Origin of the sequence: Brevundimonas sp., assembly GCF_046293315.1 — a bacterium.
GTDB lineage: Bacteria > Pseudomonadota > Alphaproteobacteria > Caulobacterales > Caulobacteraceae > Brevundimonas.
The window spans coordinates 225,823-281,872 of the sequence record NZ_JBKBPF010000001.1 but is presented as its reverse complement, the minus strand read 5'-3'; the positions used below and the strand labels follow the sequence as shown (position 1 = coordinate 281,872).

Below are 56,050 nucleotides of genomic sequence, written 5' to 3'. Positions count from 1 at the left end.
GTGATGAAGGTGATGATCAGGCCCGCCACGGCGTCGCCGCGCACGAATTTCGAGGCGCCGTCCATGGCCCCGAAGAAGGTGGACTCCTGCTCCAGCTCCTTGCGCCGCGACCGGGCGGTGTTCTCGTCGATCAGGCCCGACGACAGGTCCGCGTCGATGGCCATCTGCTTGCCCGGCATGGAGTCCAGGGTGAAGCGGGCCGAGACCTCGGCGATGCGGGTCGAGCCCTTGGTGATGACCACGAAATTCACCACCAGCAGGATGGCGAAGATGATCACCCCGATGATGAAGCTGCCGCCCATCATCAGGGCGCCGAACGCCTCGATCACCTGGCCCGCGCTGGCGGTGCCCTCGTGGCCGTAGCTGAGGATCAGGCGGGTCGAGGCCAGGTTCAGCCCTAGCCGGTACAGCGTCACCACCAGCAGGACCGTGGGGAAGACCGCGAAGTCCAGCGGCTTCTTGATCAGCAGGGCCGTCATCAGGACCAGCACCGAGCCGATGATCGAGATGGCCAGCAACAGGTCCAGGATGAAGCTGTTCATCGGGATGATGAGCAGACAGATGATCAGCACGACGCCCAGCGCCAGGGCCACTTCGCCGCGCATGAACCAGCCGAACACGTCGCGCCCGGTGGGGCGCGCCATGCCGTCCTTCATCATCCCGGCGTCAGCCATGTCCCAGCGCCTCCAGCGCCCGGCGCACGGCCTCGGCGATGATGGCCTCGCCCGCGGCGAAATCGTCGGCCTCCGGGCCTTCGTAGTAGGCCGCGACCAAGACGGGCGCGCCCTCGGGCGGCCAGATCACCCCGATGTCGTTGACCGGTCCCAGACTGCTGGTCCCGGTCTTGTGCCCCACGCGCCAGCCATCGGGCGCGGCGGCCTTGATGCGGTCCGGCCCCGTGGGCGAGTCCGTCAGCCAGCGCTCCAGCAGCGTCTGGTGCTCCGGCGTCAGGCGCGTCTGCCCCGGCGCCAGCAGCCGCCCCATGTTCGCCACCGCCTGATCCGGCGTGGTGGTGTCGCGGTCATCGCCGACAAGGTTCAACTCTGGCTCCAGCCGGTCCACGCGGGTGATCGAATCTCCCATGGAACGGTACCAGTTCCGCCATGAGTCGAGACCGCCCATTTCGCGGATCAGGATGTTGGCGGCGGGATTGTCGCTGAGCTCCACCGTCGACCGGCACAGGGCCTCGATGGTCAGGGCGCCGCCCACCGCCGGGCCGGTCACCGGCGCGTGGGAGATCATGTCGTTCGACGTGATCGGCACGGCGCGATCCAGCCGCTCCTCGCCCCGCGCCACGCGCTCCAGCGTCGCGGCGGCCAGAAACAGCTTGAAGGTCGAGCAGTAGGTGAAGCGTTCTGTGGCGCGCCAGGACATCTGATGGGCGCCCTGGCGAACCGCCAGGCCGAGCGACCCGTTCTCGCGCTGCTCCAGATCAGACAGGTCAAGAGGGAGCTCGAGACGCACACTGAGGCTGCAACCGGCAAGACCCAGCGCGCCGAGGCCGGCGATCACGCTTCTGCGTTTCACGTCTGCGCTCCCGCTCAGGCTGCGTTGTAGGCGGATCCGGCGACGCCGGCCGAAACGCCGCTCTGGGGCGCGGGGATGGCTTCACCCGCGTCGGCGTATTCGTTCAGCTTGTTGCGCAGGGTGCGGATCGAGATGCCCAGGATGGTGGCCGCATGGGTGCGGTTGCCAAGGCAGTGGCTCAGGGTGTCCAGGATCAGGGTCTTCTCCATCTCGGCCACCGTCTGGCCCACATAGGCGCGGGTGACCGCGTCGGCGGCCTGGGCCGCATGGCCCGCCACACCCTCGTCCCGCGGCGCTGCGCCCATGCCGCCGGCGCCCAGCGGCTGACCGTCGGGCATGCGCAGGGCGTCCTCGCCGATCTCCGGCCCGGCAGCCAGCAGCACCGCCCGGTGCATGGCGTTCTCCAGCTCCCGCACATTGCCGGGCCAGCGGTGGCTCAGCAGGGCGCGGCGCGCGGCCTCGGACAGGGGCCGCGCGGGCACGCCGTTGGCGACGGCGTATTTCTTGACGAAGTGATCGGCCAGCACCGCCACGTCGCCGGGCCGCTCGCGCAGGGCCGGCAGGCGCAGGTTGACCACGTTCAGGCGGTACAACAGGTCCTCGCGGAAGGTCCCCTCGCTGACCGCCCGGGCCAGGTCGCGGTTGGAGGTGGCGATGATGCGGATGTTGACCGGCACGGGCTTGGCCCCGCCGACCCGGTCGATGATGCGCTCCTGGATGGCGCGCAGCAGCTTGGCCTGCAGCCGGGCGTCCATCTCCGAGATTTCGTCCAGCAGCAGGGTGCCGCCGTCGGCCTCCTCGAACTTGCCGATGCGCCGGGCCACGGCCCCGGTGAAGGCGCCCTTCTCGTGCCCGAACAGCTCGGACTCCAGCAGATTGTCGGGAATGGCGGCGCAGTTGACCGAGATGAACGGCTTGTCGGCGCGGCGCGACTGGGTGTGCAGGTGACGGGCCATCACCTCCTTGCCGACGCCGCTTTCGCCGGTGATCAGGATCGAGGCCTCGGACTTCGCCACCTGGTCGGCCAGCTTGATCACCGCCGCCATGTTCGGATCGGCGCTGATCAGGGGCCGGTCGTCGTCGGCCACGGCGGCCAGCACGGCGGCGATCAGGTCGGCCTCGGGCGGCAGGGGGATGAACTCCTTGGCCCCGGCGCGGATGGCGCTGGCGGCCAGGTCGGCGTCGGCGTCCACGCCGCAGGCTACCACCGGCACATGGATGCGCTCGGCCTCGTTGGCGGCGATCAGGGCGGCGATGTCGAGGTGATAGTCCACCATCAGCAGGTCGGCGCCCTGCCCCCGTCGCAGGGTGTCGGTGGCCTGATCACAGCGCTCGACGTGACCCACCTTGGCGCCGTGCGCCATGGCCATCTTCACCGCCGCCGCCAGCTGTCCGCTGAGCCGTCCCACTACCAGGAGCCGCATGGTCCTTCTCCTCTAAACTCTGTCCAGGTCCCGTCGCCCGTCAGGCGCCGGAGTCCTCGGTCTTGATGATTTCCGTCATGGTCACGCCCAGGCGGTCCTCGACGACGACGACCTCCCCGCGGGCGACCAGACGGTTGTTGACGAAGATGTCGATGGCCTCGCCGACCTTGCGGTCCAGCTCCAGCACCGAGCCGCGATTGAGTTTCAGCAGTTGCGCCACGGACATGTGCGCCTTGCCCAGCACGGCGGAGATGTTGACCGGCACGTCGAACACGGGCGCCAGGTCGGCGGCGGTCTTGTCGCCGGGGTCGTCCGTCGTGGCGAGGGCCGTGCTGTCGCCGAACTCCTCAAGAGCCAGATCGTCGGATGGCATCAGCCTTCTCCTTCGGGAGTGTGGACGGTTTCGGCGTGTCCGCCTTCGGCCGCCAGGGCGGCGGTCAGGGCTTCACCCACGCGACGGGCCGAGTCTTCGGGGCTGTATTCGGCGCGCCCGTCGGCCCATTCCAGGGCGAAGGCGGCCATGCCCATGCCGGGCTCGTCGCGGAACGACACCTGACCGGTGAAACCCGCCTCGGCGCAGACGGCCTCGATGCGGGCGCGCGCGTCATCGGACAGCCCGCCCGTGCGGACCACCAGTCGCGGCGTGGCGTCGATCTCGTGACCCAGCGCCTCGAGGGCCTCATGCAGAGGGCCGTGCGGCATCTGCTCCAGCGCCGAGCCGGCGATGATGCGGGCGGCGGCCAGGGCCAGCTCGGCCGAGGCCGCGCGGTGCTCGTGGGCCACCCGGGCCAGGCCGGGCAGCGCCCGCCCGACCGCCTGGCCGATTTCGGCCAGGGCCATGGCCTGAACGCCTTCCAGCTCGGTCATGGCCTGCTGGCGCGCCTCGACGCGGGCCTGGGCGATCAGGGCTTCGACTTCGGCAGCCAGATAGACGCGCTTGACCGTCTGGGTCGGACGCGAGGCGATCACGGCGCCGGAAGCGTCGAACTCGGTGTCGAAGATGAAGGGCTTGGGCTGGGTCATGTCAGTAGATCAACTCGTCGTCGCCGCTCTGGCCGACCAGCATGATCTCGCCCTTGGCCGCCAGATCCTTGGCTGCCTGCACCATGGTCATCTGGGCCGCGTCCACATCCTTGAGCCGCACGGGGCCCATGGCCTCCATGTCCTCGCGCATGATCTTGGAGGCCCGCTCGGACATGTTCGAGAAGAACAGTTCGCGCAGGGTGTCGGACGCGCCCTTCAGCGCCAGGGCCAGCTGGTCCTTTTCGACCGCGCGAAGCAGGGTCTGGATGCCGCCGGGGTCCAGCTTGCCCAGGTCCTCGAACACGAACATCAGGGCGCGGATGCGCTCGGCCGCCTCGCGGTTGCGCTCTTCCAGCGCGCCGAGGAACCGGGCCTCGGTCTGACGGTCGAAACTGTTGAAGATCTCGGCCATGGCCTCGTGGCTGTCGCGCTTGGAGGTGCGGGCCAGGTTGGACATGAACTCGGTGCGCAGGGTCTGTTCGATCTTGTCGAGGATCTCGCGCTGCACCGGCTCCATACGCAGCATCCGCTGGACGCACTCCAGGGCGAAGTCCTCGGGCAGGGCGGTGAGCACGCGGCTGGCGTGTTCCGACTTCACCTTGGACAGCACCACGGCGACCGTCTGGGGATATTCGTTCTTGAGATAGTTCGCCAGCACCGCCTCGTTCACGTTGCCCAGCTTGTCCCACATGGTGCGGCCGGCCGGACCCCGGATCTCCTCCATCAGCGCCTCGACCCGGTCGGACGGCATGAAGGCGGCCAGCAGTCGCTGGGTCTGGTCGTAGCTGCCCATCAGGGCGCCGGACCCGGACATGCCGGAGACGAACTCCACCAGCAGTTCCTCGACCACGGTCGCCTGGATCGTGCCCAGAGAGGCCATGGCCTGCGAGATCTCCTTGATCTCTTCCTCGTCCAGCGCCTGCCACAGGGCCGTATGCTCCTCGCCCAGGGCGAGCAGGATCACGGCCGCCTTCTCGGGACCGGTCAGGCGGCGGGCGTCGTCGACACCCGGCTTCTTCGTGGCGAGCCGCGCAGCCATCAGCCCTCCTGCACCCAGGTGCGCAGGATGCTCACGGATTCCTCAGGGTGCTTGGAGACGAACTCGGCCACCTTCTTGACCGAGGACGCCTTCACCTGCCCCTCGATGCGGGCGATGTCGATGCGGTTTTCCATGTCGGACATGGGGGCCGGCAGGGCGTCCATGCCGCCGCCGGTCAGCGCCCCGCCCGAGCCGCCGCCGCCCACCGCCACGGTCTGCAGCGACGTCACCCCGCCCCCGCCCTCGCCCCGCGCCGTCTTCAGCAGCGGGCGCAGGACGAAGAAGATCAGCAGCAGGCCTGTGACCAGCAGGATCAGCAGTTCGACGCCGCGCATGATGTCGTTCTTGGTGAAGTTCATCAGCGGCGCTCCCGCGTCCGTCCCGCCGATGGCCGGGGTGTCGCGGTTGAAGCGGACGTTGATGACGCTGACCTGGTCGCCGCGGTCCTCGCTGAAGCCCATGGCCGAGCGGACCAGCGCCTCGATGCGCTGCATGTCCTCTTCGGACCGGGGCGTGTAGGTGGGCTCGCCCTCGCCGCCTGCGGGCGGGGTCAGGACGCCATCCACCGCCACGGCCACCGAGACCCGCTGCAACTGACCCGGTTCGCGCACCGTCGTGGTGGTGGTGTTGGAGATTTCGTAGTTGGTGATCTCGGACTGGTCGCCGCTGGTGGAGCCGACCGCCATCATGTTGGGGTCTTCGCCGCCGGGGATATTCTGCTGCGCGCCCACCGCCCCGTCGGGCTGGGCCATGTTGTCCTGCGAGTTCGACGTGGAGGTGGAGGTGGAGCGCACCACCTGACCGTCGGGATCGTAGCGCTGCTCCTGGGTCGTCTGGCGGCTGGTGTCGATCTCGGCCGACACCTGGACCCGCGCGGCGCCGACGCCGACGACCCCCTCGACCAGATCGCGGATGCGCGCAGTCATGGCCGCCTCCATCTCGGTCCTGCGGCCGTCGCCCAGTCCGGCGGTGAAGCCTTCCTCCTCGGCCCCCGCCGCCAGGGTGCGGTTGGCTTCATCCACCACGGTGACGCGGTCGGGGCGCATGTTGGGCACCGAAGAGGCGATGACGTTGCGGATGGCGCGGATCTGGTCGCCGGTCAGGTCGCGGCCGCCGACCCCCACCACCACCGCAGCGGTGGGATCGCCGGTCTGCTGCTGGAACATCTCGCGGCGCGGCAGGGTGATGTGGACCCGGGCGGTGTTGACGCCCCGCATGGACTGGATGGTCCGGGCCAGTTCGCCTTCCAGCGCGCGCTTCTCGTTGAGGTTCTGCTGGAACTCGGTCTGGCCCAGCACCGACTGGGTGTCGAAGATTTCGTAGCCGACGCTGCCCGAGGTCACCATGCCGGACGAGGCCAGCATCAGGCGCGCGGTCCCCACGTCGTCGCGGTGGACCATGATGGTCGAGCCATCGCCGCGGGTCTTGTACTTGATGCCCTGCTGGCTCAGCGCGCTGGTGATCTCGCTGGCCTCGGTCAGGTCGAGGTTGGAATAGAGCAGCGCGTCCGGCTCCTGGCCGACGCGCAGCATCAGCGCGATCAGCACGGCGGTCACGCCCGCCGCCACGCCCAGCACGGCGGCCAGACGGCCTATACCGAATCTCTGCAAAGCCGCCGTGAAACCGCCCACGCACACCGCCCCCAACACGCGGGCGACCTCGAACGCTCCCGCTAGGCAGAAAGTGCCGCCCCCATGGTAAACGTGGCCTTAAGATTCACAGCCGAAGCGGGAATTCCGTGGATCGCCGTCAGTCGGACCGATCAAACGACCTGTGCTCGGACAGCGGCGCGATGAACAGGCGGTCGCATTCAGCGTCCTCGTTCTCCAGCGCGATCGCTTCGTATTCCGCGCCTGACGCCTTCATGGTCTCGGCCGCGAGGGCCTCGAATTCCCGCTCGTGTCCGGAGCGGCGGAACAGGACGACGCCGTCCCTGGCGTCCAGGACGCCGTAGGCGGGCGAGCCTTCCAGCAGTGTGTCGAGATCAAGGGCCATAGGTCCTGAAGCCCGAACGGGCCGAAAGGTTCACCACGGCCCGGTTTCCTACACGTCGAACCGCACGCCCTGGGCCAACGGCAGGGCGCCGGAGAAATTCAGCGTCTGGGTCTGGCGGCGCATATAGGCCTTCCACGAATCCGATCCGCTCTCGCGCCCGCCGCCGGTCTCCTTCTCGCCGCCGAACGCCCCGCCGATCTCCGCGCCCGAGGGGCCGATGTTGACGTTGGCGATGCCGCAGTCCGAGCCCCAGGCCGACAGAAAGCCTTCCGCCTCGCGCATGCGCTCGGTGAAGACGCACGACGACAGCCCCTGCGGCGCCGCGTTCTGCATGGCCACCGCCGCGTCGAAATCGGCATAGGTCATCACGTACAGGATCGGCGCGAAGGTCTCACGCAGGACCACATCCGACTGTTTCGGCATGCGGATGATGGCGGGCTTCACATAGACCCCGCCGGCCCAGTCCGCGTGCACGCCGCCGGTCAGCACCTCGCCGCCCTCGGCGCGCGCCTGTTCGACCGCCGCGTCGAAACCCCGTCCCGCGTCCCCGTCGATCAGCGGTCCCACCAGCGTCCCGTCCTGACGCGGATCGCCGATGGACAGGCTGGCGTAGGCCTTGGTCAGACGAGTCAACAGTTGATCAGCAACCGCCTCATGCACGATCAGGCGGCGCAGGGAGGTGCAGCGCTGCCCCGCCGTGCCCACGGCGGAAAAGGCGATGGCCCGCACCGCCAGATCCAGATCGGCGCTGTCGCTGACGATCATGGCGTTGTTGCCGCCCAGCTCCAGCAGGCTGCGGCCCAGCCGCCCGGCCACGGTGGTCGCCACCGCCTTGCCCATGCGGGTCGAGCCGGTGGCCGAGACCAGCGGGATGCGCGTATCGGCCGCCAGCGCCTCGCCCACGCCGCGCCCGCCGATCAGCACCTGCGACAGGCCGTCGGGCGCCTCGTCGCCGAACCGCGCCGCCGCCCGGTCGAACACCGCCTGCACCGCGATGGCGGTCAGGGGCGTCTTCTCCGACGGCTTCCAGATCACCGGATCGCCGCACACCAGCGCCAGCGCCGCGTTCCACGACCATACCGCCACCGGGAAGTTGAAGGCCGAGATCACCGCCACCGGCCCCAGCGGCTGCCACGTCTCGCGCATGTGGTGGCCGGGTCGCTCGGACGGCATGGTCAGGCCGTACAGTTGCCGCGACAGCCCAACGGCGAAGTCGCAGACGTCGATCATCTCCTGAACCTCGCCGGCGCCCTCGGAGACGATCTTGCCCGCCTCCAGCGTCACCAGCATGGCCAGATCGTCTTTCGCCGCCCTCAGTTCCTCGCCCAGCAGCCGCACCAGCTCGCCCCGCCGCGGCGCCGGAACCCGGCGCCAGGCGTCGAACGCCCCCTGCGCCTTCGCCACCGCCTGCTTGATGTCGTCGCCCGACGCCTCCGCCACACGCCCGGCGCTGGACCCGTCGATGGGCGAGCGCGCCTCCACGCCCGCCGCGCCGAACACCGCGCCCACGCCCAGCCGCTCCAGTATCGCCTTCGCCTGATCCGCAGCCGTCATGGGGGTGTCTCTTTTCACTATGGTCTCGTCCCGAGGGTCCATAGCCTCCCACCGGGCGGAGAGAAACCAGCCTTCCCTCTCCCGCTGGGAGAGGGCTGCGCGCAGCGGGGTGCGCAGCAGCCCGCTCCTTCGCGCGCAGGGTGAGGGTCGATTGCATCCTTCGGGGCCACCCGACCCTCATCCCCCGCGCAAGAACCTCCGCTGTCGCTCCGGTGCGCGGGTTCCCCCTTGTCCCACTGGGAGAAGGGAACCTACGCCGCGTCCTCCCGCGCCGCCTGATCCGGATCATAGTTCAGGATCGGCGCCAGCCAGCGCTCGGCCACGGCCAGCTCCCACCCCTTGCGGCGCGCATAGTCCTCGACCTGATCCCGGTCGATCTTGCCGACGCCGAAATAGAAGCTGTCCGGGTGGCTGAAATACAGGCCCGAGACCGAGGCCGGCGGGGTCATGGCGAAGCTCTCGGTCAGTTCCATGCCCGCATGGCCCGGCGCGTCCAGCAGGTCGAACAGGGTCTGCTTCTCCGTATGCTCGGGCTGGGCCGGATAGCCCGGCGCCGGGCGGATGCCCTGATAGCGCTCGGCGATCAGGTCGGCGACGCTCAGGGCCTCGTCGGCCGCATAGCCCCACAGCTCGGTGCGCACCGCCTTGTGCATGCGCTCGGCGAAGGCTTCGGCCAGACGGTCGGCCAGGGCCGTGGCCATGATGGCGGAATAGTCGTCGCCCGCCGCCTTGAACTCGGCCGCCTTCTCCAGCTCCCCATGCCCGGCGGTGACCGCAAAGCCCCCGATCCAGTCATCCGAGCCCAGCGGCGCGATGAAGTCCGACAGGGCTGTATTGGGCTTGCCGGGCGTCTTGGCCATCTGCTGGCGCAGGGTGTGCAGCCGGGCCAGCTCGGTGGTGCGCGCGTCATCGGCCCAGACGATGATGTCGTCCCCGTCCGCATTGGCCGGCCAGAACCCCACCACGCCGCGCGCCGTGTACCACTTCTCGGCGATGATGCGGTCCAGCATGGCCCGGGCGTCCTTGTACAGGTCCCGCGCCGCCTCGCCCACGATCTCGTCGTCCAGAATGTCGGGGAACCGCCCCACCAGCTCCCAGCTGGCGAAGAACGGCGACCAGTCGATGTGCTCGGCCAGATCCGCCAGATCCCAGGCGTCGAACGCCTTCCCCCCGGTGAACGACGGCTTCGCCGGCTTGTGCGCCGCCCAGTCGATGGCGAAGCGGTTCTCGCGCGCCTTCTCGATGGGTGTGCGGGCCTTCTGGGTCTGGCCCCGGGCGTACTGTTCGCGCACCCGCACATACTCGTCGCGGGTGGCCTGCTGGATGCGGTCCTTCTCGGTGGCCGACAGCAGGCCCGAGACCACCCCCACCGCCCGGCTGGCGTCGGTGACATAGGTGGTCGAGCCCCGCTTGTAGGCCGGCTCCACCTTCACCGCCGTGTGGGTCTTGGAGGTGGTCGCCCCGCCGATCAGCAGCGGGATATCGAAGCCGCGCCGCTCCATCTCCGAGGCCACGAACACCATCTCGTCCAGGCTCGGCGTGATCAGGCCCGACAGGCCGATGATGTCGCAGTTGTGCGCCTTCGCCTCGTCCAGGATGCGGTCCGCCGGGACCATGACTCCCAGGTCCACCACCTCGTAATTGTTGCACTGGAGCACGACGCCGACGATGTTCTTGCCGATATCGTGCACGTCGCCCTTGACCGTCGCCATCAGGATCCGGCCCGCCTGCTCGCGCGGCTTGCCCGCCTTCTCAGCCTCCAGATAGGGCTCCAGATAGGCCACCGCCTGCTTCATCACCCGCGCCGACTTCACCACCTGGGGCAGGAACATCTTGCCCGAGCCGAACAGGTCGCCGACCACGTTCATGCCGTCCATCAGCGGGCCTTCGATGACGTGCAGCGGCCGTTCGACCCCCTGCCGCGCCTCTTCCGTATCGGCCTCGATGAACTCGGTGATGCCGTTGACCAGGGCGTGGGTGATGCGGTCGCCCACCGTCCCCTCGCGCCATTTCAGATCGACGACCCGGGCCTTGCCCTTCTCGCCCTTGTACTCCGGCGCCATGTCCACCAGCCGCTCGGTGTTGGACACATTGGTGCGCTGGGGCCGGTTCAGGATCACGTCCTCGACCGCCTCCCTCAGCTTCGGGTCGATGTCGTCATAGACCGGCAGGTCGCCCGCATTGACGATGCCCATGTCCATGCCCGCATTGATGGCGTGGTACAGGAAGACGCTGTGGATCGCCCGGCGCACCGGCTCGTTGCCGCGGAAACTGAACGAGACATTGGACACCCCGCCCGACACCTTGGCGTGGGGCAGGGTCTGTTTGATCACCCGCACCGCCTCGATGAAGTCCACGGCGTAGTTGTCGTGGTCCTCGATCCCCGTCGCCACGGCGAAGATGTTGGGGTCGAAGATGATGTCCTCGGGGGGAAAGCCGATGTCGTCCACCAGCAGGCGATAGGCCCGGGTGCAGATCTCGATCTTGCGGTCCTTCGTATCCGCCTGGCCGGCCTCGTCGAAGGCCATGACCACCACCGCCGCGCCATAGCGCAGGCATTTCACCGCATGCTCGCGGAACGCCGCCTCGCCTTCCTTCAGCGAGATGGAATTGACGATGGGCTTGCCTTGCACGCACTTCAGCCCCGCCTCGATCACCTCCCATTTGGAGGAGTCGATCATGATCGGCACCCGGCTGATGTCGGGCTCGGCCGCGATCAGGTTCAGGAAGGTGCGCATGGCGACGACGCCGTCCAGCAGCCCCTCGTCCATGTTCACATCGATGACCTGGGCGCCCGCCTCCACCTGCTGACGCGCCACCGACAGGGCCTCGCCATAGTTCCCGTCCACCACCAGCTTGCGGAATTTGGCCGAGCCGGTGACGTTGGTCCGCTCGCCGACATTGATGAAGGTGGGGCGCATCAGTGGGCCTTGGTCAGGGGCGGAAGGGTATGAATCTGGACATTCCGAATCTTCAGCCTCAGCCGACGCCAAAGCGAGTACTGCCCGTCCTGCATGAACTCCGAGAGGCCGTGGGTTGTCAGCCGATACACATGGTAGATCACACCGGTTCGGCGATCTCGGACCTCCCTTACCTTTCCATCCCTTACGGCCTCCAGAGCGGCGAGGACGCGGGTGCAGACTGATGGGCTTGGGTCCAGTCGTTCCGTCCAGACCTCGCCGAGAGTGTAGTCAAACTCTCCCAAAGAGCCTTCGAGCGTCAGGCGGCGATGCAGAGCCGAAGGGGGTAGAATGTCGAGCAGGAAGTGGTCGTGGCCCCGTTCGAAATTGTGTTCGACCGACTCGGGCAGTGATGCGGCAAACGCTTCGACGCTAGCCACCATTGCGCCGTACCAGTCTGGAATCGGCGTGGGCTTTCCGAACATCACGACACGATCTCGAACGGCTCCAGCCCCGACAGCCGCATGGCCGTTGGCCGCTCCGGAATCGCCCGCGGCTTCACGCCCGCCACCGCCTCGGCCACATGCCTGATGTGGTCCGGGGTGGTGCCGCAGCAGCCGCCCAGGATGTTGACCAGCCCGCTCTCGGCCCACTCGTGCAGGTGACAGGCCGTCTGGTGCGGCTCCTCGTCGTACTGGCCCATGGCGTTGGGCAGGCCGGCGTTGGGGAAGGCCGCCACCAGGGTGTCGGCCACCCGCGCGATGTCGGCGATGTGCGGCCGCATCAGGTCCGCGCCCAGGGCGCAGTTCAGCCCGATGGCGAACGGCTTGGCGTGGCGCACGCTGTTCCAGAACGCCTCGGCCGTCTGGCCCGACAGGGTCCGTCCCGAGCGGTCGGTGATTGTGCCCGAGATCCACAGGGGCAGGGCCTCATAGCCCTCGTCCTGCAGGTCCAGGATCGCCTTGATGGCCGCCTTGGCGTTCAGGGTGTCGAAGATGGTCTCCACCAGGAACAGGTCCACCCCGCCCTCGTGCAGGGCCCGGGCCTGCTGCTTGTAGGCCTCATAGACCTCGTCGAAGCTCACGGCGCGGAAGCCCGGATCGTTCACGTCCGGGCTGATGGACAGGGTCCGGTTGGTCGGCCCCATGGACCCGGCCACGAAGCGCGGCTTGTGCGGCTCCTTCCCGGTCCAGCGGTCGGCCACTTCGCGGGCGATCCTCGCGCCTTCGAAATTCAGGTCCCACACCACGTCCTCAAGCCCGTAGTCCGCCTGGCCGATGGTGGTGGACGAGAAGGTGTTGGTCTCCGAAATGTCCGCGCCCGCCCCGTAATACTGGTCGTGCAGGTCGGCGATGATGTCGGGCCGCGTCAGGATCAGAAGGTCGTTGTTGCCCTTCTGCGGATGGCTGTGCGCGCGGAAGCGTTCGCCCCGGAAGTCCTCTTCCGACAGCTCGCAGCGCTGGATCATCACCCCCCAGGCGCCGTCCAGCACCAGAATGCGTTCCTTCGCGGCCGCGTGCAGGGCGGCGATACGGTCGGCGCGGGTCATTGCTTATCCTCCCCCATCGGGGGAGGGGGACCGCCCGAAGGGTGGTGGAGGGGGCCGGCCCCGGGCGTCGGCGCATGGGGCAAGCCCCCTCCGTCGGCTTCGCCGACACCTCCCCCGTCGGGGGAGGATTGTCCTTCCCGGACGCCCAGCACCCGGCAGATGGCGTAGACCAGATCGGCCCGGTTCAGGGTGTAGAAGTGGAAGTCGCCGAACCCCTCCTCCTGCAGCCGCGCGCAGGTCTCGGCGGCGACGGAGGCGGCGATCAGGCGGCGGGTGTCGGGGTCTTCGTCCAGCCCCTCGAAATGGGCGCCCAGCCAGTCGGGCACGCTGGCCCCGCAGGCGCCGGACATGCGCTTCAGGGCGCCGAAATTGGTCACCGGCATGACGCCGGGGATCAGGGGGATGGTCACCCCCGCCGCCGCCACCCGGTCGCGGAACCGCAGGAAGGCGTCGATGTCGAAGAAGAACTGGCTGACCGCCCGCGTGGCGCCCGCGTCCACCTTGGCCTTCAGCACCTCGATGTCGTGATCGATGGACGGGCTCTCCGGATGCTTCTCCGGATAGACGCCCACGGAGATCTCGAAGCCACCCACCCGGCTGATGGCCTCGGACAGTTCTGTGGCGTTGGCGTAGCCGTCGGGGCGCGGCTGGTAGACCCCGCCGATTCCCCCTGAAGCGTTTGGGCCGCCCGGCGGATCGCCGCGCAGGGCCACGATGTGGTTCACGCCCGCAGCCTTGTACTCGCGGATCACCTGATCCACCTCGTCGCGCGACGCCTCCACACAGGTCAGGTGCGCGGCGGGCTTCAGGGTCGTCTCGGACAGGATGCGGGTGACGGTGCGGTGGGTGCGCTCACGGGTCGAGCCGCCGGCGCCATAGGTCACCGATACGAAGGCCGGGTTCAGGGGCTCCAGCCGCCGCACCGCAAGCCACAGATTCTCCTCGGCCTGGTCGGTCTTGGGCGGAAAGAACTCGAACGACACGCGCGGCGCGGCTCCGCCCGGTCGTCCAGCGCGGGCCACCGGGCCAAGCGGCGACAGCAACAGGGCGCGAGCCTCGGACAGGCTGGCGGGGGTGGCGGTCATGCCACGCTCCTTTTCGCGGTTTCGGCCCGCGTGGCGGTCCAGATGGTGACGGTCAGGTCTTCGGTGTCCGGCGGCAGGGCGATGGGCGCGGACGGCGTCAGCCCGGCCTCCCTCATCCAGCCGCCGATCTCGGCGTCCGAGAAGCCCAGGCGGCGATGCTGGTGCGCCTCGCGCAGTTGCTCCAGCCCGTGGGGGGCGAAGTCCACGATCAGCAGGCGGCCGCCCGGCGCCACCAGACGCGCGGCCTCCCGCACGGCGGCGGCGGGGTCGGTCAGATAGTGCAGCACCTGATGCACCACCACCAGATCGGCGCTCTGGCCGGGCAGGCGCGTGGCGAAGATGTCGCCGTGGCGCAGCTCCACCTTGTCCAGACCCGCCTTGGCCGCATTGCTGCGGGCGATGTTCAGCATGTTCTGGCTCAGGTCCAGGCCGATGGACATGCGCGCCTTTCCGCCCAGCAGGGTCAGCATGCGGCCCGAGCCGGTGCCCAGATCCACCACCCGGTCGAAGGGGCCGGGGCCGGCCGCCCGCTCGATGGCCGCCTCCACCGCGCTCTCGCGCACATACAGCGAGCGCATCTGGTCCCAGCGCGGCGCCACCTGTTCGAAATAGGCGGCGGCCTCGGCCTCGCGCTCGCGGCGGACCTCCTCCAGACGAACGTGGTCCTGATCGGCGGCGCCGTCCTCCAGCAGGTCCAGCACCATGTCCACCAGCCGCCGCGCGGCCAGGTCCGACGACAACCGATAGAAGACGCGCGCGCCGTCGGGGAATCGCTCGATAAGCCCGGCGTCGGCCATCAGCTTCAGATGGCGTGACACGCGCGGCTGACTCTGGTCCAGTATGCGCGACAACTCCATGACCGACAGCTCGTCGCCCGCGAGCAGGGTCAGGACCCGGAGACGGGTCGGCTCTCCCGCGGCGCGCAGGGCTTCGACAGCCTGATCGGACGTGAATGACATGGCATCATATAAAGATATCTTTATATGATTATGCAAGCGAAAATCCTTGGCCTGGCGGCGGTTCTCGGCCTCGCCCTGCCGCTGGTCGCCGGCTGTGAGGCTTCGGGTGAGAACACCGAGCGCCACGCCCCGCCCGTCGTGGACTCCGCCCCGACAGCAGACCCCGTGGATGGGGTCACGCCTCCGGACTCCCTGACCGCCTCCGACGAGGCTCCCGCCGAGGCCACGCCCTCGCCCGTGCGGTCAGCCGCTCCACGCCGGGAGCCGGACCCCGAGGACCCGGCGGAACCCGCCACCGAGGTGGAGCCCCTGATCGTCATCGGGCCACGCGACGGCGAGACCCTTGGCGAGTACCGGGCGCGGGCCGAGCGGCGGTTCAACCGTCTCGACACCGACGGCGACGGGCGGCTGGACCGGGAGGAGATAATCAGCGGCGTGGGTCAGGTCCGCCTGCGCAACGCCCTTGAGCGCGCCGACGTCGATCTGGACGACCACGTATCGCGCCAGGAGTTCAACGACCTGGTGACCCGCGCCTTTCAGCGCCTCGACGCCGACGGCAACGGCGTGATCACCGACACGGAATTCGAGGCCGGCGACCCTCTGGCCGTCGAATAGCCCCCCGTTAATCCCGCATTTCACGACGCCAGTCCCTTTTCCCACAAGGGCTCACGTCGTCACGACCGCCTTTTTCGGCTCCCGCCCCCCACGCGCCCTTACACTGGGCCGTTCAAACTGACCGGGAGGGCGATTTCAGACAATTCAGACAATTCAGACACTGTTTTTTCGGCCCCGTTGCACTCCAATTGCACTGTTTTTTCGCTTCGGAGTCTCACCTGGCCCCACGGGGCGCCCCCAACCCCGCTCATCCCGGCGAAGGCCGGGATCCAGATCACAAGGCCGGGTGCCGCAAGGTCTGCACGACCACCCGGCTCATGGACATGGCGACGAGATCATGCATCTGGATCCCGGCCTTCGCCGGGATGAGCGGAGGGATGAGTTAGACTCCAGTTGCACTGTTTTTTCGTCCCGGAGTCTCACCCCACCGGGGTCTTCAACGGCCGCCCCTCGAAGTGCGCCGACAGGTTCTCCAGCAGCAGGCCCAGCATGCCCTGGACCGCCTCGTTGGTGGCGCCGGCGGTGTGGGGCGTCAGGGTGGTGTTGGGCACCTCGGCCCAGCGCGCCGGGTCCGTGGGCTCGGTCTCGAACACGTCGAGGGCCGCATGGCCCAGCTTGCCTGCCGTCAGGGCCGCGATCAGGGCGTCCTCGTCCACCAGCTGCCCGCGCGCCACATTGACCAGCAGGCCGCCCGGTCCCAGCGCCTCGATCACGGCGCGGGAAATCAACCCACGGTTGTTTTCGTCGGCCCGGCCGGCCACCACCAGCACGTCGCTGTCCCGCGCCAGGTCCTCCAGCGACGCCGCCCGGGGCCAGGGGGCCGCCTTCTCGCGCGGGCCCCACCAGGCGACCCGCATCCGCAGGGCCTCGCATCGGCGTGCCACCGCCTCGCCGATCAGCCCGAGGCCGACGACGCCGACCCGCAGGTGGTTCAGGGAGGGGGTGATGGTCTTGGCGTCGGGCGTCCACTGCCCTGCCCGCAGGGCCCGGTCGCCCTCGGTGATGCGTCGCCGCGCCGACAGGATCAGCCCCAGCGCATGGTCGGCCACATCCTCGTGGTTCACCCCCGGCGCATGGGTCACCGGCAGACCGCGCTCCCGGCACCAGTCCACATCGATACCGTCGTAGCCGGATGTGAAGCAGGCGATCAGCTCCAGCCGCGGCAGGCTTTCGATCAGGTGCTTGTCCAGCTCGAACTCGCCGGCCACCACCATGGCGCGGATGTCGTCCCGCGCCTCCACCGGCGGCCCCTCCCAGAACCGGTAGACCGTATAGGCCCCATCCAGAAAGGCCGTCAGCGGCGCCAGATGCCGCTGCATGATCAGGATCGCGGGGCGGTCGGTCATGCTGTGATCAGGCGCTCAGCCCCCTCAGCCTGTGACACCAAGGAAGTTGTCGAACTCCGCATGGTTCCCGTACAGCACGATGCGCATATCCGCGACACCGTCGCCGTCGACATCGGCGGCGAGCACCGTGAAACCCGAGGCCGGAATCCAGCTCAGCATCAGTTGCCCGGCCTGCCCGGTGAACGCGTCCACCTGTGTGAAGACCTGGTTCCCCGCGACGTTGGCGTTGGCGTCCACCCCCCTCAGGTCGATGAAATCATCATCGCTCAGGTCCATGATCCGGTCGTAGTTGGCGTAGCTGGAATCCGAGACGTCCGTGTACCGGAAGGTGTCCGATCCCGCCCCGCCGGTCAGATAGTCCGCACCGCCGTAGCCGATGATGATATTGTCGGCACTGTTGCCCTTGATGACGTTTCTGAGGTCGTTGGCGACGGCGTTGGCGTTGGCCGATCCCAGGATGGTGATGTTCTCCACATGGGTCTGGCGGGCGTCAAAACTGACCGTGGTGTACACCGTGTCTACGCCGCCCCCGGCCACCTCGACCACCACGTCGCCGCGGCTGTCGACGTAATAGACGTCGTCGCCGCCCAGCCCCTGCATGTAGTCGTCGCCGCCGCCACCCTTGATGATGTTGGCCGCGTTGTTGCCGATGATGATGTTGTTGAGGTCGTTGGCCACAACGTTGGCGGTCGCCCCGCCGATGATCGTGATGTTCTCCACATGGGTGAAGCGGGCGTCGTAGCTGACGGTGCTGAATACGGTGTCTACACCCCCGCCCGCGACTTCCACGACTACGTCGCCGCGGCTGTCCACATAGTAGGTGTCGTTGCCGCCGAGCCCTTCCATGTAATCGTCGCCGCCCTGGCCCTTGATGATGTTGGCCGCGTTGTTGCCGACGATGATGTTGTTCAGATCGTTGCCGATGAGATTGAGCGTCGCGTTGCCCTGGGCCCTCAGGTTCTCCACGTGGGTGAAGCGGGCGTCATAACTGACACGGGCGTAGACGGTATCGGTTCCGCCGCCGGCGACCTCGACGACGGTGTCACCACGGCTGTCGACATAATAGACGTCGTCCCCCGCGCCACCCTCCATGTGGTCCGCGCCGGCGCCGCCCACCAGGATGTCGTTGCCCATACCGCCGTAAAGCTCATCGTTGCCGGCGCCGCCATCCAGCCGCGATCCCTGGTAGCCGCTCACCGGTGCATCGGCCCCGCTGAGAGAGACGTTCAGCGTATAGCTGGCGCCCGCGGGGATGGGATCGTAGGCCACGAACCCGCCCGAACCCGGCCCTGCGTAGGTTCCGACGATGATGTAATAGACGCCCGCTGCGGGAAGGGTGAAGCTGAGGAACGAGTCCTGCCGGACGGTGCTGCCCACATCGACCGGACCGTCGTCGTTCTGGGCCAGGGGCCTTCCGGCGGCGTCATAGATGCGCACCACCGCGTCGATCCCGCTGGTGCCGTCAATGTCGATGGTCACCGTCTCGTTGGCGCCGGCCGTGAAGCGGTACCACTCATAGGTGCCGTTGCCGGTGGCCTGAACCGTCGCATGCGGCACCGTGGTCGACGAAATGATCTCGGCGTCGAACTGCAGCCCGAAACCGCCGTCCAGTGAGAAGGCCGTTCCTCTGCTGGCGATCACCTGCCCCTGCGCCTTGACCAGATCCGCCACCGCCACCGCGACGGGAGTCGAGGCGGCGAACATGACGTCGTTGCCCGATCCCCCGATCGCCCGCTCAATCACCGCCCCCTTTGCGATCGCCACGTTCCCGGTCAGACCGCCCACACTGGAGAAGTGACCCTGGCGCAGGTCGATGACCTGCGACTGCGAGTAGCCCGAAAAATCCAGGGTGTCGTAACCCGCCGCATCCCAAACGGCGAAGATCAGGGGCGATCCGGCGTCGGTGGCGGTGTAGAAATCCCGCCCTGTGTTCGAGTTGAATCCGTAGACCGTGTCTCCGGTGCGGGTGCTCATGTTGGCGCCATAGATCAGCTGGATCGCGGCGATGTCGTCCAGCAGGGGCGCCGCGGCATTCGAGCCCATGAAGGACGCGCCCGTAAGGGCCTCATTCCAGTAGCTCATGATGCTGAACTGGCGCGTGTCCTCGATGTAATCGGCATCCGCATAGGTGGGCCTGTCGTCATCGCTGGCGTTGTAGTCGCCTGGATGCAGCAGACCGATCGCATGGCCGATTTCATGGGCAAGCGTGTGGCGGCCATAGTTCAGGTAAGCCGGCGACGAATTGTAGGAGAGGGAGCTGTTGATCCAGACATCCCCGTTCGTGGCGCTGGCGGCTGCATTGCCGGGGAGCGTTGCAAAGGCCGCAGCGCCGTCCATACCTGACGAATAGTTCCCGAACAGGATGGTCGCGGTGTCGGAATACCCCGCCCCGACACGCTCAAAGACGATGTTCGCCACGTCCGACCAACTCTGGAGAGCAAGGAGAGTCTGCTGGATCTGGGTGTTGTTGAAACGCGAAAACCCCGCGGTTTCTTCCGGCATGGATGACGGCGCCGTGTCGCGGAAAGCGAAGGTCACCACGGCGCCCGGGCCCGCGCCCCAGATCAGCCCGGCCCTGGCGATGGTCCCTGCGGCGCCTTCGATTGTGAAGGAGAGTTTGCCCGCGAAAGGCCCGCCGCCGCGGTACTCGGCATTGTTGTGGAGCGGCTCCTCCGCGGCCGGCCAGTCCTGTTCATGGCGCACGAAGTACCCCAGACCGCAGATGCCGCACATGGCGCTTCACTCCACTCAACTGTATGGTGGACCTTAGAGGGGACTCCGACACCGACAACCCTCTTTCGCCGACACCAGGAAGTTGTGATGATCCTCCTGACCCGCTGCGCGATCTTGTCGGGCTTCATGGCAAGCGCCGGGATCCTGCCCCCCTCCATGGAGATGTCGGTCATGAGCGTGTCCACCCCCGTCCTGCCTCCGGCGGAGGATCTGGCGGGACATTGGCGACTGGACTGGAGCGGCGGCGGGTGCCTCGTCAGCCTGTCGGCCACGCTTGTCGCCATGCCGCGCCCGGCGGCGGACGCCTGGGCCCTGACCCTGGCGCCCGGTTGCGCATTGAGCGACGCGCTGGAGTGGATCCGCGCCTGGCGGCCGGCGTCCGATGGAATCACCATGGTGGACGCACAGGGCCGGACGCGCCTTTTTCTGTCGCGCACGGGGCCCGGCGCCTATGAAGCCGTCCTGCCGTCGGGCCAGCTTCTGCGGCTGATGCACGACTGATCGGCAACCGACCAGCCGTGCGTCGGCCTACCGCCCGAACTTCTGGAACTTGATGCGGTGGGGGATGAGGCTGTCGGCGCCGAGGCGGCGCTTCTTGTCCTCTTCGTAGGCTTCGAAATTGCCCTCGAACCATTCCACGTGGCTGTCGCCCTCGAAGGCCAGGATGTGGGTAGCCAGACGGTCCAGGAACCAGCGGTCGTGGGAGATGACCACGGCGCAGCCGGCGAACTGCTCCAGCGCCTCTTCCAGGTTCTGCAGGGTCTCGATGTCCAGATCGTTGGTCGGTTCGTCGAGCAGGATCAGGTTGCCGCCGGACGCCAGGGTCTTGGCCAGGTGCACGCGGTTGCGCTCACCGCCTGACAGCTGGCCGACCTTCTTCTGCTGGTCGCCGCCCTTGAAGTTGAAGCTGCCCACATACGCGCGGGTGTTGATCTCGCGCTTGCCGACCATCATCACGTCGGTGCCGCCAGAGATGGCCTGCCAGATGGTCTCGTCCGGCTTCAGGTCGTCGCGCGACTGGTCCACATAGGCCAGCTTGACGGTCTCGCCGACCTTGATGGAACCGCCGTCGGGCTGCTCCTGGCCGGTGATCAGCTTGAACATGGTCGACTTGCCGGCGCCGTTGGGGCCGATGACGCCGACGATGCCGTTGGGCGGCAGCTTGAAGGTCAGGTTGTCGAACAGCAGCTTGTCGCCATACGACTTCTGCAGGCCCTCGACCTCCAGCACCACATTGCCCAGACGCGGGCCGGGCGGGATCTGGATATGGGCGTGGGTCTGGGCCCCGCGGGCGCTTTCCTGCTCCTCGACCATGCGCTCATAGGCGGCCAGACGGGCCTTGGACTTGGCCTGACGGGCCTTGGCGCCCGACCGGACCCATTCCAGTTCGCGGGTCAGAGCGCGCTGGCGGGCCTCGGATTCGGAGTTCTCCTGAACCACCCGCTTCTGCTTGGCCTCGAGCCAGCTGGAGTAGTTGCCTTCGTGGGGGTGGCCCTTGCCGCGGTCCAGCTCCAGCGTCCACTTGGTGACGAGGTCGAGGAAGTAGCGGTCGTGGGTCACCAGGATGACGCAGCCGGGGAAGTTCTCCAGGTGGTGCTGCAGCCAGGCCACGGACTCGGCGTCCAGGTGGTTGGTGGGTTCGTCGAGCAGCAGCATGTCGGGCTTTGACAGCAGCAGGCGGGCCAGCGCCACGCGGCGCTTCTCACCGCCGGACAGGTTGGTGACCTCCCAGTCGTCGGGCGGACAGCGCAGGGCGTCCATGGCCATCTCGATGCGGCTGTCGATGTCCCAGACGTCGGCGGCGTCGATCTTCTCCTGCAGCGCCGTCATCTCCTCCATCAGCGCGTCGGAGTAGTCCTCGGCCATCTCGGCGGCGATGCCGTTGAAGCGCTCGACCCACTGCTTCTCCTCGCACCAGGCCTCGACGTTCTGGCGCACGTTCAGCTCGGGGTTCAGGTGCGGCTCCTGCTCCAGATAGCCGCGCTTGATGCCGTCGGCGGCCCTGGCCTCGCCCGAGAACTCGGTGTCGAGACCGGCCATGATCTTCAGCAGGGTCGATTTACCGGAGCCGTTGACCCCCACCACGCCGATCTTGGCGTCGTTGTAGAAGCTGAGCCAGATGTTCTCGAAGATCTTCTTGCCGCCAGGAAAGGTCTTGGTCAGGCCCTGCATCTGGAAGATGTATTGCTGCGCCATGAGGTGCGGTGCGCCCTTGCTTGCGTTCGTATGGGGAGGTTGCGCGGGATGTAGCGATTGCGCGGGCTTTAGGCAAACGCAGCGGCGTCAGTCCCGGGCCGGGAGCAGGGCCAGCAGGCCGTGGGTGAAGCCGCGGGGAGCCACGGTCAGATGGTCCTCGTCGTTCAGGACCTCGCTGGACAGGGTCAGTCCCGCATAGTTGCGGGACCGGAGCCGCGCCTCGAAGCGGGCGTTGTCGCCGACCATGTCGTAGCGGTTGTTGCGGCCCCCGCCCGGCGCCTCGTACGCCCCGACATACATGTGGACCCGGGCCGGCAGGGCCGTGTGGGCGCGGGCGTAGTCGGCTTCGGTCCGCATCATGGCGTGATCGCCGAACCAGAAGGACGGGCTGCCCAGGATATAGCCGTCGAACAGCCCGGGCTCGGTGAACATGATCTGCGCGCCCAACAGGCCGCCGTAGGAATGGCCCAGCAGGATCCGGCGCGCCGGGTCGGCCCGGAAGCGGTCCTCGATGAAGGGCAGCACCTGGGTCTTCAGGTAGGTCTGGTAGGCCGCGCCGCCGCCGGTTCGGTCATTGATGGCGACGGGGGTGTAGTCGCGGGTGCGGCTGGCGGCGCCGCCTTCCCCGACCGCGTAGGAGAGGCCGACGAGGATGAACTCCTCGATCCTGGGGCCGTCCAGATTCACGCGGCGGGCGATCTGGCGCAGGATCGGGAAGGCGTAGTCCGCGTCGGTGACATAGAGCACCGGGTAGCGGCGGTTCGGGTCGGCGTCATAGCCGGGCGGCAGGGCGACGAAGACCTGATAGTCGCGGCCGGACACCGGGTCGGGCACGTCCCAGACCTGGCTGCCGAGGATTTCGTAGGGGCTCCCCTGCCCGCGCTGGGCGGTCGCTGACGGGGGCGGCCGGGTCGTGGGCTGTTCCGCGCTTGTCGCCGTCTCGCCGCAGGCCGACAGCGCCACAGTCAGCAGCCCGGCCAGGATCAACCCTCGTCTCAGCATCAAACGCCCCTTCAAGCCTGGCCGTACAGATGGCGAGGCGACGGGACCGAAATATGGCCTCAGGCGTAGTTGAAGCTGATGGAGACCCGCTCGGATCTGGCCCCGTTGGGCGGGACCTCGTGGCGGAGCCAGCTTTCCCACATCAGCACCGTGCCCGGCGCGGGGGCCAGATAGACGAAGGGCCGCTCGGCCTCGGGCGCGCCGGCGTGGACGGCGGGGCGGGCCATCATCATGGGCAGGCGCGGGTCCTCCAGCTTCAGGGCGGCGGCGCCGTCGGGGACCGAGACATAGATGGTGCCGGACAGAAAGGCGTGGGGGTGGATGTGGCCGGAGTGGCCACCGCCGGGTTTGAGGACATTCACCCACAGGTTGTCGAGCCGCGGCTTGCGGGCAAGGTCAAAATTCAGCGCCTTTCCGTAGGCGGTGGCGTGACGATCAAGGTGGCGCTTGAGCTCCGCGAACTCGGGAAAGCGCCGCGGCAGGTCGTTCAGAGACCCGTATGACGTGTATCCGCGATAACCATGGGTGCGACACCAGGCGCGGCCGGCCGTGTCCTCTGACGCCAGCATGGCGATCAGCTCGAGCAAGCCGTCGTTCAGCGCCTCAAAGCCGGGCGTATCGGCCAGGGACGCCTCATAGACCTGGGTGACGAAGAGGGGGCGCAGGGACATGGCCAGCCGGATACAGGCCCGATCGGGCGGGGTGGGCGTGAGACTCCGAACCGCAAAAACAGTGCAATTGGAGTGCAACAGAGTCTAACGCGGTCCGAAAAAAACAGTGTCTGAATTGTTGAATTGTTGAAATCGCCCCTGCCCGCTCGTGGTCCGGCCGCCATTATAGGGCCGGTGGAACCAGCGAGCGGAAAAAGGCGCACCCCGGGGCGTGAACCCTTGCTTCAGAAGGGCTCGGCCACGCAGAAAGCCGGGTTGGCCGACCGTGTTCGTGGCGGGCGCCCTACTCCAGACCGACCTCTTCGGGGGTGGCCGGCGGGGTGGTGACGTTGTCACGCAGGCGGCGAGCGGCGTGCTCGCAGCGACCCGGCAGGCCGAAGAACAGGCCGAACACCTCACTGCGCGAGGATTCCTCATCGCGGGCGATGGCCGCGTCCCACAGGGCGGTGCGTTCGGCGGCGGCGGCCTCGGCGGCGGCCAGGGTCCCGGGCGACTGGCGGTCACGGGCGGCGTTCAGACCGGCCTGGAAGTCAGCGGCCTCGAGCCGACCCAGACGCATGATCTCCTGATCCAGATCCGAGGGATCGGTCAGGCTCTCACCCAGGCGCACATGGCCCGTGACCAGGGCGTCGCACCAGGCGGTCAGGGCGTAGTCGTCGGTCGGGGCGCCGGGCGGCAGGGCGTGGGAATAGGCGATCGCCTCGCGGACCCGCACGGCCTGGGCGCTCTCGCCGGCGGAGCCGCCGGTGCGGATGGGGCCGTCATTTGCGGGCTGGACGGCGAGGGCGGCGATGAAGGCGAGCAGAGCGGTCATGCGTCTTCCTGAATGGCGTAGGGCGTGGCGGCACGGCGCGGAGCGCGCGAGCCGTCGACCCTAACGCATGAACGGCCCAGGTGGTTTTTCTGGGGCGGCATAAATCTGATGCGCCAACGAAAAAGGGCGGCGGGCCCGAAGGTCCGCCGCCCCATTCCGTATTGTCGTCCGACCTAGAAGCGAGCGGTCAGGCCGACGAAGTAGCGGCGGCCGAGCACGTCGTAGGTCGACGGGTCGGTGTTCGCCTGAACGCCCGGAGAGAAGGTCAGGGGCTGTTCGTCGGTCACGTTGTTGACCCCGAGGCGCATCGACACGGTGTCGTTGATCTCCCAGGAGCCAGTCAGGTCGAAGTAGTGCACCGGCTCCAGCACGTTGTCGGTGCCGAACTGGGTCAGTTCACCCACCCGACGCCAGCGAACGCCGACACCGAAGGGACCGTTCTGCCAGTTGGCCGAGGTCAGCACCTTCCACTCGGGGAAGGTGTTGCCGAACACGCTGTCGATGGTGCCGACACGCTCGATGATCGGACCACCGGCGATGACGGCGCTTTCGCGGCTTTCCAGCCAGCCGACGACGAGGCTGAAGCTCAGCGAGCCCAGGTCGGACAGGCCGGCGTCCATCATGTCGAACGCCCAGTCGATCTGCGCGTCGATGCCGGAGGTGGCCAGCGTCGCCTGGTTCTGGTTCAGACCCAGGGAGTTGTTCACGTTGCCCGAGAGCGGGTCACGCGAGAACAGCGAACAGAAGGCGTTGTTCGGATCGTAGGTCGGGTTCTGACCTTGCGCGTTGAAGCAGCCCTGCAGCGCCGAGGCGGCGCCGACGGTGCCGATCACGTCCTCGATCTCGATGCTGTAGTAGTCGAGCGAGGCCGAGATGCGCGAGAACAGCGGGGCGCTGATGTTAGGCTGGTAAACCACGCCCAGGGTCCAGGAGTCCGCGGTTTCTTCCGTCAGGTTCGGGTTACCACCCACCAGACCAGGGACCTGGTTGTTGGTGAACTGGTAGTCCGGAGCAGCGGCGGCCGACGCCTGGGCGTTGCAGAGCGCAACAACCTGGGCGGCGTTCGGTCCGGTGCGGTACGAGCTGCGGATATCGCAGGGATCGCCCTGGATGCCCGTGGCCGACGGCGCGCCGATGGCCGGGAAGCTGGTGCCCAGCGGCGCGAACAGTTCGCCGATGGACGGTGCGCGAACGGCGCGCTGGATGCCGCCCCGCACACGCAGGCCGTCAACGATGGCCCAGTCGACTTCAGCCTTGTAGGAGTTGGTGCCGCCGGCCGTGCTGTAGTCGGCGTAGCGGAAGCCCAGGTTCACATCCAGTTGCTGGATGAACGGCAGGTCGGACAGGACCGGGATCAGCAGCTCGGTGAACAGTTCGACGGAGTTGGTGTCGCCCTGCAGCGCGTTGCTGGGGTTGAAGCCGGCGATTTCCGAACCACCGACGTTGCCGCCGTCCGCCAGACCCGTGCGCGGGTTGATGTGCGGGGTCACGACGTTCTGCTGACGCAGCGAGGCGTCGGGCGTGAACACGTAGTTGTCCTGACGATACTGCGCACCCAGGGCGAAGCGGGCGTCACCGGCAGGCAGCTCGAACAGGCGACCCTGAACCACGGCTTCCGCGATGGTCTGTTCGGTGGTCGAGGTGTTGATGCTGCTGCGCGCGATGTAGTTGATGCACGACTGCGACAGGTTGGACTCGCCGAAGGGGTTGAAGCCGCCTTCGCAGAGCGAGGCGCCGCCGTCAGCCGCATCCAGCAGGCGCTGGACGGCGGACCGGGAGACGTTGCCGGTCTGGGTGGTCACCTGATCCACGTGGCCGTAGGACATGTAGGCGTCCCAGGTCCAGTCGCTGATCGGCAGGGCGCCGCGCAGGCCGGTGGTCAGCTGGAAGACGTTGTAGTTCTCGGAACCACGACGGCCGCCCACTTCGGTGAAGCGCTTGTCGAGGGCGAACGAAGACGTCGGCGTGGGACGCGAGGCCAGCAGCGCGGCCAGATCGGCCGGGATGAAGGGGTTGTCCACCGGCACGCGGAAGCCGGTGGCCGGAACCGCGCCGGCGGCCGGCGTGGCGGCCAGTTCGTTGGCGGCTTCATACTGGGTGAACAGGGCGCTGGCGTAGGCCTCGACGGAGTCGGTCAGCTCGTAACGGCCCGACGCATAGGCGTTCCAGCGGTCCAGCGGCAGCGCCATGTAGTTCAGCGGGCCGGTGTTGTAGGCCCAGTCGCCGCCGGGGGTGACGAAGCCCTCGTAATCGATGCCGCCCGGGCTCTGGAAGTTGCGGGTGCCCAGGTAGGTGAAGATGGAGCCGTTGTTGTTGTAACCGAAGGCGCCGGTCAGCGGCACGCCCGTTTCGCCGAAGTAGGCGTCAACCACGGCCTGGTCGGGACGGTTGTTGGCGTCGAAGGTGGTCGAGCCGAGGGGCGAGGCGCCGGAGGGACCGGAAACCCGCGAGAACTCGCGGTCGACGTTGTAGATCTCGCCGCGAACCGACCGGCCGACCGACAGAACCGCGTTGCCGCGGCCGCCGTCGAAGTTGCCGCCGATGGTGACCGAATAGCTCTGGGTCTCACCGTCGTTCCGGTCCGTGATGCCGTACTGGGCGTCGAACTGGATGCCTTCGAAGTTCTCGTTCAGGATGAAGTTGGCCACGCCGGCCAGGGCGTCGCCGCCGTAGGCGGCCGAGGCGCCGCCCGAGATCACTTCGATGTTCTGGATCAGGGCCGTGGGGATGATGTTGACGTCAACCACGCCCGAGGAGTTCGACGGCACCAGACGGCGGCCGTTGACCAGCACCAGGGTGCGGGTGGTGCCCAGACCGCGCAGGTTCAGGTTCGCCTGACCGCCGTTCGAGGGGTTGTTGGAGGTGAAGTTAATCGACGGCACGAACTGCGGCATGTCGTTCAGCAGCGAGTCGATGGTCACCGAGCCGGTCGCCTGGAAGTCCTCGGCGTCGACCGTCACGATCGGGCTGGACGAGACGAAGTCCTGGCGGGCGATGCGCGATCCCGTGACGACGACTTCATCGACGGTCGTCGCGTCCTGAGCAACGGCCGGAGCGGCGACCGCAGTCATCGCAAGCGCCGCGACGCCCCCGATAATGGTCGACGCGAGAAGTCGTTCGCGAGTGTTCTGGATATTCAAAGGGTCACCCTCCTGAGGCCGGCGTCGCACCAGTCGATAGTCGCTGATGCTCGCCCCCGTGATAAATGTGCGTAGCTCCCTGCCGGTCCTTTTGGGACTCGCAGGTTGTTTGAACGATCAGTTGCGGGCCCTCTCGCGTCAATGAAATTACGAACCTGTCACCCGGTCGTCGCCCATGTGTCGCATTCCCGCCACGGTTCCGCCACGGTGGAAATTGGTTCGGGCGGGCGCGGCTCGTGCTAAGTTTTGGGGCATACGATGATGGAGACCGGTGGAAAGCGATGACGAAAACAACCCTCTGGGCGACGAGCCTGGCCGTGCTGTGCGCGCTGGGGATGGCGCCCGACGCCCGGGCCCAGGACCGGGCCCCCCTCCTCGAACGGCTCGCCGTCTGCCGGCAGGTGGCGGACCCCGCCAGTCGGCTGACCTGCTATGATCAGGCCGCGCAGGCCCTGGATGAAGCCGAGCGTCAGGGCGAGATCGTCATCGTCGACAGCGCGCGGATTGAGGAAACACGACGTCAGGCGTTCGGATTCAACCTGCCCTCACTGGCCGGATTCAGGCGCGCCGGGGGCGAACCGGACATTGAGGGTGTGAACACCACTCTCGCCCACGCCAGAAGCGGGCCCGACCGGAAATGGCTGTTCACCCTGGCCGACGGGTCCGTCTGGCGCCAGATCGACAACGGCCGGGTCCTGTTCCGCAACCGCGAGGGCGTCGAGGTGCGGATTCGTCGTGCGGCCGTCGGCAGCTATCTGATGTCGATCGACGGGACCCGCGGCGTCCGCGTGCGACGCGAGCAATGAGTCTTCGCCGTCTGGATGACCGCACATGGGTGGCAGGAGCCGTCACGCCGCAAGATCTGGATGCCGCGGTCGGGCTTGGCGTGACCCGGATCGTCAACAACCGGCCTGATCATGAGGACCCCGGACAGCCCGCCAGCGACGTGGTGGCCGGGTGGGCGCGCGACGCGGGGCTGGACTATGCTTGGATCCCCATAGCCGGCCGGCCCGACGCCGACGCCGTGCAGGCCACGACGGCCGTGCTGGCGGATGACGCAGCCGTGCTGGTTTTCTGCCGCTCGGGGCTTCGGTCGGCCGCCGCCTGGGCCGCTTCAAGAGTGACTGTCGGGGCCCTGACGCCCGAGGACGCGCGGGCGGCGGCGGCCCGCGCCGGCTTCGACCTGTCCGGCCTGCCGCTCTAGCGGATCACGGCCGCCCGGGCGGCGTAGGGGGCGGTCGGCTCGGGGGTGCAGGAGGCGGCGACCAGTTGCGCCGCCATGAGACACAGGACGGCGGCGAACAGGGGCTGGAGCCGATTTGAGACAGTAATGAGGGCGTCCAGGGCGAGGGTTCGGGCCATTGCGGCGTCTCCGGGCGGGTCAGACCGCCTTGACCGCAAGGTCCGCGCCGTTCGAATGGAGGCCCCATGATCCCCTTCGTCAAAGACTTCGATCCGGAATACGGCTTCTGCCGCCGCGTCTCGCCGCGCATCCGCCGGGTGACAGCCAACAATCCGGGGCCGTTCACCTTCACGGGGACCGGCACCTACATCGTGGGCGACGGGACGGTGGCGGTGATCGACCCGGGGCCGAACGACGGGGCGCATCTGGCCGCGCTGCTGGCGGCGGTGGAGGGCGAGACGGTCAGCCATGTGCTGGTCACCCACACGCACCGGGACCATGCGCCGCTGGCCCGGCCGTTCGCCGATGCAGTGGGCGCGCTGGTGCTGGCGGCGCGGCCGCCGGCGCGCGAGACCCACGCCTCGGGGGCGCTGGACGAGGCCGAGGACCAGACGTTCCGGCCGGACGTGATCCTGAACGACGGCGACCGGATCGCGGGGCCGGACTGGACGCTGGAGACGCTGGTGACGCCGGGGCATGCGTCGAACCATCTGGCCTTCGCCCTGATCGAGGAGAACGCCCTGTTCAGCGGCGACCATGTGATGGGCTGGGCCACCAGCGTGGTGGCGCCGCCCGACGGGGACATGGGCGCCTATATGGAAAGCCTGGAGCGGGTGACGGCGCGGGGGTTCGATACGCTTTGGCCCACCCACGGGGCTCCGGTGACCGACGTTGCGCCGTTCCTGACGGCTTACAAGGCGCACCGGCTGGAGCGCGAGGTCCAGATCCTGGCGCGGCTTGAAGCGGGGGACCGGACCATCAGCGAGATGGTCCCGGCTCTGTATGCGGCGGTGGACGCGCGCCTGTGGCCGGCGGCGTCCCTGTCGGTGCTGGCGCACCTGATCGATCTGGTCCGGCGCGGGGTGGTCGTCTGTGACGGGGAGCCGGGACTGGGGTCCGCGTTCCGATTGCGGCCCTAAAGCTCCAGCGCGCAGCGCTCGTGGATGGTCGGGCGGCTGACCACCACGCGCGACAGGCCGGGCCATTCGGGGGTCAGGCGCTGGACGAACCACAGGCACAGGTGTTCGAGGGAGGGGACCTCCAGGCCCTCGTGCTCGTTCAGCATGCCGTGGTCCAGCTCGCCGGCGGCGGCCTTGAGCGCCGCGTCCAGCGCGTTCAGGTCTGCGACCCAGCCGTTGCCATCCAGCCGGTCCGAGCGGATCGACACCTCCACCTGGAACGAGTGGCCGTGGATGCGCCGGTAGGGGCTGCCCTCCGGCTCGTTGGGGAAGTGGTGCGCCGCGTCGAAGGTCGCGGCCTTGGTGATCTCGAAAACGGGCTGGGTCATGTCAGGGTCAACGCACGCCGATGTATTTGTGGGTCTGGACGCTGAGGCGCCATTTGGGATGTTGCAGGCAGTAGTCCATGGCCGCCGCCGTATTGGCCCCGGTGTCCGGGCCGTCCATGGGCTGCAGCCAGAAGCGTTCGAAGGCCATGTCGGCGAACTGTTCCGGCCGGGCCAGCGCCTGGGGGTAGACCAGTTTCAGCTCCTGGCCGGTGGTCTGCAGGACGGGGGCGTCGGCCTTGGGGCTGACGCAGATCCAGTCGAGGCCGTCCGGTGCGACGATGGTGCCGTTGGTCTCCACCGCGATCTCGAAGCCGCGGGCGTGCAGGGCGGCGATCAGGGGCGGGTCCAGCTGCAGCAGGGGTTCGCCCCCGGTGCAGACCACCAGACGGGGGCCGCCCTCCCCGCCCCGCCACAGGGACGCCACGCGGTCGGCCAGAGCCTCGGCCGAGGCGAACTTGCCGCCGTCGGGGCCGACGCCGACGAAATCGGTGTCGCAGAACGAGCAGACGGCCGTGGCCCGATCCTGTTCGCGCCCGCTCCACAGGTTGCAGCCGGAAAAGCGCAGGAACACGGCGGGACGGCCGGCCTGGCCGCCCTCGCCCTGAACGGTGAGGAAGATTTCCTTGACGGTGTAGGTCACGCGCCCGCCGCCCACTGGTCATGGCCGGCCGCGCGCAGTTCGCACGCGGGGCAGGTTCCGCAGCCGTAGCCCCACGGGTGCCGGTGGTCGCGATCGCCAAGATAGCAGGTGTGGCTGTCCTCGATGATCAGGGAGACCAGAGGGTCGCCGCCCAGATCGTGGGCCAGGGCCCAGGTCTCGCCCTTGGTCAGGTGCATCAGGGGCGTTTCGATGGGGACCGGCTTGTCCAGGCCCAGCGACAGGGCCTGCTGCATGGCGTCCATGGTCTCGCGTCGACAGTCGGGATAGCCGGAATAGTCCGTCTCGCACATGCCGCCCACCAGCACGTCGAGCCCGCGCCGGTCGGCCAGGGCGGCGGCGTAGGTCAGAAACACCAGATTGCGGCCCGGCACGAAGGTGGTGGGCAGGCCGCGCGCGTCCATCTCGATGGCCCGGTCGCTGGTCAGGGCGCTGTCGGCGATGCGCCCGAAGCCGGTGATGTCCACCACATGGTCCGGGCCCAGGCGGTCCGCGACCCCGGGCAGGACGCGGGCCATGCCGTCGCGCACCCTGAGCCGCGCCTGCATCTCCACCGCGTGGCGCTGGCCATAGTCGAAGCCCACGGTCTCGACCCGCGCGAACCGGTCCAGCGCCCAAGCCAGGCACGTGGCGCTGTCCTGCCCGCCCGAGAACAGAACCAGGGCGGAGGACGAAGGGTTGATCGAGGAAGCGCTCATGACAAATCTGCGGTCGGCCCGGGGGCCGCGCGCATGCAAGGGAGTCCAGTGATGAAAGACGAAGTGGCGGTGCTTTACACCACATGGCCCGATGCGGAAAGCGCGGCGTCAGCGGGCCAGATTCTGGTGGGCGAACGGCTGTGCGCCTGCGTCAACATCCCGGGAGCCCCATGCGGTCGATCTATCGCTGGGAGGATGCGGTGGAAGATAGCGCCGAAGCGCCGGCCCTGTTCGAGACCACCGCAGGGGCGCCGCGGCCGCCCTGATGGACCGGATTGCCGCCTTGCACCCCTACGATAATCCCTGCGTGCTGATGCTACCGGTATCATCGGCAGGGTCGTCGGAAACGTTCGCGGCCTGGATCAGGACGTGTGTGAACTGACAGGCACATGATTTTGCGGGGTATTTTTCGCACTGCATGAGGCTTAACCCTTCCGCAAAACATGCCGATGCAATGTCTGTCGGTAACAGGGAGTTCTCGGCCGTATGCCGACGATTGAGTCCATTGCCGAACGGATCAACCCGGCCGGCCTCACGACCCTCGGGCAAGAGGTGTATGCGCGGTTCCAGGCGGAGCCCGACACCCTGGTCATACCCGTGGTCGACGATGGACGCCCGGTCGGCCTGATCGAGCGCGACGCCTTCCTGCTGAAGTACGCCGGCGATCACGGCCACGCCCGTTACGCCAACCGGACCGTCGACGTGTTCATGGATCCGGAACCCGCCATTGTGGAAGCCGGGGTTCACATCGAGGCCTTCGCCGGACCCATCCTGAACAGCGGCCCGGGCGCGCTGCTGCGGGGGTTCCTTGTGACCCGCAACGGCGCCTACTGGGGCGTCGGCACAGCCGTGGCGCTGCTGCGCGCCGCCAATGCCGGCAAGGAGCGCCGCATTCGCGCCCTGGCCGAACAGGAAGAGGCGCGCGCCGAGGAACAGGAACGGGCCCTGGCCGTGGCGCGCGGGCGCTGCGACTTCCTCAACGCCCTGAGCCATGATCTGCGCATGCCCCTGAACGGCGTGCTCGCTGTAGGCGAACTGTTGCAGCGCCAGCCGCTGGCCCCCAACGCCCAGGCCCATGTGCAGACCATCGTGGACTCAACCGAGACCATGCTGCGCGTGCTTCAGAACGCCATGGACCTGAGCCACGCCGAGGCGGGCGAATTGGTGCTGGAGCCAGGCGCGACTGTGCTTCGCGACTTGATGGATGCGATCCAGAGCGAATGGGAGCCCCGCGCCCTGGCCCAGGGCGTGCAGCTCATGGTGGGCTATGATGGCGACACCGAGCTGGCGGGTGATCTCGACGGCCGACGCCTCAAGCAGGTGTTCGACAATCTGATCGGCAACGCTCTGAAATTCTCGCGAGGCGGGCTGGTGGAAGCCAGCCTGAAGGCCCGCGCCGCCAGTGGTTCGGTGGTCATCGAAGCTCGGGTCCGGGACAGCGGCTCGGCCCTGGCGGGTCTGAGCGAAGAGGATCTGTTCGCCACCTTCATCAAGGCCGCCGACACGGGCTCGGCGCCGGGCGGCATCGGGCTCGGGCTGTCGATCTGCCGCCACATCGTCCACGCCATGAACGGGCACATCTGGGCCGAGCGGAACCAGGGCAAGGGCGTCACCCTCGCCTTCGACCTGTGCGCGCCCCAGGCCGTGATCGAGATCGAGGCGGACTCCAACGTGTCCGAGATCGACGGCCTGTCGCTCCAAAGCCAGCCTCACGTGCTGATCGTCGACGACAACGCCACCAACCGCGTGGTGGCCCAGGCCCTGTGCGAAATGTTCGGCTGCACCTCCGAGACGGCCGAGGACGGTCTGGAAGCGCTGGAGGCCGTCCAGGCCACCCGCTTCGACCTGATCCTGATGGACATCAAGATGCCGCGCATGGACGGCATGGCCGCCACGGTCGCCATCCGGGCGCTGGACGGACCGGTTTCACGCACGCCTATCATCGCCCTGACCGCCAACGCCGACCCGGACGACGCCCGCAAGTACGTGGCCCTGGGCATGGCTTCGGTGGTTGAAAAGCCGATCAAACCCGAACGCCTCCGCATGGCGATCAACGCCGCGGTGGCCGAGGCGGAGACCCAGGCGACGCGCGACGACACGCGTCGCACGGGATAGGCGCCTTTCTCGCCCTGGTCTGATGGACTAGGACACGCCCATGGCCGTTCCCATCGAATCCTTGTTGCCCCAGCTGGCCTCCGGCGCCGCGCACACCCATGCGCTGGGGTTTCAGTACGAGGCGCTGGACGGCGAATCCGTCACCCTGCGCGCGCCCTATCGCGACGAACTGGTGGGGGATCCGGTTGCGGGTGTTCTGGCCGGCGGTCTCGTCACCACCATGCTGGATCACGTGGGCGGCCTTGCGGTGTGGGTGGCGCTCGGCGAATTCCGGCCCATCGCCACGCTGGACCTGCGCGTGGACTACATGCGGGCGGCCGAGCCGGGCCGTGATCTTCTGGCCCGGTCCCGATGCTATCGCCTGACCCATTCCATCGGCTTTGTGCGCGCCTTCGCCTACGAGAGCGATCCGGACGATCCCGTCGCGGCGGCGCAGGCCGCCTACATCATCAACTCTGACGGGGAGCGGGGCGTCGGCGCCAATGTCTCGCGCCCGGGGGGGCCGACATGAGCGCGCCGGCCATCTTCGATCTGGAGCGCATCCCCTACGCCCGCTTCCTGGGCCTGAGGTCGCTGCAGTCCGGCGACGAGCTGACGGTGGTGATGCCGTTCTCGGATCACCTGATCGGCAACCCGATGCTGCCGGCTCTGCACGGGGGATCGACCGCAGCCCTGCTGGAGCTGACAGCCACAGCGCAGCTGGCGCTGCTGCACCCGCGGGCGCGACAGCCCCGGCCCATCAATGTGACCGTTGCCTATCTGAGGTCCGGCAAGCCGGTGGACACCTTTGCCCGCGCCCATGTCAGCAAGGCCGGACGACGGGTCGCCACGGTGACCGTCGAAGCCTGGCAGGACGAACGCCGCCAGCCCATCGCCACCCTGACCGCCCACTTCCTGCTCGACAACTAAAACGAGCATTGTTGCAGGTTGCGCCTCTGGCGTGGTTTGCTTCCGCTCTCGGGCGAGGGTGGAACCATGCACGCAGAAGCCGTCGGCCAGGATCTGAGCCGGAAAATCCATGCCGCCGAAATGGCGCTGGACCACGCGCTGATCGACGTCGCAACCCTTGCGGCCGCCCTGCCCGAAGCGCGGATGCGCGCCGGCGTGTCCGGCCTGACGGGACAGGCGGCGTTCGATGACCTGGCGGCCTGCATGATGGCGCTGACCCAGGCTCGCGCACGGCTCGGGGGGGGACACCGGACCCTGGCCGCCCTGGCCCGACGCATGGGGCTGGAGACGCTGGCCGCCGGCCCCATGGACAAGCCGGAGGACAGGCCGCCGATGAACGGTTCCGGGCGGATCCACGAAAACATGGTGAATGAAAAGTAAACGCTCTACCCTCGGGCGCTGAACTGTGTTAACACTTGGCTAACCACAGTGGAGGGTTTGGACGTGTACAAGGCTGAAATCGTTAACGGCGTCGCCAGTGAGCTCTACGCCACCGAACAGGCGCTCGACGCCGCCATCGCCCAGGCCAGCGGCCTGGTACAGACCATGATCGCCAGCCGCGCGGAGCTGAGCGTGTCGGCCGTCGCCGGCGCCCAGGCCCAGGCCAAGGCCATGGAAGCCATCGCCACCCTCGGTCAGGCGCGCGAAGCCATCGTCGCCGCCCACCAGGAACTGGCCAAGGATCACCGTCGCATGGGCTGGGGCGTCTACGCCGCCGGACCGCTGGACAAGCCCGACGACATGACCCGCCCCGTTGAGGGCCCTTGGCGCGCGACGCCCGATCTTCGCGTTGCTTAATTCGCTGTAAGAAACCGCCTCAACCGTATCGGTTGAGGCGAATTCAGAGCATTATCGCCCCCGGACGATGGTTTCGGGGGCGATTTGGTGTTTGACACCCTCTACACGCAAATCGGTGCGGTTTTCATGATCGCAGCCCTGGCTTTTGCCATGATCAAAGGCGAAGAGCCGGAACGCGCCTTCTCGGGCGTTTATCTCGTCGCGTGGCTAGCTTCGATGCTGGTCCAGAACGAAAGCGATCTCTTTCGGTGGCAACCCGTCATTGCACTACTCGACGTTGTAGTTTTGCTTTCTCTGATCGGGTTGAGTTGGAAAAGCACCCGCAGCTGGCCTGTATGGGCAATGGGATTTCAACTGCTCGTACTCATGGGGCTGGTTATCCCATTGATGGATGTGCGCCCCCCAGCCTGGTCGTATATCGCGGTGGTTAATCTGGGCGCGTACGGCGTTATTGGTAGCCTCGCCGTCGGCACCTTCTGGGCTTGGCAGGAACGGCGCGCTGCAGGACTGGAGTAGAGGATTAAATTCCTAGCCCATGCTAAAAGCGAGCGATTCGGAGATCGTTCTTGCCGCTGACGCATGCCCAACTCTGGAAAGGTCTGGACGCGCTGGCGGCGCGGCAGGGCATGACGCCGTCGGCGCTGGCGCGGGCGGCGGGGCTGGATCCCACAAGCTTCAACCGGTCCAAGCGGTTCGGCCCCGGTGAGCCGCCAAGGCCGCGCTGGCCGTCGACCGAGAGCCTGACCCGGGCGCTGGACGTGACGGGGGTCAGCCTGGGCGACTTTGCGCGGCTGGCGCGGGACGCGGCCTCGGCCGAGAGCGTGCCGCTGCTGGGCATGGCCCAGGCGGGGGCGGACGGCTTCTTTGACGACGCGGGCTATCCGACCGGACAGGGTTGGGACCGCACCCTCTTGCCCGCGGCCGGGGATGCACGCTTCAGCCTCAAGATCAGCGGGGACTCCATGACGCCCCTGTACCGCGAAGGCGATGTGGTGATCGTGGATCGGGCGGTGACCGATGTGCGCAAGGGCGACCGGGTGGTGGTGCGCACCACCAGCGGCGAGGTGATGGCCAAGGAGGTCACGCGCCTGACCGCCACGCGGGTGGAGCTGGGCTCCATCAATCCCGCCCATCCGCCCCGCACCCTGCACCCGCGGGACATCGACTGGATAGCGCGGATCCTTTGGGTCAGCCAGTAGGCCGATATCCTCTCCTCCCCATCGGAACGATGGGGAGATGGCGCGCGGGCGCGACTTGGCGCCCGTGACGAAGGGGGCGGCGCGGGCGGGAGGATCCAGAGATCATACGCCAAAATCCCGGCCGGCCCCCTCCACCACCCCGGCTGAGTCGCCGGGGCGGTCCCCCTCCCCGCCTGGGCGGGGAGGAGATGTCGGATCAGTACGCGCGGCGGACGTAGCCGGAGTGGACGTAGCCGCCGCCGGCGAGCTGCAGCCACTGGCCTTGCGAGCCGGCCACCTGGAAGCTCTGACCGGCGCCGATGGAGCCGATCTGGCCGTGGCCGGTGGAGGGGCCGGAGCGGATGCGCAGATTGCTGGTGGCCACATAGGCGTTGGCCCGGGCCGCAGCCTCCGCATGGCCGTTATTGTAGCCGGCGTTGTAGTTGTCGAGGCGGGCGCGCTGCTGGCGGCAACCGACGTAGGAGCCGGCCGCTGCGCCGAGGACGCCGCCGCCCACCGCGCCGAGCTCCCGCTCGTTGCGCGAGATCTGGGTGCCCAGGGCCGCGCCCAGGATGCCGCCGATCACGGCGCCGGCCTGCTGGCGGCCGCCGGGGGCGTCGCAGCCGAGGACCCCGGAGCCCATGGGACGCTGGGGCTGCTGCCCGAAAGACTGGGCCGAGGCGGTTCCGGCCAGGCCCATGGCGCCGGCCATCAACACCGCTAGAGCGGCTTTCGAGGAAGACTTCAGGTTCGACATGACGCTCTCTCCTTTTTTCGATCGTTGTCGATAAGGAGAGGCTAGCCCCCCGAACCTGAAGCGGTTCAGACGCGGGCGGTTATATTGGGTTCATCCGCAGCGCCCCGCTCTACGCCCGGTCACGGGCGGCCAGCTGGACCACCTTGAGCACATCAACCACCCGGTAAGGCTTCGCCAGAATATGAGCCGCGAGGCCGGCATGGCGGGATGCCTGCGTCACGTCGCCGGACATGAAGACTGACGGGACACCCCACCGCCTCGTCAAATCACCGGCCAGTTCGATACCGGTTCCGGGGCCGCCCAGATTGATGTCCAGCAACGCCACGTCGATGGCATGCTGGGCCGCCAGGACAGCGGCCGCCTCTGCCGTCGCGACGGGGCCGATGACGGCGTGGCCGGCCTCCGTCAAGCCGTCAACCAGTGACTGGGCGCTGTCCGGGTCATCCTCCACCACCAGCAAGGTCAGCATCCGGCTTTCAGACACCACCTCCGGGGCCGGGCTGGACTTGGTCAGCACCTCCCGCAGCCGGACCCATACGGCCTCGGGTTCGGCCTCGTGATCGAGGTCGTAGACCCGCGCCATGGCGCGCATCTCGTCGATGTCCCGGGCGGCCACTGCACCGCCTTGAAGCAGGGGGTCCAGGCGCGTGAAAAATCCGGCCAACTGGTCGGGCGATGCGGTCGCACCGCCTTCTGCATGGCTCTGGGAACCGTCCATTTCAACCTCCTCTGACGGAAGACCCGCCACGACCCGCACACTGCGGACGCCTCATAGTTGGGCTGTGGTCCCGAGGATAAAAGACGGCTGACTTGCTTGTTACCGATTGTAACATTCCCGCCAGCGAGGAACGTTATTGCGCCAGTTCGCCCCGGGCGCCCTGTTCCAGCAGGGCGATGGTGCGGTCCAGGCCGTAGATGGCGGCGAAGGAGCCGAAGCGGGGGCCCTGGCTCTGGCCCAGCAGGACTTCGTACAGGGCGGCGAACCAGGCGCGCAGGGGCTGGAAATCGTGTTCCTTGCCCACCGCATAGACCTCGTTCTGGATCATCTCGCCGTCTGTGGTGTCAGCGGGCAGGGCGCGCAGGCGGCCGGCCAGGTCCTGGAAGGCCGCAGCCTCCGCCCCGGTGGGCGCGCGGAAGGCCTTCGTGGGCTTCACGAAGTCCTCGTAATAGTTCAGCGCATGACCCATCAGCCGGTCCAGCACCGGTTCGCTCTCGGGCGTGGCGTCGGGCAGGTAGCGGGCGAAATAGGCCCACAGCTCCGCCTTGTTCGATGCGTTGGCCACGCCGACCAGATTCAGCAGCAGCGAGAACGACGCCGGGCTGGCGTCCTTCGGCGGCGCGCCGGAGTGGATGTGCCAGACCGGGTTGTCGATCTGCTTGGGCGGCTCCTGCGTCGCGAAGCTGGTGATCGCCTGCAGGTAGTCGTCGATGGCGCGCGGGATGACGTCGAAGTGCAGCTTCTTGGCCGATTTGGGCGACTGGAACATGTACCAGCTGAGGCTCTCGGGCGTTCCGTAGCGCAGCCATTCGTCCATGGTCAGGCCGTTGCCCTTCGACTTGGAGATCTTCTGGCCGGCCTCGTCCAGGAACATCTCGTAGTTGAAGCCCTCGGGCGGGACGCCGCCCAGGGCGCGGCAGACCTTTGAGGACACCTTGACCGAGTCGATCAGGTCCTTGCCGCTCATCTCGTAGTCCACGCCCAGCGCGGTCCAACGCATGGCCCAGTCGGGCTTCCACTGCAGCTTCACATGGCCTCCGGTGACCGGGACCTCGGTGCGGCCGCCCGCCGGATCGTCGAACACGATGGTCCCGCGATCCAGATGCCGCTCCAGCGTCGGCACCTGAAGCACATGGCCGGTGATCGGGCTGACGGGCAGGAAGGGCGAATAGGTGGCGCGGCGGTCCGGGCCGAGCGTCGGCAGCATGATGGCCTGCACGGCGTCGAAGCGCTCCAGCAGGATCAGCAGCGCCTGATCGAACCGGCCGGAGCGATAGGCCTCGGTCGAGCTCATGAACTCGTATTCGAAACCGAAGCCGTCGAGGAAGGCGCGCAGGCGGGCGTTGTTGTGGGCGCCGAAGCTGTCGTGAGTTCCGAACGGGTCGCGCACCTGGGTCAGGGGCTTGTGCAGATCCTCGGCCAGCATCTCCGGGTTGGGGACGCCCTCGGGCACCTTGCGCAGGCCGTCCATGTCGTCGCTGAAGGCGATCAGGCGGGTCGGCCAATGGTCTCCGGTGAGGGCGCGGAAGGCGTTGCGGACCATGGTGGTGCGGGCCACCTCGCCGAAGGTGCCCATGTGCGGCAGGCCCGAGGGACCGTAGCCGGTCTCGAAGATCACCGGCCGTGCGAGGGCCGGCAGCGTGGCCAGGGCCTCGTCCGTCCTGTTCTTGCCGATCAGGGTCGCGGCCAGGTCGCGCTCGCCGTCCGTGTCGAGGCGGTGTTTGAGCAGGTGGGCCAGCAGGTTGCGGGCTTGCTCGAACGGCCACGACCGGGCCTCACGCGACAGGGCTTCGATGTTTTGCAGCATGGGGGTGGGCTTAGGGTCTGGACAGGCCGGGGGTCAATGGGTTTGGCCCCTCCCCTCCCCTCCATCCGGGAGAACTAGCCGACCTGGGCCAGTTCCGGGACGCGGGTGACCTCGCGCCAGGCGTGGGGCGCGGCCAGAAGGGCGCGGACCAGCTGGTTGTTCAGGGCGTGGCCCGCCTTGACGCCCTCGTAGCGGCCCAGCAGGGGCGCGCCCAGCACATAGAGGTCGCCGATGGCGTCCAGCGCCTTGTGCTTGACGAACTCGCGCTCCATCCGGAGCCCGCCGGGGTTCAGGATGGTGTCGCCGTCGATGACCACGGCGTTCTCCAGGCTGCCGCCGCGGGCCAGGCCGGCGCGGCGCAGGGCCTCGACCTCATGGGCGAACCCGAAGGTGCGCGCGGCCATGATCTGGTCGCGGAAGGTGGCCTCGTCGACCACGAAGTCCACCACCTGATTGCCGATGACCTTCGAGTCGAAATCGATCTCGAAGCGCATCTCGTAGCGATCGCAGGGCAGCAGAGCGGCGCGCTTGTCGCCCTCCTCCACCACGATGGGCTCGAGAATCTCGATGTAGCGGACCGGGGCCTGCTGACGGCGGAAGCCCGCACGGTCCAGCAGCTGGACGAACGGCAGGGCCGAGCCGTCGAGGATGGGCAGTTCGGGGCCGTCGACCTCGACGATGACGTTGGACACGCCCAAGGCCGCGAAGGCCGCCATCAGGTGTTCGATGGTGGACAGACGCACGCCGTCGGCGTTCTCGATCATGGTGTTGAGGCGCGCCTCGACCACCGCCGCACCCGACACCGGGATGCGGTTGTCGCGGTCGGTGACGTCGGTGCGCACAAACACCACACCCGTGCCCGTGGGGGCCGAGCGGATGGCCAGACGCACGCGCTCGCCCGAATGGACGCCCACACCCGCGCAAATGGCGGGCGCGCTCAGCGTGCGTTCGTGATGATCGTCGCGTCCAAACAAATCGAGATACCCGTTATGCAACCGTCACAAGACGGTCTACGCCCCGTCATGCAGTTAATGACGGGGCTGCAAAGGGTAAATGAAATCAGGGTTTCGGATTGTTTCGATCCTTCGCGAAACCCTTGCGGCGCAAGGGATCGCGAGGGTTACGAATTAGTTGGCCAGACGGCGCAGGAAGGACGGGATCTCGAGATCGTCGTCGGCCTGGGTCTGCTGGGGCTGGTCCACCGGCTGGACCTGGTGGGTCGGGCGCATCTGGGGCGCGGCCGGGGGCGGCGCGTCCTGGTGGTAGCTCTGACTGGTCGGGGACCGGCGGCCGCGGCCGAACAGGCTCCAGCCGCGCTTGGGCTCCTGGCTCTCGAACAGGCTGTCGTCCGCGTACTGGGCCGGCTGCGCCGGTTGCGGAACCGGGCGGCGCGCGGGGGCGGGCTCGGGGCGACGGTCGAAATACAGATCGCCCTGCTCGGTTTCGGACGCCTCGTCCTCATACTCGTCGACCGACGGGTCGACGATGCGGCCGATGACGCGCTCGGGCTCACCCAAGGCGGCGGTAGCGGCGGCGGGCTGGGCCGGACGGATGATCGGGTCGGCGTCGACCTTCGGAGCCGGGGCCTGGGCGGCGGGCTGGACCGGCTCGCGGGCATAGGACGGCGTCGCAGGCTCGCGGGCCGTCATGGGCTCGTGCCGGGTGGCGGCGGCGTAGCTGGTGGCGGCGGTCGGCATGGCCGGGGCGCGCGGGGTCTCCACCGGGCGCTGCTGCGGGGGTTCGATGGACTGGGTGGCTTCCTCGTCCATGCCGGTGGCGACCACCGACACGCGCAGCTTGCCTTCCAGCGCCGGGTCGAAGGCGGCGCCGAAGATGAAGTTGGCGTCCATGTCCACTTCGGCCGAGATGGCGTTGGCGGCTTCGTCCACCTCCATCAGGGTCATGTCCATGCCGCCGGTGATGTTGACCAGCACGGCCTTGGCGCCCTTGAGGCTGGTTTCGTCCAGCAGGGGGTTGGCGATGGCGTTCTGGGCGGCCAGCAGGGCGCGGTCCTCGCCCGAGGCCTCTCCGGTGCCCATCATGGCCTTGCCCATTTCGGACATGACCGCGCGCACATCGGCGAAGTCGAGGTTGATCAGGCCCGGCAGGATCATCAGGTCGGTGATGGAGCGCACGCCCGAGTGCAGCACCTGGTCAGCCATGCCGAAGGCGTCAGCGAAGGTGGTCTTCTCGTTGGCGACCCGGAACAGGTTCTGGTTCGGAATGACGATCAGGGTGTCGACGTAGCGCTGCAGCTCGGCGATGCCGGCGTCGGCCAGGCGCATGCGGTGGCGGCCCTCGAAGGTGAAGGGCTTGGTGACCACGCCGACCGTCAGGATGCCGCGATCACGCGCACATTTGGCGATGACGGGGGCCGCGCCGGTGCCGGTGCCGCCGCCCATGCCGCCGGTGATGAAGATCATGTGGGCGCCTTCCAGGTGCTCGTGGATCTCGTCCACGGACTCCTCGGCGGCGTTCATGCCCACTTCGGGGTGAGCGCCCGCGCCCAGCCCTTGCGTGATGGTGGCGCCCAGCTGGATGCGGCGGTCGGTCTTGGCGAACGACAAGTGCTGGGCGTCGGTGTTGGCCACGACGAACTCGACCCCTTCGAGGCCGGCGTCGATCATGTTGTTGACGGCGTTGCCGCCCGCGCCGCCGACACCGAACACGACGATGCGGGGCTTGAGTTCAGTGTGTTGCGGCTTGACCAGCGACAGCGACATTTTCGTTTCGACCTTCCGACCCGTTTGTCCGGGACCTTTGCGCGACACACCCCCGCGAATCACATGGGCCCGAACCCTGCGTTAATGAAAGAACCATCAACGTTAAGAGATGGTTACCCGTTAACGTGAGTCGGCTGAAAATAAAGGGCCAGAGCGTGGCGAAGGGCCGATCGCAGGGGATAAAGGTTAACGCTGCAGCGTTGCCCCGAATAGACCCTACAAATTCTCGCGCAGCCAGCCTGCGGCGCGGGCGACGAAGCCGCCGGCGTGGACGCGGGGGGCGTCGGCGGCGGTGATCTGGCGCGACATCAGCTTGCGGGCCGAAACCGCCTCGCGCGGGCCGTAGGCGGCGCGCAGCAGCACCCCGGCGGCGGAACAGAAGGCCGGGCCGGAAGCGGCGTCGGCAAGGTGCGGCGCTCTTTGAGGGCGGCCCAGGCGCACCGGGCGGTCGAATACGCGCACGGCCAGCTCGCGCACGCCGTTGAGCTGGCTGGCGCCGCCGGTGAGGACGACGCCCGTGCCGGGCTCCAGCCCGGGGCCGGACGCCTTGAGACGGTCGCGCAGGAGCTCCAGCGTCTCCTCAACCCGGGGGGCGATGACAGTCTTGAGCATGGCGCGGGGCACGATGACAGGCCCGGAACCAGGCTCCTCGCCGCGCGGCGGGGCCTCCAGCATCTCGCGATCCTCGTTGGGCGAGGCCATGGCCGAGCCGTGAAGGGTCTTGAGCCGCTCGGCGCCCGCCTTGGACGTGGACAGGCCGCGCGCGATGTCGGCGGTGACGTGGTCGCCGCCAACGTTCAGGCTTTCCACATGCAGCAGGGAGCGTCCGCCCCACACCGCAGCCGAGGTGGAGCCGCCGCCCATGTCGATTGCGACACAGCCCAGGTCCATCTCATCATCTTCCAGCGCGGCGAGGGACGACACCACGGGCGCGGCGGCCACGCCCTGAAGGTCCAGGTGGGCCAGCTCGAGACAGTGGCTGAGGGTGGCGAACACGCCTTCGGCCATGGAAACGACCAGCAGATCCAGGCCGAGGTTGGCGCCGCGCATGGCGCGGGGATCGCGCACGCCCCGGGCCCCGTCCACCGACCAGGCGACGGGCAGCACATGGATGGGGCGGCGATTGGCCAGGCGCACCTGGGACAGGGCCATGGCGATCGCGCGGGCCAGATCGGCGTCGCCGACCGGATTGGCGCCAAGGGATACGCGAGCCTGGACCCGGTGGCTGGCCAGCTGGCCGATGGCGGTGGAGACGATGACGCCGGACACGGGGGCGCCCGCCGCCCGCTCGGCCCGCTCGACGGCGTGGCCGATGGCCTGGGCGGCCTCGTCCATATTGATGATGGCGCCGCCCTTGATGCCGCGCGACTGCACGTGGCTGGCGCCGGCGACCCGCACGGTGCGGTCGGCGTGGCGCACGCCTTCGGGCTTCATGATGAAACAGGCGACCTTGGCGTGGCCAAGATCGAGGGCGGCCACGACCGGCGCGCGATTGTGCGCGCTCATGGGAAGCTCTTGGTCGGTCCTGCGCCCTGACATGGTGTTCAAGCCCTCACAAAATCACGCCGACGCGCCGGCCGGGCGAACGGCCACGGCGTCGGGGGCGCGAAGGTCCACACGGTCGAAACCCAGGTCCAGCAACCGTTCGCGCTGGTCCATGGAGTCCAGCTGGATCAGGGCCGCTTCCTGATTGGCGGCGGGAAGCTGGATCACGCCCCCGTCCCTGAGCCGCACGTCCCAGCGCCGCTCGTCCACGCGGACCAGAGCCTCGACGCGGCTCATCAGGCGGGGACGCTGGCGCAGCAGGGGCAGGATGTCCGACGCGGCCTCGGCGGCGCCCGTTCCCACCACCAGCGGCAGGCGCGGATAGCGGCCAGGGTCGGCGCCGGGAATGACCTGGCCGGCGCTGTCGACCACATAGTTGCGGCCGCCGGTCTGCCAGACAGCCAGCCGGTCATGCTCGACCACGGACACCACAAGGGTGTCGGGCAGCAGGCGCACCACGCGCGCCGACCGGACCCAGCCCACCTGCTCCACCGAGGCGCGCACGGCGTCCAGATCGACGGCAGTGATGGGCTGGCCCTGGGTCAGGTTGATGGCGGCCTGGATGGCGGGGCGGGCCTCGTCGGAGGCGCCGGTGACGTGCACGCGGTTCAGGGTCAGGCCCATGCCGGCCAGCTGGTTGTTCACGCCGCTGGAGACGGACGCGCCGATGCGATCAGCGCGCGCGCCGGTGAACAGCACGACGCCCACCAGCACGACGCCGGCGACGAAGCTGATGATCACCGCGCGGGGCGACAGGTCCAGACGCCCGAGGGCCGCCATCTTGCCGGGGGTCCCGGAAGCGTTCCTTGGTGCGTTGCGCGAACCGCCCCGACGCGGCGCCCCTTTCCTGGGAGCGCTCTTTCGGGGGGCCTGATTTGAACTCTGTCGCCGACCGCCGCGCACTACCGCGGGCATGAGGCGTCCTCCACCATCCACCGTACAAGATCTGCGTACGCCATCCCGGTGAAGGCGGCCTGCTCGGGAGCGAGCGAGGTCGGCGTCATGCCGGGCTGGGTATTGACCTCCAGCAGAACAAGATCGTCGTTAAGATCGTCATAACGAAAGTCCGATCGGGTCACGCCTCGGCAACCAAGTGCGGTGTGCGCGCGCTCGGAAATCCGCAGCGCCGCCTCGAACACGTGGGCCGGCAGATCGGCCGGAAGCACGTGCCGGGACCCGCCCGGGGCGTATTTGGCCTCATAGTCATAGAAGCCCTTGGTGGGGGTGATGTCGGTCACGGTCAGGGCGCGGGGGCCGACCTTTTCCCCAAGAACCGTCACCGCCAGTTCATTGCCGCGGATGAAGGGCTCGACCATCACCTGTTCGCCATAGGTCCAGCCGGGCTCGCCCACCTCGGCGACGGGACGGTCTGCAGCCTCGCGCACCAGATAGACGCCGACCGAGGATCCCTCGGCATTGGGCTTGATCACATAGGGGGGCGGGATGACGTGGCGCGTGGCGACGTCGTGGCGGTCGAACAGACCGCCGCCGGGCACCACGATGCCCGCAGCCTGCAGCACGGCCTTGGACTTGTCCTTGTCCATGGCCACGGCCGAGGCCAGCACGCCGGAGTGGGTGTAGGGAATCTGCAGGGTCTCGAGGATGCCTTGGACGCAGCCGTCCTCGCCCCAGACTCCGTGAAGGGCGTTGAACGCCACATCAGGTTTCAGCTCGGCGAGGACCTGTGCCAGGTCGCGTCCGGCGTCCACGCGGGTGACGCGGGCAGCCTGCCCTTCGAGGGCGTCGGCGCACATGCGGCCGGACGACAGGGAGACCTCCCGTTCCGGGGACAGTCCGCCCATCAGGACGGCGACGTGGAGGTGTTGGATCGGGCGGTTCATGGTCGAGCTCCGCGCTCAGGCAGGCCGCCCGATGCGCCTGATCTCCCATTGCAGGTCGACGCCGAATTTATCCTTAACGTCGGCGCGGACCGCCTCGCCCAGACCCTCGATGTCGGCGGCCGTGGCGTCGCCCGGATTGATCATGAAGTTGGAATGCAGATCGCTGAACATCGCGCCGGCGCCCGTCGCCTGAAACAGCTTGCCGCGCCAGCCCGCGTCATCGACCAGCTTCCACGAGGAATGGCCCTCGGGGTTCTTGAAGGTGGAGCCGCCGGTCTTTTCGCGGATGGGCTGGGTGGTCTCGCGCCGCTCGGTGATCGCGCTCATGCGGGCCTGCACCGCCGCAGGGTCGTCAGGACGACCGCGATAGACCGCCTCGATCCAGATGATGTCGGCGGGCGCCTCGGAATGGCGATAGGTGTAGCCGAAGTCGGCCAGCTGATAGTCGACCCGCTCGCCCGCCCGGTTGAGGCCCCAGGCGGAGACCAGCACGTCCCTGGTCTCGGCGCCGTAGCAGCCCGCGTTCATGGTCAGGGCGCCGCCGATGGTCCCGGGAATCCCCGCATAGAATTCCAGCCCGGCCACGCCCACTTTCGCCGCCGCGCGGGCGACCATGGCGTCCAGGGCGCCGGCGCCGGCGGTGACCGTGTCGCCCTCCACCGTCACCCCGCCGAAGGGGCGACCGGCCAGACGCACGACCACGCCCTCCACGCCCCCGTCACGGACGATGACATTGGAGCCCACGCCCAGAACCTGCACCGAAACAGCGGGGTCCAGCGCCTTGAGGAAGTCGGCCAGATCATCCGCATCAGCGGGGATAAACAGCACATCGGCGTTTCCGCCCACCCGGAACCAGGTGTAGGGGCCCAGCGGCTCGTCGCGCAGCAGCTTGCCTCGAACCTCAGGCAGGGCCCTCACGCCAGCGCCTCCAACTGGGCCGGGAGGGCGTAGGACCAGGCGGTGATGTCGCCGGCGCCGAGCAGGACCACCACGTCGCCGGGTCTGGTCTCGTCCTTCACCGCACGCGGCAGGGCGGCCGGGTTTTCAAGCGGCATCACATGCCTGTGCCCATAGCGGCGCAGACCCTCGACCAGGGCATGCTTGTCAACGCCCTCGATGGGCGCCTCGCCGGCCGCATAGACGTCGGCCACCAGCACGGTGTCGGCGTCGGAGAAACAGGTGGAGAAGTCCTCCATCAGGTCGCGCAGACGGGTGAAGCGGTGCGGCTGGACCACCGCGATCACCTTGCCGCCGGCGGCGGTATCCACCACCTGCCGCGCGGCTTTCAGCACGGCGGCGATCTCGACCGGGTGGTGGCCGTAGTCGTCGACGATGCGGACCCCCTCCACGATGCCGGTGGTGGTGAAGCGCCTCTTGACCCCGCCGAAGCCGGCCATGCCCTTGCGGATGGCGTCATCGTCCACCTCCAGTTCGCGGGCCACGGCGATGGCGGCGAGGGCGTTGGAGACATTGTGCCAGCCCGCCATGGGCAGATGCAGGCCGTTGATGCGGATGGGATCCTCCAGCGCGGCGAGGCCGGCGCCCTGGATCACCACGTCGAAGCGGGCGCCGTCGGGGCCCATTTCGCAGTGCTCGGCCCGCACCATGGCCTGGGGGTTCACGCCGTAGGTGATGAGGCGGCGATTATCGATGGTGGCCACCAGCCGCTGCACCTCCGGATGGTCGAGACAGACCACGCCGAAGCCGTAGAAGGGGATGTTCTCGATGAAGTCCACGAAGGCCCGGCGCACGGCGTCGAAGTCGCCGTAGTGATCCAGATGCTCCGGGTCGATGTTGGTGACGATGGCCACGGTGGACTTCAGGCGCAGGAAGCTGCCGTCCGACTCATCGGCCTCCACCACGATCCAGTCGCCGTCGCCGACCTTGGCGTTGGTGCCATAGGCGTTGATGATGCCGCCGTTGACCACCGTGGGATCCAGATCGCCGGCGTCCAGCAGGGCCGCGATCATGGAGGTGGTGGTGGTCTTGCCGTGGGTGCCGCCCACCGCGATGGAGAATTGCAGCCGCATCAGCTCGGCCAGCATCTCGGCCCGGCGAACGAGGGGAATGCGGCGCTGGCGGGCCACGACCATTTCCGCATTGTCGGCCTTCACGGCGGTCGAATAGACCACCGCCGAGACGCCCTCGCCCACATGGGCGGCGTCGTGGCCGATGAAGATGCGGGCGCCCAGGGCCTCCAGCCGTTCGGTGTTGGCGCTGGCCCTGGCGTCGGAGCCCTGCACCAGATAGCCGATCTTGAGCATGATCTCGGCGATGCCGCTCATGCCGATGCCGCCGATGCCGACGAAATGGACAGGGCCGAGATGGAACGGGACGGGTCTGAGGCGCGCGATCATCACAGGGCTATAGCCGTCACAATCCCGCCTGCGAAGGGCCAAGGCGCTTTGCCTGTGGTTCGGTGCGCTGCTAGGCGAGGACCATGCTCGCCATCCTTCTCGCCGCCGCCCTTCAGACCCCCGCGCCCCAGTTGATCGAGCACGATCTGGTCCTCAGCAGCGTCGGGCGGTTCGCCGTATTCGCGGATCGCGCCAGCCTGCAGCGCGAGGGCGAGATCGTGACGATCCGGGCGCTTCAGGTGGTGGAGCCGGGCTTCGAGGCGGGCGGGCGGGCCTATGCGGGCGGCTGGTCCCGCTGGCGGTTCGACTGCGCGGGGCGCACCGGCGACCGGCTGGATTTCGCTTCGCTGGCCGAGGACGGGACCGAGGGACCGGCCACGCCGGATTCCACACCGCCTGCTCCGGTCAGCCCCGGCGGCGACATGGGCGACCTGTTCGACCTCGCCTGTGGAGAAGCGGCGTCGGAGGCTGAGGCCGTCACCTCTGCGGCGGCGGCGGTCAGCCTGGGTCGCGCGCTTCTGTCTGAGCTGGATGGCCCTGAGCCGACGGACTGACGTCCTCGGCGGCGAAACGTTCGCGCGGCAGCGCTTCCGGGCACTCATCGCGCATGAAGGCCATCAGCTTTTCACGCACCTCGCAGCGCAGGTCGAAGGCGGAACCGGCATTCCGGGCGCTCATCAGGGTGCGGACCTGAAGGGTGCGCTCGCTGATGTCGGTGACCTGCAGGGCCATGACGTCGCCGTCCCACTGGGGCGAGGCCCGGACGATGGCGTCGAAGGCCGCGCGCAGCCGGTCGATGGGCGCGGCATAGTCCACAAAGAAGAAGGCCGAGCCGATCAGGCGCGAACTGTCGCGGGTCCAGTTCTGGAACGGGGTGGTGATGAAATAGGTCAGGGGCAGCACCATGCGTCGCCAGTCCCACAGCCGCACCACCACGTAGGTGGAGGTGATCTCCTCGATATTGCCGAACTCGCCCTCGACGATCACGGCGTCATCGATGCGGATGGGCTGGGCCGTGGCGATCTGGACGCCGGCGATCAGATTGGTCAGGAACGGCTGCAACGCCAGGCCGGCGATGATGCCCACTACACCGGCCGATGCGAGAAGGGACAGGCCCCAGTTGCGCACCTCGGGAATGGTCAGCAGGGCCAGGGCGAGGGCGATCACCGCAATCAGCACGGCCGCCACCCGTTGCAGGATGCGCGTCTGGGTGACGTGCTTGCGCGCGACCAGATTGTCTTCCGCTTCCATGTTGAAGCGGCGCAGATAGACCGCCGACCACATGTCCATAACCCCGACGGCCATCCAGCCCACGACGAGGATGAAGGCAAACAGCAGGGTGCGGCGGATGAACTCGCTGGTGGCGGGGTCCAGCGGCGAGATGGTGATGGCCAGGGCGAAGGCGATGATCAGCACCGCCAGCCGCACCTTGAACCGCGCCCTCGCCACTACCCCGCGCCAGAACAGGTCGCGCTTTCGGACCACAAAAGTCAGGATGCGGAAGACGATGCTGTTGGAGAGAATGCCCGCAGCCACCGTGACCAGAATCACAAGGCCGATCACCGCCCATTCCGGAAGCCAGTCGAACTGGCGCCACAGGGCAAACACCTCGCGGGTCAGGTTGCGGATCATCTCGGGCATGGCGGCGTAAGTCATGGACGGACCTCCCGTTCCCATTTGCATCAGCCCGGCCCCGCGGTGCGCTCCACGATATCGGCCATGCGGCGGACGGCGTCCGGCATGGCCACAGAGCGGGCGGCGCCGGCGCGGGCGGCCAGTCCGGACGCGCTGGACAGCAGGGACTGCACGGCGGCGGTGAGGCTGTCCACCGTCAGGTCGTCCTCGGTGATCACCCAGGCGGCGCCCGCATCGGCCAGCAGTTTCGCGTTTGCGCGTTGGTGGTCGTCGGTGGCGATCTTGAGCGGGATCAGGATCGATGGCAGGCCGGCGACGGCGAGCTCGGACACGGTGGAGGCCCCTGCCCGGCCGATCACCAGATGGGCCCCCGACAGGCGGGCGGCCATGTCGCGGAAGAAGGGGGCGACCTCGGCGGCGATCCCGGACTCAAGGTATGTCTGCTGCGCGACCTCCAGCGACTCGGCGCGAGTCTGCTGCTCCACCTTCAACCGGGCGCGCAGGGTCTCGGGCAGGGCGGCCAGGGCCCGGGGGACGGTCTCGGACAGGATGCGGGCGCCCTGGCTGCCGCCGGTGACCAGCACCCGGATGCGGTAGTCGGGGGCCACATAGGCGCGGTCGTGCAGGGCGCGGATCTCGGCGCGGACGGGAATGCCGACCACCTCGATGGGGGCGCGGATCTTGTCGGGCGCCCGCTCCAGGGTCGGGAAGGCCGAGGCCACCTGATCCACATAAGGCGCCAGCCAGCGGTTGGTGCGGCCCAGCACCGCGTTCTGCTCGTGGATCAGGGTGGGCCGCTTCTGGCTGATGGCGGCGAGCAGGGCCGGTGCGGACGGATAGCCGCCGAAGCCGACGACCACCGCCGGGTCCAGACGATCAAACGCCTTGCGCGCCTGCAGCACACCCTGGGCGATGGCGCCCGCAGCATTCAGCATGCCCAGCGGGCCGGAGCCGGTGGCGGCGTCCAGATCGAGGCGCTCCTCGGCCGGGAAGCTGTGGGCGTACTGTTCGCCGCGCCGGTCGGTAGCCAGCACGATGCGCCAGCCGCGCGCGGCCATCTCGCGGGCCAGGGCCTCGGCGGGGAACATGTGGCCGCCGGTGCCGCCGGCGGCGAGGACGCAGACTCGGGAAGGACTCATCCCGGCAAGATGCGACGGCGGTTGCGCGGCAGCAAGGCGCCTGGTTCATAGGCCCCTGGACGGCGGCGCGTCAGGGCCAGGGCGAACCCCATGGTCAGGCCCATGGCCAGCATGGACGAGCCGCCATAGCTGACGAACGGCAGGGTCATCCCCTTGGTGGGGATCAGGTTCAGATTGACCGCGATGTTGATGGTGGCCTGCAGGCCAATCAGCATGAACAGGCCCGCCGCCGCCGTCTGCTGGAACGGGTCGGCCAGTTTCATGGCGCGCGACAGGCCGCGCAGCACGATGAAGGCATAGAGGCCGATGAGGATCAGCGAGAAGACCAGACCGAACTCCTCGGCCGCCACTGAATAGATGAAGTCGGTGTGCAGGTCGGGCACGTTGCGCTTCATCACGCCCTCGCCCACCCCCCGGCCCAGCAGGCCGCCCGCCGAGATGGCCTCGGAGGCGCGGTCAATCTGGTAGGTGTCGGCAGCGCCGGGCGTCACGAATTTGGTCACCCGGTCCCGCACGTGATCGAAGACGAAATAGACCGCCACCAGGCCGGTCATGAAGATGCCGCCCAGCACCGCCATCCAGCGGATCGGCACCCCGGCCATGAAGAAGACGGCCATGAAGGTGGTGGTGATCAGCAGCGTCTGACCGATGTCCGGCTGGATCACCAGCAGGCCCACGGTCAGTACGTAGACGGCGAAGGCGATGGAGACGCCGGGCACACCCTGCCCCTTCTGCGCCTCGGCGAACATCCAGGCGGCGAAGACGATCAAACCGGGCTTGGCGAACTCGGACGGCTGCAGACCGAACGGACCCAGATTGATCCAGCGGGCGGCGCCCTTCACCTCGTTGCCGATGAAGGGCAGCAGCATCATGGTGATGATGGCGCAGGCCAACGCCAGGACGGCGATGCGGCGCACGCCGCGGGGGGACAGCAGGGAGGCGACCAGCATGGCCACGCCCCCGCCGCCCGCGAAGACGATCATGCGCCAGGCGTAATGGAACGGGTCGGTGATGGACTCATCGGCCCGAATCGCGGCGGGGCTGGAGGCGAAGGACAGGGCCACGCCCAGGAAAATCAGGGTCGAGGCCGCGGCCAGCAGGCCCTTGTCCACCGTCCACCACCACTGGGCTATGGGCGAGGTATCGTTGCGCGAGAACGGATGGGCATAGGTGTTTACGGTCATGACGCGGCATCCTCGATCACGGGCGGCGCGGCGCCGAGGCCGAGCACGGCGGCGCGGAACGCCTCGCCCCGGGCCTCGAAGTCCGGATACTGGTCGAACGAGGCGGCTGCCGGGCTGAGCAGCACCACCGCGTCCTCGCCGTTCGCCGCGGCCCAGTCGGCTGCGTCGCGGGCGGCGGCGGCGACCGCGGACGGGATGTCGCCGCACAGGGAGACGGGCGCCGCGTCGTCGATCTCGGCCGCGAAGGCGTCGGCGGCCTCGCCGATCAGATAGGCGTGAGCGATGCGGCCGAACAGCGGGAACAGGTCGGCGATGCCGCCGTCCTTGGCGCGGCCGCCCGCGATCCACCAGACGCGCGGATAGCTGGCCAGGGCCTGTTTCGCCGCATCGGTGTTGGTGGCCTTGGAATCGTTGATGAACACCACGCGGCCGAGCCGGGCGACCGGCTCCATCCGGTGGGCCAGACCGGGGAAGGTCAAAAGGCCCCGCACAGCCTCGTCGCGGCTGAGGCCCACGGCGCGCACGGCGGCGTAGGCGCAGGCGGCGTTCTGAGCGTTGTGGCGGCCCGGCAGGGAAACCGCCGTGGACAGGTCGGCGATGCGCTCGTCGCCGTCCATGAGCCAGCCGCCGCGCAGGCCCACACCCGCGAGGTCGTCAATGCGCGGCGTCCACCCGTCGTCGCTGTCCGGCGGAGCCACGGTGACGGGGACGAAGGCGCCCAGCCCCCGGGCTACGCCCTGGCTGTAGGGGTCGTCGACGCCGATCACAGCGACGCTGCCCGGCGGCTGCTCCTGAAAGATGCGGCGCTTGGCGGCCACATAGCCGGCCATGCCGCCGTGGCGGTCCAGATGGTCCGGGCTGATGTTGGTCAGCACCGCCACGTCCGGGCCGAAGCGGCTGGTCAGGTCCAGCTGGTAGGACGAGACCTCGATCACATAGATGGCGTCCGGCGTGGGCTCGGGCAGGGCCAGGACGCCGATGCCGATGTTGCCGCCCACATGGACCGTGCGGCCCGCCTGCCGGAGGACCCAGCCGATCAGGGCGGTGGTGGTGGACTTGCCGTTGGTGCCCGTGATGGCGATGATCTTCGGGCGCTCGACCTCGGGCAGGGCGGACACGGCGCGGGCGAACAGTTCGATGTCGCCCATGACCCGCACGCCCGCATCCTTGGCCATCTGGACGGTCCAGTGGGGCGAGGGATGGGTCAGGGGCGCGCCCGGCGACAGGATCAGGGCGGCGAAATCGGACCAGTCGGCGCGGGAGAGGTCCTCGACCGCAAAGCCTTCGGCCTCGGCCTGAAGGCGGCTGGACAGGCTGTCGTCCCACAGCACGGGATGGGCGCCGCCGGCCCGGAGCGCGCGGGCGGCGGTCAGGCCGCTGCGCCCCAGCCCGAAGACCGCGACGCGCCGCCCTTCAAAACCGGGGACGACGATCATGACTATCTCAGCTTCAGCGTCGACAGGCCGACGAGGGCCAGCATGGCCGCCACGATCCAGAAGCGGACCACCACGGTGGATTCGGCCCAGCCCATCTTTTCGAAGTGGTGGTGAATGGGCGCCATCAGGAAGATGCGCTTTCCAGTGGCCTTGAAGTAGGCCACCTGGATCATCACCGACAGGGCCTCGACCACGAACAGGCCGCCGACGATGGCCAGCACCAGTTCATGCTTGGTGGCCACGGCCATGGCGCCCAGGGCGCCGCCCAGCGCCAGCGACCCGGTGTCGCCCATGAATATCTTGGCCGGGGGGGCGTTGTACCAGAGAAAGCCCATGCCCCCGCCGATGATGGCGGCACAGAAGATGGCCAGTTCGCCCGCTCCGGGGACGTGGTGGACCTGAAGATATTCCGAGAACAGGAAGTTGCCGACCAGATAGCTGATGATGCCGAAGACGGCGGCGGCCATCATCACCGGCACTACCGCCAGCCCGTCCAGGCCATCGGTCAGATTGACCGCGTTGGACGCGCCGATGATGACCACGGCGGCGAACACCACATAGAACCAGCCGATGTTCAGCAGCACTTCCTTGAAGAACGGGAAGGCGACTGACGTCTCCAGATTCGGTGAGGTGGGGGAGATCTGCATCCAGACCACGGTCAGGACGCCGGCGATGACCGCCACGACCACCTGGGCCGCCAGCTTCTGTTTCGAGGTCAGACCGGCGGAGGACTGCTTGGTCACCTTGGCGTAGTCGTCGATGAAGCCGAGGATGCCGAAGGCTGCGGTCACCAGCGAGACGATCCAGATGTAGGGGTTGGTGAGGTCGCCCCACAGCAGCACCGCCGCCGCGATACCCGCCAGGATCATCAGCCCGCCCATGGTGGGCGTGCCCTGCTTGGTCAGGACGTGGCTGGCCGGGCCGTCGGCGCGGATCGGCTGGCCCCTGCCCTGACGCGCCCGCATCCAGTCGATGAAACGCTGCCCCATGGCCACCGCCACGATCATGGCCGTGACCAGCGCCAGACCCACGCGGACGGTCTGGTACTGGACCAGATTCAGCAGGGGGTAAGCCTGGGCGACGTCGGCATAGTAGAGATACAGCAGATAGATCATGAGGCGGCGCCCTCCTGCGCGTCGCGGCGACGCTCCATGTCGGCCAGGGCCGCGGCGATCGCCGAAGCCTTCGAGCCGTTTGATCCCTTGACCATGACGATGTCGCCCGGCCGCACGTCCTCGACCAGGGCCTCGGCCAGGTCGGCGGCGGTCTCGCGCCACAGGCCGCGACGCTCGGGGCGCAGGGCGTCATGCAGATGCTTCATCTTCGGTCCGGCGGTGTGGACAACATCGAGGCCAGCCGCGTCGATGGTCTCCGCCAGCCCGGCGTGCAGGGCCTCGGACTGGTCGCCCAATTCCAGCATGTCGGTCAGGGCGACCATGCGCCGTCCGCCGGTGGCCACGGGCCGCGCGCCCAGGCTGAGAAAGCCCGCCCGCATGGACAGGGGGTTGGCGTTGTAGCTCTCGTCAATGAGCAGGAAGGAACCGCCACGAATGCGGATGTCCTTGTTCTGGCCCCGCCCCGCCAGCGGCTGGAATTCCGACAGGGCCTGAAGCGCCGTCTCCACTGGAACATCGAGGGCGTCCAGCATCAGGATGACGGCCAGGCAGTTGTGACCCCAATGGAAGCCGGACTGCTTCAGCGCGAACACGTGACGGCGGCCGAAGATCTCAGCCTCCACCCGCGCGCCGTCAGGATTGGGCGTGAAATCGATCAGTCGGGCGTCCGCGTCTGGCGGGGAACCGAAGCAGAGCACTCGCGCGCCTTGGCGCAAAGCCGCCTGACGCAGCATGGGCGTCCAGTCGTTGTCGCCGTTGATGACCGCCACGCCGCCCGGACCAAGACCCTCGAACACGGCGGCCTTTTCATGGGCCACGCCCATCTCGCCGTCGGAGAAGCCTTCGATGTGGACGGGCCCCACGGTGGTCACGCAGGCGGCGTGGGGCTGGACCATGCGGGACAGGGGCGCGATCTCGCCCGGCGCGTTCATGCCGATCTCGAACACGGCCCGCTCCACGTCCACGGGCATGCGGGCCAGGGTCAGCGGCACGCCGATGTGGTTGTTGAAACTCTTGACCGAGGCGTGGGCGGGACCGGCCAGATCAAGGCCCGCCTTGATGGCCTGGGTGACGCTGGTCTTGCCGACCGAGCCGGTCACCACGCCGCGCCGCGCCTGGGGCGCGCGGTCGCGGGC

At 68.3% G+C, this 56,050-nt stretch carries 55 protein-coding genes (2 of these 55 running past the window's edge); 14 read left to right on the top strand and 41 right to left on the bottom strand.

Features of this window, described 5'->3' with window-relative positions; all coding sequences use genetic code 11:
* The 14 genes from flhA to ACK4SE_RS01220 form a co-directional block, all read right to left on the bottom strand.
* Positions 1–659: the start of a flagellar biosynthesis protein FlhA gene (gene flhA / locus ACK4SE_RS01285; protein WP_409687873.1), read on the bottom strand. 1,423 nt of this gene lie to the left of the window's left edge; only the first 659 of its 2,082 coding nucleotides appear in the window; its start codon is at positions 657–659; its stop codon lies beyond the left edge, outside the window.
* Between the two features lie 7 nt (positions 660–666).
* Positions 667–1,527 carry a class A beta-lactamase gene (bla, locus tag ACK4SE_RS01280; protein WP_409687593.1) on the bottom strand — a complete coding sequence of 287 codons (861 nt, stop codon included), beginning with the start codon at positions 1,525–1,527 and terminating at the stop codon, positions 667–669.
* A 14-nt stretch (positions 1,528–1,541) separates the two neighbouring features.
* Complete coding sequence (locus ACK4SE_RS01275; RefSeq protein WP_409687590.1) at positions 1,542–2,951, bottom strand: sigma-54 interaction domain-containing protein; 1,410 nt, start codon at positions 2,949–2,951, stop codon at positions 1,542–1,544.
* A 40-nt stretch (positions 2,952–2,991) separates the two neighbouring features.
* On the bottom strand, positions 2,992–3,324 hold the full coding sequence (gene fliN, locus ACK4SE_RS01270) for a flagellar motor switch protein FliN (RefSeq protein ID WP_409687587.1): 333 nt from the start codon (positions 3,322–3,324) through the stop codon (positions 2,992–2,994).
* Complete coding sequence (locus tag ACK4SE_RS01265; RefSeq protein ID WP_409687585.1) at positions 3,324–3,974, bottom strand: flagellar assembly protein FlbE; 651 nt, start codon at positions 3,972–3,974, stop codon at positions 3,324–3,326. Before ACK4SE_RS01265 ends, fliN begins: the two co-directional genes overlap by 1 nt.
* A 1-nt stretch (position 3,975) precedes the next feature.
* Entirely contained in the window at positions 3,976–5,013 is a 1,038-nt protein-coding gene (gene fliG, locus ACK4SE_RS01260; RefSeq protein WP_409687582.1) for a flagellar motor switch protein FliG, read from the bottom strand.
* Positions 5,013–6,623, bottom strand: a complete 1,611-nt coding sequence (gene fliF, locus ACK4SE_RS01255) for a flagellar basal-body MS-ring/collar protein FliF (protein WP_409687579.1) — start codon at positions 6,621–6,623, stop codon at positions 5,013–5,015. The genes fliG and fliF overlap by 1 nt, the downstream gene beginning before the upstream one ends.
* 139 nt (positions 6,624–6,762) lie before the next feature.
* Positions 6,763–7,008 (bottom strand): hypothetical protein, encoded by a 246-nt coding sequence (locus ACK4SE_RS01250; protein ID WP_409687576.1) that lies wholly within the window; start codon positions 7,006–7,008, stop codon positions 6,763–6,765.
* A 48-nt stretch (positions 7,009–7,056) separates the two neighbouring features.
* The gene (locus ACK4SE_RS01245) at positions 7,057–8,562 is read right to left on the bottom strand and encodes an aldehyde dehydrogenase family protein (RefSeq protein WP_409687573.1); all 1,506 of its coding nucleotides are present in this window, start codon (positions 8,560–8,562) and stop codon (positions 7,057–7,059) included.
* A gap of 251 nt (positions 8,563–8,813) precedes the next feature.
* Positions 8,814–11,483, bottom strand: a complete 2,670-nt coding sequence (gene metH / locus ACK4SE_RS01240; RefSeq protein WP_409687570.1) for a methionine synthase — start codon at positions 11,481–11,483, stop codon at positions 8,814–8,816.
* Positions 11,483–11,950, bottom strand: a complete 468-nt coding sequence (locus tag ACK4SE_RS01235) for a hypothetical protein (protein WP_409687567.1) — start codon at positions 11,948–11,950, stop codon at positions 11,483–11,485. Before ACK4SE_RS01235 ends, metH begins: the two co-directional genes overlap by 1 nt.
* Positions 11,947–13,011 (bottom strand): homocysteine S-methyltransferase family protein, encoded by a 1,065-nt coding sequence (locus tag ACK4SE_RS01230; protein WP_409687564.1) that lies wholly within the window; start codon positions 13,009–13,011, stop codon positions 11,947–11,949. The genes ACK4SE_RS01235 and ACK4SE_RS01230 overlap by 4 nt, the downstream gene beginning before the upstream one ends.
* Positions 13,008–14,096, bottom strand: coding sequence for a methylenetetrahydrofolate reductase [NAD(P)H] (metF, locus tag ACK4SE_RS01225; RefSeq protein WP_409687561.1), 1,089 nt, complete (start codon positions 14,094–14,096; stop codon positions 13,008–13,010). The genes ACK4SE_RS01230 and metF overlap by 4 nt, the downstream gene beginning before the upstream one ends.
* Complete coding sequence (locus ACK4SE_RS01220) at positions 14,093–15,055, bottom strand: ArsR/SmtB family transcription factor (RefSeq protein WP_409687558.1); 963 nt, start codon at positions 15,053–15,055, stop codon at positions 14,093–14,095. The genes metF and ACK4SE_RS01220 overlap by 4 nt, the downstream gene beginning before the upstream one ends.
* A gap of 24 nt (positions 15,056–15,079) precedes the next feature.
* Between ACK4SE_RS01220 and ACK4SE_RS01215 the strand changes: the two genes are divergently transcribed.
* A complete protein-coding gene (locus tag ACK4SE_RS01215) occupies positions 15,080–15,670 on the top strand; it encodes an EF-hand domain-containing protein (protein ID WP_409687555.1) in 591 nt (196 codons plus the stop codon).
* Between the two features lie 419 nt (positions 15,671–16,089).
* Here the strand turns inward: ACK4SE_RS01215 and ACK4SE_RS01210 are convergent, their stop codons facing one another.
* Both ACK4SE_RS01210 and ACK4SE_RS01205 read right to left on the bottom strand, forming a co-directional pair.
* A complete protein-coding gene (locus ACK4SE_RS01210; RefSeq protein WP_409687552.1) occupies positions 16,090–17,016 on the bottom strand; it encodes a 2-hydroxyacid dehydrogenase in 927 nt (308 codons plus the stop codon).
* Between the two features lie 24 nt (positions 17,017–17,040).
* A complete protein-coding gene (locus ACK4SE_RS01205) occupies positions 17,041–19,749 on the bottom strand; it encodes a M10 family metallopeptidase C-terminal domain-containing protein (RefSeq protein WP_409687549.1) in 2,709 nt (902 codons plus the stop codon).
* A gap of 87 nt (positions 19,750–19,836) precedes the next feature.
* On the opposite strand from ACK4SE_RS01205, the gene ACK4SE_RS01200 reads away from it, so the two are divergent.
* Complete coding sequence (locus tag ACK4SE_RS01200; protein ID WP_409687546.1) at positions 19,837–20,250, top strand: protease inhibitor Inh/omp19 family protein; 414 nt, start codon at positions 19,837–19,839, stop codon at positions 20,248–20,250.
* A 27-nt stretch (positions 20,251–20,277) separates the two neighbouring features.
* Here ACK4SE_RS01200 and ettA read toward each other — a convergent pair whose 3' ends face one another.
* From ettA to ACK4SE_RS01175, 5 genes are all read right to left on the bottom strand, one after another.
* Entirely contained in the window at positions 20,278–21,945 is a 1,668-nt protein-coding gene (gene ettA, locus ACK4SE_RS01195; RefSeq protein ID WP_409687543.1) for an energy-dependent translational throttle protein EttA, read from the bottom strand.
* Positions 21,946–22,032: 87 nt separating this feature from the next.
* Positions 22,033–22,947, bottom strand: a complete 915-nt coding sequence (locus ACK4SE_RS01190; RefSeq protein WP_409687540.1) for an alpha/beta hydrolase — start codon at positions 22,945–22,947, stop codon at positions 22,033–22,035.
* Positions 22,948–23,006: 59 nt separating this feature from the next.
* The gene (locus ACK4SE_RS01185; RefSeq protein WP_409687538.1) at positions 23,007–23,618 is read right to left on the bottom strand and encodes a TIGR02466 family protein; all 612 of its coding nucleotides are present in this window, start codon (positions 23,616–23,618) and stop codon (positions 23,007–23,009) included.
* 283 nt (positions 23,619–23,901) lie between these two features.
* Positions 23,902–24,432 carry a hypothetical protein gene (locus tag ACK4SE_RS01180; RefSeq protein WP_409687535.1) on the bottom strand — a complete coding sequence of 177 codons (531 nt, stop codon included), beginning with the start codon at positions 24,430–24,432 and terminating at the stop codon, positions 23,902–23,904.
* A gap of 173 nt (positions 24,433–24,605) precedes the next feature.
* Entirely contained in the window at positions 24,606–27,503 is a 2,898-nt protein-coding gene (locus ACK4SE_RS01175) for a TonB-dependent receptor domain-containing protein (protein ID WP_409687532.1), read from the bottom strand.
* A gap of 350 nt (positions 27,504–27,853) precedes the next feature.
* On the opposite strand from ACK4SE_RS01175, the gene ACK4SE_RS01170 reads away from it, so the two are divergent.
* Positions 27,854–28,378: a hypothetical protein gene (locus tag ACK4SE_RS01170; protein ID WP_409687529.1), complete on the top strand. Its 525-nt coding sequence runs from the start codon at positions 27,854–27,856 to the stop codon at positions 28,376–28,378.
* Complete coding sequence (locus ACK4SE_RS01165; RefSeq protein WP_409687526.1) at positions 28,375–28,776, top strand: TIGR01244 family sulfur transferase; 402 nt, start codon at positions 28,375–28,377, stop codon at positions 28,774–28,776. The genes ACK4SE_RS01170 and ACK4SE_RS01165 overlap by 4 nt, the downstream gene beginning before the upstream one ends.
* Here the strand turns inward: ACK4SE_RS01165 and ACK4SE_RS01160 are convergent.
* On the bottom strand, positions 28,773–28,934 hold the full coding sequence (locus ACK4SE_RS01160; protein WP_409687523.1) for a hypothetical protein: 162 nt from the start codon (positions 28,932–28,934) through the stop codon (positions 28,773–28,775). The two genes, ACK4SE_RS01165 and ACK4SE_RS01160, sit on opposite strands and share 4 nt — an antisense overlap.
* Positions 28,935–29,000: 66 nt before the next feature.
* On the opposite strand from ACK4SE_RS01160, the gene ACK4SE_RS01155 reads away from it, so the two are divergent.
* Positions 29,001–29,894 carry an MBL fold metallo-hydrolase gene (locus ACK4SE_RS01155; protein ID WP_409687520.1) on the top strand — a complete coding sequence of 298 codons (894 nt, stop codon included), beginning with the start codon at positions 29,001–29,003 and terminating at the stop codon, positions 29,892–29,894.
* On the opposite strand, the gene ACK4SE_RS01150 is transcribed toward ACK4SE_RS01155, so the two are convergent.
* The 3 genes from ACK4SE_RS01150 to queC are packed head-to-tail and all read right to left on the bottom strand — an operon-like array spanning position 29,891 to position 31,618.
* Positions 29,891–30,262, bottom strand: a complete 372-nt coding sequence (locus tag ACK4SE_RS01150; protein WP_409687517.1) for a 6-carboxytetrahydropterin synthase — start codon at positions 30,260–30,262, stop codon at positions 29,891–29,893. The two genes, ACK4SE_RS01155 and ACK4SE_RS01150, sit on opposite strands and share 4 nt — an antisense overlap.
* Before the next feature lie 7 nt (positions 30,263–30,269).
* Positions 30,270–30,902 (bottom strand): 7-carboxy-7-deazaguanine synthase, encoded by a 633-nt coding sequence (queE, locus tag ACK4SE_RS01145; protein ID WP_409687514.1) that lies wholly within the window; start codon positions 30,900–30,902, stop codon positions 30,270–30,272.
* Positions 30,899–31,618 carry a 7-cyano-7-deazaguanine synthase QueC gene (gene queC / locus ACK4SE_RS01140; RefSeq protein WP_409687511.1) on the bottom strand — a complete coding sequence of 240 codons (720 nt, stop codon included), beginning with the start codon at positions 31,616–31,618 and terminating at the stop codon, positions 30,899–30,901. The genes queE and queC overlap by 4 nt, the downstream gene beginning before the upstream one ends.
* A gap of 265 nt (positions 31,619–31,883) precedes the next feature.
* Here queC and cutA point away from each other — a divergent pair, with 265 nt between their 5' ends.
* The 8 genes from cutA to ACK4SE_RS01100 all read left to right on the top strand — a co-directional run bounded on the left by cutA (position 31,884) and on the right by ACK4SE_RS01100 (position 36,678).
* Positions 31,884–32,000: a divalent cation tolerance protein CutA gene (gene cutA / locus ACK4SE_RS01135; protein ID WP_409687508.1), complete on the top strand. Its 117-nt coding sequence runs from the start codon at positions 31,884–31,886 to the stop codon at positions 31,998–32,000.
* 104 nt (positions 32,001–32,104) lie between these two features.
* Positions 32,105–33,733, top strand: a complete 1,629-nt coding sequence (locus ACK4SE_RS01130; protein WP_409687506.1) for a response regulator — start codon at positions 32,105–32,107, stop codon at positions 33,731–33,733.
* A 40-nt stretch (positions 33,734–33,773) separates the two neighbouring features.
* Positions 33,774–34,244 carry a PaaI family thioesterase gene (locus ACK4SE_RS01125; RefSeq protein WP_409687503.1) on the top strand — a complete coding sequence of 157 codons (471 nt, stop codon included), beginning with the start codon at positions 33,774–33,776 and terminating at the stop codon, positions 34,242–34,244.
* Positions 34,241–34,642 (top strand): PaaI family thioesterase, encoded by a 402-nt coding sequence (locus ACK4SE_RS01120; RefSeq protein ID WP_409687500.1) that lies wholly within the window; start codon positions 34,241–34,243, stop codon positions 34,640–34,642. Before ACK4SE_RS01125 ends, ACK4SE_RS01120 begins: the two co-directional genes overlap by 4 nt.
* A 66-nt stretch (positions 34,643–34,708) precedes the next feature.
* A complete protein-coding gene (locus ACK4SE_RS01115) occupies positions 34,709–35,062 on the top strand; it encodes a hypothetical protein (protein WP_409687497.1) in 354 nt (117 codons plus the stop codon).
* A gap of 63 nt (positions 35,063–35,125) precedes the next feature.
* A complete protein-coding gene (locus ACK4SE_RS01110) occupies positions 35,126–35,479 on the top strand; it encodes a hypothetical protein (protein WP_409687494.1) in 354 nt (117 codons plus the stop codon).
* 87 nt (positions 35,480–35,566) lie between these two features.
* Complete coding sequence (locus ACK4SE_RS01105; protein WP_409687491.1) at positions 35,567–35,995, top strand: hypothetical protein; 429 nt, start codon at positions 35,567–35,569, stop codon at positions 35,993–35,995.
* A 50-nt stretch (positions 35,996–36,045) separates the two neighbouring features.
* Positions 36,046–36,678: a S24 family peptidase gene (locus ACK4SE_RS01100; RefSeq protein ID WP_409687488.1), complete on the top strand. Its 633-nt coding sequence runs from the start codon at positions 36,046–36,048 to the stop codon at positions 36,676–36,678.
* 196 nt (positions 36,679–36,874) lie between these two features.
* Here the strand turns inward: ACK4SE_RS01100 and ACK4SE_RS01095 are convergent, their stop codons facing one another.
* The 10 genes from ACK4SE_RS01095 to murC form a co-directional block, all read right to left on the bottom strand.
* Positions 36,875–37,414, bottom strand: a complete 540-nt coding sequence (locus tag ACK4SE_RS01095) for an SH3 domain-containing protein (protein ID WP_409687485.1) — start codon at positions 37,412–37,414, stop codon at positions 36,875–36,877.
* A gap of 109 nt (positions 37,415–37,523) precedes the next feature.
* A complete protein-coding gene (locus tag ACK4SE_RS01090) occupies positions 37,524–38,132 on the bottom strand; it encodes a response regulator (RefSeq protein WP_409687482.1) in 609 nt (202 codons plus the stop codon).
* Positions 38,133–38,265: 133 nt separating this feature from the next.
* Positions 38,266–39,939, bottom strand: a complete 1,674-nt coding sequence (locus ACK4SE_RS01085) for a lysine--tRNA ligase (protein WP_409687479.1) — start codon at positions 39,937–39,939, stop codon at positions 38,266–38,268.
* Between the two features lie 74 nt (positions 39,940–40,013).
* Positions 40,014–40,913, bottom strand: a complete 900-nt coding sequence (lpxC, locus tag ACK4SE_RS01080) for a UDP-3-O-acyl-N-acetylglucosamine deacetylase (RefSeq protein ID WP_409687476.1) — start codon at positions 40,911–40,913, stop codon at positions 40,014–40,016.
* 153 nt (positions 40,914–41,066) lie between these two features.
* The gene (gene ftsZ / locus ACK4SE_RS01075; protein ID WP_409687473.1) at positions 41,067–42,662 is read right to left on the bottom strand and encodes a cell division protein FtsZ; all 1,596 of its coding nucleotides are present in this window, start codon (positions 42,660–42,662) and stop codon (positions 41,067–41,069) included.
* Between the two features lie 216 nt (positions 42,663–42,878).
* Entirely contained in the window at positions 42,879–44,168 is a 1,290-nt protein-coding gene (ftsA, locus tag ACK4SE_RS01070; protein ID WP_409687470.1) for a cell division protein FtsA, read from the bottom strand.
* Positions 44,169–44,222: 54 nt separating this feature from the next.
* On the bottom strand, positions 44,223–45,122 hold the full coding sequence (locus ACK4SE_RS01065; protein WP_409687467.1) for a cell division protein FtsQ/DivIB: 900 nt from the start codon (positions 45,120–45,122) through the stop codon (positions 44,223–44,225).
* Entirely contained in the window at positions 45,110–46,048 is a 939-nt protein-coding gene (locus tag ACK4SE_RS01060; protein ID WP_409687464.1) for a D-alanine--D-alanine ligase, read from the bottom strand. Before ACK4SE_RS01060 ends, ACK4SE_RS01065 begins: the two co-directional genes overlap by 13 nt.
* Before the next feature lie 15 nt (positions 46,049–46,063).
* The gene (gene murB, locus ACK4SE_RS01055; RefSeq protein WP_409687460.1) at positions 46,064–46,966 is read right to left on the bottom strand and encodes a UDP-N-acetylmuramate dehydrogenase; all 903 of its coding nucleotides are present in this window, start codon (positions 46,964–46,966) and stop codon (positions 46,064–46,066) included.
* Entirely contained in the window at positions 46,963–48,405 is a 1,443-nt protein-coding gene (gene murC, locus ACK4SE_RS01050) for a UDP-N-acetylmuramate--L-alanine ligase (RefSeq protein ID WP_409687457.1), read from the bottom strand. The genes murB and murC overlap by 4 nt, the downstream gene beginning before the upstream one ends.
* An 83-nt stretch (positions 48,406–48,488) precedes the next feature.
* Here murC and ACK4SE_RS01045 point away from each other — a divergent pair, with 83 nt between their 5' ends.
* Entirely contained in the window at positions 48,489–48,959 is a 471-nt protein-coding gene (locus ACK4SE_RS01045) for a surface-adhesin E family protein (RefSeq protein ID WP_409687454.1), read from the top strand.
* Here the strand turns inward: ACK4SE_RS01045 and ACK4SE_RS01040 are convergent.
* The 6 genes in view from ACK4SE_RS01040 to murF are tightly spaced (at most 26 nt apart) and all read right to left on the bottom strand, a layout consistent with a single transcriptional unit that may run on beyond the window.
* Positions 48,904–50,061 carry a mechanosensitive ion channel family protein gene (locus ACK4SE_RS01040; protein ID WP_409687451.1) on the bottom strand — a complete coding sequence of 386 codons (1,158 nt, stop codon included), beginning with the start codon at positions 50,059–50,061 and terminating at the stop codon, positions 48,904–48,906. The two genes, ACK4SE_RS01045 and ACK4SE_RS01040, sit on opposite strands and share 56 nt — an antisense overlap.
* 26 nt (positions 50,062–50,087) lie before the next feature.
* Positions 50,088–51,179, bottom strand: a complete 1,092-nt coding sequence (gene murG / locus ACK4SE_RS01035; RefSeq protein ID WP_409687449.1) for an undecaprenyldiphospho-muramoylpentapeptide beta-N-acetylglucosaminyltransferase — start codon at positions 51,177–51,179, stop codon at positions 50,088–50,090.
* A complete protein-coding gene (gene ftsW / locus ACK4SE_RS01030; protein WP_409687446.1) occupies positions 51,176–52,363 on the bottom strand; it encodes a putative lipid II flippase FtsW in 1,188 nt (395 codons plus the stop codon). The genes murG and ftsW overlap by 4 nt, the downstream gene beginning before the upstream one ends.
* Positions 52,360–53,799, bottom strand: a complete 1,440-nt coding sequence (gene murD / locus ACK4SE_RS01025) for a UDP-N-acetylmuramoyl-L-alanine--D-glutamate ligase (protein ID WP_409687443.1) — start codon at positions 53,797–53,799, stop codon at positions 52,360–52,362. The genes ftsW and murD overlap by 4 nt, the downstream gene beginning before the upstream one ends.
* A 2-nt stretch (positions 53,800–53,801) precedes the next feature.
* The gene (mraY, locus tag ACK4SE_RS01020) at positions 53,802–54,914 is read right to left on the bottom strand and encodes a phospho-N-acetylmuramoyl-pentapeptide-transferase (RefSeq protein WP_409687439.1); all 1,113 of its coding nucleotides are present in this window, start codon (positions 54,912–54,914) and stop codon (positions 53,802–53,804) included.
* Positions 54,911–56,050, bottom strand: partial view of a UDP-N-acetylmuramoyl-tripeptide--D-alanyl-D-alanine ligase gene (gene murF, locus ACK4SE_RS01015; RefSeq protein WP_409687436.1) — the 3' portion only. 294 nt of this gene lie beyond the right edge of the window; only the last 1,140 of its 1,434 coding nucleotides appear in the window; the start codon falls outside the window, past its right edge; it ends in the stop codon at positions 54,911–54,913. The genes mraY and murF overlap by 4 nt, the downstream gene beginning before the upstream one ends.

Coding starts and splice junctions, on each gene's coding strand:
- ACK4SE_RS01220 (WP_409687558.1), bottom strand. CDS start 15,055: ATGTCATTCACGTCCGATCAGGCTGTCGAAGCCCTGCGCGCCGCGGGA.
- ACK4SE_RS01190 (WP_409687540.1), bottom strand. CDS start 22,947: ATGCTGAGACGAGGGTTGATCCTGGCCGGGCTGCTGACTGTGGCGCTG.
- cutA (WP_409687508.1), top strand. CDS start 31,884: ATGGACCGGATTGCCGCCTTGCACCCCTACGATAATCCCTGCGTGCTG.
- ACK4SE_RS01275 (WP_409687590.1), bottom strand. CDS start 2,951: ATGCGGCTCCTGGTAGTGGGACGGCTCAGCGGACAGCTGGCGGCGGCG.
- ACK4SE_RS01045 (WP_409687454.1), top strand. CDS start 48,489: ATGCTCGCCATCCTTCTCGCCGCCGCCCTTCAGACCCCCGCGCCCCAG.
- queC (WP_409687511.1), bottom strand. CDS start 31,618: ATGAGCGCTTCCTCGATCAACCCTTCGTCCTCCGCCCTGGTTCTGTTC.
- mraY (WP_409687439.1), bottom strand. CDS start 54,914: ATGATCTATCTGCTGTATCTCTACTATGCCGACGTCGCCCAGGCTTAC.
- ACK4SE_RS01155 (WP_409687520.1), top strand. CDS start 29,001: ATGATCCCCTTCGTCAAAGACTTCGATCCGGAATACGGCTTCTGCCGC.
- murG (WP_409687449.1), bottom strand. CDS start 51,179: ATGAGTCCTTCCCGAGTCTGCGTCCTCGCCGCCGGCGGCACCGGCGGC.
- ftsA (WP_409687470.1), bottom strand. CDS start 44,168: ATGAGCGCGCACAATCGCGCGCCGGTCGTGGCCGCCCTCGATCTTGGC.
- ACK4SE_RS01130 (WP_409687506.1), top strand. CDS start 32,105: ATGCCGACGATTGAGTCCATTGCCGAACGGATCAACCCGGCCGGCCTC.
- ACK4SE_RS01090 (WP_409687482.1), bottom strand. CDS start 38,132: ATGGACGGTTCCCAGAGCCATGCAGAAGGCGGTGCGACCGCATCGCCC.
- ACK4SE_RS01065 (WP_409687467.1), bottom strand. CDS start 45,122: ATGCCCGCGGTAGTGCGCGGCGGTCGGCGACAGAGTTCAAATCAGGCC.
- ACK4SE_RS01170 (WP_409687529.1), top strand. CDS start 27,854: ATGACGAAAACAACCCTCTGGGCGACGAGCCTGGCCGTGCTGTGCGCG.
- murC (WP_409687457.1), bottom strand. CDS start 48,405: ATGATCGCGCGCCTCAGACCCGTCCCGTTCCATCTCGGCCCTGTCCAT.
- ACK4SE_RS01040 (WP_409687451.1), bottom strand. CDS start 50,061: ATGACTTACGCCGCCATGCCCGAGATGATCCGCAACCTGACCCGCGAG.
- ftsZ (WP_409687473.1), bottom strand. CDS start 42,662: ATGTCGCTGTCGCTGGTCAAGCCGCAACACACTGAACTCAAGCCCCGC.
- ACK4SE_RS01120 (WP_409687500.1), top strand. CDS start 34,241: ATGAGCGCGCCGGCCATCTTCGATCTGGAGCGCATCCCCTACGCCCGC.
- ACK4SE_RS01165 (WP_409687526.1), top strand. CDS start 28,375: ATGAGTCTTCGCCGTCTGGATGACCGCACATGGGTGGCAGGAGCCGTC.
- ACK4SE_RS01125 (WP_409687503.1), top strand. CDS start 33,774: ATGGCCGTTCCCATCGAATCCTTGTTGCCCCAGCTGGCCTCCGGCGCC.
- murD (WP_409687443.1), bottom strand. CDS start 53,799: ATGATCGTCGTCCCCGGTTTTGAAGGGCGGCGCGTCGCGGTCTTCGGG.
- ACK4SE_RS01060 (WP_409687464.1), bottom strand. CDS start 46,048: ATGAACCGCCCGATCCAACACCTCCACGTCGCCGTCCTGATGGGCGGA.
- metH (WP_409687570.1), bottom strand. CDS start 11,483: ATGCGCCCCACCTTCATCAATGTCGGCGAGCGGACCAACGTCACCGGC.
- ACK4SE_RS01215 (WP_409687555.1), top strand. CDS start 15,080: ATGATTATGCAAGCGAAAATCCTTGGCCTGGCGGCGGTTCTCGGCCTC.
- ACK4SE_RS01180 (WP_409687535.1), bottom strand. CDS start 24,432: ATGACCGCTCTGCTCGCCTTCATCGCCGCCCTCGCCGTCCAGCCCGCA.
- fliN (WP_409687587.1), bottom strand. CDS start 3,324: ATGCCATCCGACGATCTGGCTCTTGAGGAGTTCGGCGACAGCACGGCC.
- ACK4SE_RS01150 (WP_409687517.1), bottom strand. CDS start 30,262: ATGACCCAGCCCGTTTTCGAGATCACCAAGGCCGCGACCTTCGACGCG.
- ACK4SE_RS01095 (WP_409687485.1), bottom strand. CDS start 37,414: ATGTCGAACCTGAAGTCTTCCTCGAAAGCCGCTCTAGCGGTGTTGATG.
- ACK4SE_RS01115 (WP_409687497.1), top strand. CDS start 34,709: ATGCACGCAGAAGCCGTCGGCCAGGATCTGAGCCGGAAAATCCATGCC.
- fliG (WP_409687582.1), bottom strand. CDS start 5,013: ATGGCTGCGCGGCTCGCCACGAAGAAGCCGGGTGTCGACGACGCCCGC.
- ACK4SE_RS01205 (WP_409687549.1), bottom strand. CDS start 19,749: ATGTGCGGCATCTGCGGTCTGGGGTACTTCGTGCGCCATGAACAGGAC.
- ACK4SE_RS01160 (WP_409687523.1), bottom strand. CDS start 28,934: ATGGCCCGAACCCTCGCCCTGGACGCCCTCATTACTGTCTCAAATCGG.
- ACK4SE_RS01175 (WP_409687532.1), bottom strand. CDS start 27,503: ATGACTGCGGTCGCCGCTCCGGCCGTTGCTCAGGACGCGACGACCGTC.
- ACK4SE_RS01185 (WP_409687538.1), bottom strand. CDS start 23,618: ATGTCCCTGCGCCCCCTCTTCGTCACCCAGGTCTATGAGGCGTCCCTG.
- metF (WP_409687561.1), bottom strand. CDS start 14,096: ATGACCGCCACCCCCGCCAGCCTGTCCGAGGCTCGCGCCCTGTTGCTG.
- ftsW (WP_409687446.1), bottom strand. CDS start 52,363: ATGACCGTAAACACCTATGCCCATCCGTTCTCGCGCAACGATACCTCG.
- ACK4SE_RS01200 (WP_409687546.1), top strand. CDS start 19,837: ATGATCCTCCTGACCCGCTGCGCGATCTTGTCGGGCTTCATGGCAAGC.
- ACK4SE_RS01250 (WP_409687576.1), bottom strand. CDS start 7,008: ATGGCCCTTGATCTCGACACACTGCTGGAAGGCTCGCCCGCCTACGGC.
- ACK4SE_RS01085 (WP_409687479.1), bottom strand. CDS start 39,939: ATGCTGCAAAACATCGAAGCCCTGTCGCGTGAGGCCCGGTCGTGGCCG.
- ettA (WP_409687543.1), bottom strand. CDS start 21,945: ATGGCGCAGCAATACATCTTCCAGATGCAGGGCCTGACCAAGACCTTT.
- ACK4SE_RS01210 (WP_409687552.1), bottom strand. CDS start 17,016: ATGACCGACCGCCCCGCGATCCTGATCATGCAGCGGCATCTGGCGCCG.
- ACK4SE_RS01265 (WP_409687585.1), bottom strand. CDS start 3,974: ATGACCCAGCCCAAGCCCTTCATCTTCGACACCGAGTTCGACGCTTCC.
- ACK4SE_RS01230 (WP_409687564.1), bottom strand. CDS start 13,011: ATGACCCGCGCCGACCGTATCGCCGCCCTGCACGCGGCCGCGAAGGAA.
- ACK4SE_RS01245 (WP_409687573.1), bottom strand. CDS start 8,562: ATGACGGCTGCGGATCAGGCGAAGGCGATACTGGAGCGGCTGGGCGTG.